Genomic DNA, 56,119 nt, shown 5'->3' with positions numbered 1-56,119 from the left:
GAGACGACGGCCGAGGCACTCGCCCGGGTCGCCGAGGTCCTCGGCCGGGGGCATCGGGCCAACGCCGAGTACATGGGCGAGAGCTGCCGTGACCCCGAGCGGGCCGGCCGCGAGACCGACGTCTTCGTCGACCTGGCCCGGCGGCTGCCGGCCGGCTGCTCGGTCTCCCTCGACCTGTCGCACATCGGCCTGGCGATCTCCGACGACCTCGCCCTCGAGAACGGCACGCGCATCGCCGAGGCCACCGCCGCCACCGGGCGCGAGATGATCATCTCGGCGGAGGGCTCCGGGCGCACCGACGCGGTCCTGGCCGTGCACCGCCGGCTCTGCGAGCGGTTCGGCCACGTCGGCGTCACGGTGCAGGCGCGGCTGCACCGCACCGCGGAGGACCTGGCCGGCCTGCTCGCCCTCCCCGGCCGGATCCGCCTGGTCAAGGGTGCGTTCCTCGAGCCGGAGACCATCGCGTACGCGCGTGACGACAAGGTCCTTGCGGACGCCTACCTGCGCTACGCGCAGCTGCTGGCGGGCTCGGCGCACCTGTGCTCGTTCGCCACGCACGACTGGGACCTGATCCACGCGGTGGACGACCTGCTCGGCGACCCGTCCGCCGCCGCGCCGTGGGAGTTCGAGACGCTGCTCGGGCTCGGGCCCGACCGGCTCGCGGCGATGGCCGAGCGGGGGCACCCCACCCGCGAGTACGTCGTCTTCGGCACCGAGTGGTGGCTCTACGTCTGCAACCGCCTGGCGGAGGACCCGAACCGGCTCTTCCAGGCCGTCGTCGACGCCGCGGCCTGAGTGCCGGGCCACTGCCCGTACGGCGTCCTAGGACACTTCGATGCGGGGCGGGCGGTTCTCGTACGGGGTGCTCAGCACGACCGTGGTGCGGGTGGTGACGTTCGCCGCCGTGCGGATCTCCTGTAGCAGCCGCTCGAGGTCCGCCGGGCTGGCCACCCGGACCATGAGCAGGTAGAAGTCCTCCCCCGCGACCGAGTAGCACGAGTCGATCTCGGCCAGGTGCGCCAGCCGCTCGGGCGCGTCGTCGGGCTGCGACGGGTCGAACGGGCGGATCGCCACGAACGCCGTCAGCGGCAGCTCGAGCGCCTCGTAGGACACCTTGGCCGTGTAGCCGCTGATCACGCCGCGCTGCTCCAGCCGGCGTACCCGCTGGTGGACCGCGGAGACGCTCAGGCCGACCCGCTCGGCGAGATCGGTGTAGGACAGCCTGCCGTCCACGGTGAGGGCTCCGACGATCGCCCGGTCGATCTCTTCCACGGCGTCAACTTACCGGGCGCGCGGCCCCGGCACCGACCCGGTTTCAGCCCCGGATCAGCGATCGGCTGATGACCAGGCGCTGAATCTGGTTGGTGCCCTCGACGATCTGGAGCACCTTGGCCTCGCGGAACCAGCGCTCGACCGGGTGGTCGCTGACGTATCCGGCCCCGCCGAGCACCTGGATCGCGTCGGTGGTCACCCGCATGGCGACGTCGGTGGCGAAGAGCTTGGCCTTGGCGGCCTCGATGGAGAACGGGCGCCCGGCGTCCTTGAGGCGGGCGGCGGCCAGCATCAGGGCGCGGGCCGCGGACACCTGGGTGGCCATGTCGGCGAGCATGAAGCCGATGCCCTGGAACTCGCCGATCGCCCGGCCGAACTGCTCGCGCTCCCGGGCGTACCCGGCGGCGTAGTCGACCGCGGCTTGCGCGAGCCCGACCGCGCAGGCGGCGATGCCGAGCCGGCCCGCGTCCAGCGCCTGCATGGCGATCCGGAAGCCGGAGCCCTCCTCGCCGACCAGGCAGTCGGCCGGTACCCGGACGCCGTCGAAGACCATCTGCGCCGGCGCCGAGGAGCGCAGGCCCATCGTGCGCTCGGGCGTCTGCGGCAGGATCCCGGGCGTGGCGGCGTCGGCGACCACGCAGGAGATGCCGGCGGCGCCGGGGCCGCCCGTGCGGCAGAAGATGTTGTAGAAGTCGGCCTGCCCGCCGTGGGTGATCCACGCCTTGGTGCCGGTGACGACCCAGTCCTCGCCGTCACGCACGGCCCGGGTGGTCAGGGCGGCGGCGTCCGAGCCGCCCTGGGGCTCGGAGAGGCAGTAGGCGCCGAGCAGGTCGCCGCCGAGCATGTCAGGCAGCGACTTGCGCTGCCGCTCGCCGCCGTACGCGGCGGTCGGGAAGCAGGAGAGGGTGTGCACGCTGACCGCCTCGGCGATGGCCAGCCACGAGCCCGCGAGGATCTCCAGGACCTGGAGATAGACCTCGTAGGGCTGGCCGGCGCCGCCGTCCGCCTCGGCGTAGGGCAGGCCGAGCAGCCCGGCGCCGCCCAGGGTGCGCAGCACCTCGCGGGGGAACTCGCCCCGCTCCTCGAAGCGGGCCACCCGGGGTGCGAGCTCGCCGGCGGCGATCTCCCGGGTCAGGCCCAGCAACTCGTACGCCTCGTCCGTTGGCAGGATCCGCTCGACCGTCACCCCTTCAGCTTAACGAACGTTAGGACGGTCGTCTCCCCCACCGGTAACTATCGAGCGATGATCGACAAGGGTGATGTCCTCCGCGGCCAGCAGCGCGGCCGCTTCCGGAGATGTCAGGAAATCATGGTCGGTGGCGCGAACCCGCCAGCCCGGGTCGATCCGGCGCGCTTCGTCGTCGGCCAGGCCCGGGTGCACGGCCCACTCGCTGGTGCCCTCGGGCAGCGCGCGCAGCAGTTCGGCGTACCGGAGGAACTTGGTCTCGGGGTCGAGCCGGAAGCTGTCCAGGAAGTCGTGGTCGGTGACCGGGCGGCCCAGGCGCCGCAGGCGCCGCCGGGCCGGGCCGAGCCAGGCGCGGACGCCCAGGCCGTGCTCGCCGGCGAGCGCCAGGGTCACCTCGAAGAGGTCCTCGCGGCCGCCGTCGGCCAGGCAGTGCCAGTCCAGGTGCGTCGGGCTGAGCCCCGCGTCGAGCACCGCCCGGATCTGTGCCCGGAACTCGACGGCGACCTCCTCGGCGCGGGCCTGCGCGAGCAGCGCCGGCACCCGGTCCGGAGCGAAGAACTCCCCCGCGCCGTCGAGCAGCGACGGCACCCGGGCCCGCGCGGTCAGCGGGCCCCAGCGGTACGCCGGCGTGTCGCAGAACAGGGTCAGGTGTATGCCGAACGGCAGGTGCGGGCGGTCCCGCAGCAGCGACATCGCCTCGAGCGCGGCCGGGCACGGCGGCATCAGGCTGCACGAGCTCGCGATGCCCTCCTCGAGGGCGCTCAGCACGCCCGCGTTGACCGCCGGGTACATGCCGAAGTCGTCGCAGTTGATGATCAGACGTCGTCCCACCGAGCCAGGCTCGCGCAAAGTGTCACACCGCGCGACTAGGTTTGGTGCGTGACTGAGCGACCCCTGCTGGCCGTCGACGCGCCCAGCCTGTATTTCCGTGCGTTCCACGGGATCCCCGAGTCCGCCGCGCGGACCTCCGCCGGCGAGCCGGTCAACGCGATCCGCGGCTTCCTCGACATGATCGCCCAGCTGGTCCGGACCCGCCGGCCCGACCGGCTGGTCTGCGCCCTCGACGCCGACTGGCGGCCGGCCTGGCGGGTCGCGCTCGTCCCGTCCTACAAGCGGCACCGCGTCGCGCACGGCGCCGTCGAGGAGGTGCCCGCGGCCCTGGAGAAGCAGGTCCCGGTCCTGCTCGAGGTGCTCGCCGCGGTGGGCATCCCGGCGTTCGGGGTGGCCGGCTACGAGGCCGACGATGTGCTGGGCACGCTCGCCGCCACCCAGGCCGCCCCGGTCGAGGTCGTCTCGGGCGACCGCGACCTGTTCCAGCTGGTCGACGACGCGCGCGGCACGCGGCTGCTCTACTGCGGGCGCGGGGTCGCCAAGCTCGAGGACAGCGACGACGCGGCGGTCCAGGCCAAATACGGCGTGCCGCCCCGGTGGTATGCGGACTTCGCCGCGATGCGGGGCGACCCGAGCGACGGCCTGCCGGGCGTGCCCGGCGTCGGCGAGAAGACCGCGGCCCGCCTGATCGCGCGCTACGGCGGCGTCGAGGAGATCCTGGCCGCGCTCGACGACAAGGACGCCGGGTTCGCGCCGGGCCTGCGCATCAAGCTGGACGGTGCCCGCGACTACCTGACGGCCGCCCTGCCGGTGTGCCGGGTCGCGCTGGACGTGCCGCTGCCGCCCTTCGACGCGACCCTGCCGGCCGCGCCCCGCGACGGCGACGCGCTGCTGGCGCTGGCCGAGCGGTGGAACCTCGCGGGTTCCGCCCGCCGCCTGGTCGACGCCCTGGCCGGCTGAGCCGCCGCCGATGGAGGTGGTGCGCGGCGGGACCGTCGGGAAGACTCGTCGTCCATGAAGGACGAGGAACCGGCCCTGCGCTGGCCCGGACTGCTGGACCGCCTCGACCGGCACGGCGCGTCCGGCCTGCCGTCGCCGGACGTGGCGAGCCTGCCGGAGCTGATGGACACCTACCGGATACCGGGCGCCGGCATCGCGGTCGCCGACCTGGACGGCCGGTCCTGGGCGGCCGGCTACGGCACCACCGGCGGCGCGGCGCCCGTGCCGGTGCGCGGCGACACCGCGTTCCAGGCCTGCTCGATCAGCAAACACGTCGCCGCGTTCGGCGCGTTGCGGCTGGTCGCCGACGGCGTGCTGGACCTGGACGCCGACATCCACGACTACCTGACCGCCTGGCGCCTGCCGGCCGGCGTGACCGTCACGCCGCGCCAGCTCCTGGCGCACACCGCCGGACTGACCTACAACTGGTTCCGCGGCTACGGCCCGGACGAACCCACCCCGTCGCTGTCGCAGACCCTGCGGGGCGCGGCGCCGGCGAACACGCCGCCGGTGCGGGCCGCCCTGCTGCCGGGCAGCCGGTTCCGCTACTCGGGCAGCCACTACGCCGTGTTGCAGCGGCTGATGGTCGACGTGACCGGCGCGGCGTTCGACGACCTCATGCGCACGCTGGTGCTGGAGCCCCTCGCCATGCGCGACAGCAGCTACGACCAAGGCTTTCCGCACCGGCGGCCGGGCTCGGTCGCCGCGGGCCATCACCGCGCCGGCACCCCCGTCCCCGGCGGCTGGCAGACCCTGCCGGAGATGGCCGGCGGCGGCCTGTGGAGCACGCCCGCCGACCTGCTCCGGCTCGAACTCGAGCTCGCCCGCGCCGCCGCCGGAGAGTCCGCGCTGCTCGGCCGGGACCTCGCCACCCAGATGCTGACGCCACAGCTACCCGGCGGCAGCTACGGCCTGGGCACCGAGCTCCACGACACACCCGGCCACCGCAAGTTCGGCCACACCGGCGAGAACGTCGGCTACACCTGCTTCTCGTTCGCCTGGCCCGACACCGGCGCCGCGGTCGCCGTGATGACCAACTCCGAGGACACCCGCGAGGTGCTGACCGCCATCCTCACCACCGCCGACCGCGAGTACGCCACCGCCGAGGCCGCCACGCCGCCGGACGACGTGACGGGCCGCTACCTGCTCCGCGACGACTTCCCCCTGGACGTCACGGCCACCGACGACGGGCTCACCCTCACCGCCGCGGGCCGGCCGCCGGTCGTCCTGCTGCCCCTCGAAGGCGGCCGCTACCGGCATCCCGGCCTCGACCTGGAGATCGGCTTCCGGCTCGAGCTCATGGAGCTGCGCCAGGAGGGCGTCACGCAGACCGCGACCCGGATCGCGGACGACCGGCGGTGAGATACCACCTCTCCACGCCGCCCGCCATCGTGGCCGGCGCGCTCTCGGCCCGCGCCCAGCCGGTCATCTCCGCGCCCGGCGGCCTGCTCCTGCGGCCCTGGTCGGCCCGCGACGCGGCGGTCTTCCTCGCCGCCTACTCCGATCCCGAGATCCGGCACTGGCACACCCGCCGGCCCGCGTCCGAGGAGCAGGTGCGCGAGTGGTTCGACCACTACCGCGAGGCCTGGGCGCGGGAGACGGGCGCGCACTGGGCGGTGACCCGAGACGGCGGCGAGGTGCTGGGGCGCGTCGCCCTGGGCGGGCTGAACCTCGACGACGGCGTCGCCGGGTGCGCGTACTGGGTGCTCCCCGCGGCCCGGGGCGCGGGCGTCGCCTCCCGCGCGCTGACGGCGATGAGCGGCTGGGCACTGGGCGAGGCCGGCTTCCACCGCCTGCAACTGGACCACTCGACCCGCAACGACGCCTCCTGCCGCGTCGCCGCCCAGTGCGGCTTCCGGCTGGAAGGCACCAAACGCAGCGACGCCGTCCACTCCGACGGCCGCCACGACATGCACCTGCACGCCCGCATCCGCACCGACGGACCGGCCTAGGTATACCTAGGCCGCGTGCCGCCCGGGCTGAACCCCGGGGCCGGTGAACATAGGTAAACGCTTCCGATGTGGCGGCTCCCTTGTCGACCGAGGATTGATCCATCAGCGGTTGACGAAGGAGAGAACGATGTACATGCACCCGGACATGACCCTGGTTCTGTCGAACGCCCGGCACCGTGAGCTGATCGCCGAGGCCGACCGGGGCCGCCTGCTCGCACTCGCCCGCGCGGCCCGCCGAACCCGCAAGGCCCGGGCGGTGCGCGGACACCCCACCGGTACCCTGGCGTCGTGCGAACCATCCGTGGCGGTGCCAGCCCGGTGATGATCGGGCGGGACGGCGAGCTGCGCCGGCTGGTGCGGCTCGCCACGGCACGGGAGCCCGCGGTCGCGATCATCGCGGGCGAGCCGGGCATCGGGAAGACCCGGCTGGTGCACGAGCTGCTGGCGGCGGTGCCGGCGGGGACCGTCAAGCTGATCGGGCAGGCCGAGCCCGGTTCGCTGTCCCGGCCGTACGAGGTGCTCCTGGACGCCATCGACGGCCGGCCGGAGGTCGACGAGGAGCAGTTGGCGGCGCTCGCCGACCCGAGCCGCAGCCCGGTCGAGCGGCTGCACACCGGTCTCGCCGTCCTGGACGACCTGATCGGCGACGCGCCCGCGGTCATCGTCTTCGACGACCTGCACTGGGCCGACTCGGAGAGCGCCGCGCTGTTCGAGCGGATCGCCGACCAGCGCGGGCCGCGGCTGCTCATCGGGACCTACCGGCAGGGCGAGGTGACCCGGCGCAATCCGGTGGCCGGGCTGCTGGCCCGGCTGGAGCGCCGGCACGCCGTCACCCACCTGTGCCTGGATCGCCTCACGCCCGCGCAGACCGCGGCGTTGCTGGCGGCGGTCACCGGCGCGCCCGCGCCGCCGCGGGCCGCGGCGTCCCTGCACCACCGCACCGGCGGCAACCCGTTCTTCCTGGAGGAGCTGCTGCGCGCCTCGCCCGGCTACGACGTGGAGGCGCTCGTCGAGCAGCCGCTGCCGTGGAGCCTGGCCGACGTGCTGCGCCGCCAGGTCGACGACCTCGACCCGCTCAGCCACCGCGTCGTCGAGGCGGCGACCGTGCTCGGCCACCGGATACCGTTCGACCTGCTCGCCGCGGTGACCGGCGCGGGCGAGGACGAGCTCATCGCCGTGCTGCGAGACCTGGTCACCCGCGGTGTCCTCGTCGAGTCCGGCGAGGACGAGTTCGCGTTCCGGCACGCGCTGGTGCGCGAGGCGATCGCCGACCAGATGCTCGGCCGGCAGCGCCGCCGGCTGCACGAGACCGCGCTCGACGTGCTCCTGAGCGGCGGCTCGTCCGACCCGGCCATGGTGGCGCACCACGCCCGCGGCGCCGGCCGCTACGACGACATGGTCGCCGCGGCCCGCCGCGGCACCGAGCTCTACCTCTCCATCGGCTCCGCCTACCAGGCCCTGCAACTGGCGGAGATGGGCCTCGACGAGGCACCCGAGGACGCCGGCCTGCTCGCCGCCGCCGCCCGGGCGGCGTGGCTGGCCGGGCTGCTCGACGACGCCCGGCGTCACGCCCGGCGCTGGCGGGACCTCGCCGCCGGGACGACCGACCGGGCCGAGTCGCTGTACCTGCTGGTCCGCCTCGCCTGGGAGTCCCGCGACACCGACGAGATGGGTGCACTGACCCGCGACATCGAGACGCTGATCGCGCGGCTACCGCCCGGCGCCGACCAGGCGCGGGCGATCACCGCGATCGCGCAGTCGGCGTACCTGCGCGACGACCTCGACGCCGCCCTGCTCTGGTCCGACCGCGCGCTGGCGCTGGCCGACGAGTTCGACCTGCCGGCGGTACGCCGGGCCGCGCTGATGGAGAAGGGCGCGACGCTCACGGAACGCCCGCAGACCGCCGCCGCCGGCCGGGAGATCCTGTCCGCCCTCGTCGACGAGGCCGAGAAGGCGGGCGAGTGGGTCCTGGCCGCGCGCGCCCTCAAGGACCTGGTGCAGGGCGAGCCACCCACGTCGCCGGCCGAGCACGCCGAGACCCTGGAACGCATGCGGGTCGACGCCGAGCGGGCCGGCTTCGAGTCGCTCGCGGTAGCCTCGTACTTCCAGGGCCGGGCCCGGCTCGCGCTGCGGGCCGGCGACCTCGGTGCCGCGATCGCGGCCCTCGAGGAGGGGCGCGAGCAGGACCGCGGCTACCGGCGGGTGGGCCGCTGGGCCGACTATCACGGCGTCTTCCTCGCCGGGCTCTACCTCGAGGCCGGCGAGCTGGACCGGGTCGAGGGTCTCATCGCCGACCTGACGGCGCTGCCCGACAACCCGCCGGCCACGATCCCCGGCCTCGCGTTCCATCTCGCCTGCCGCCGCGGCGACCTCCCGCGCGCCGAGCAGACCCTCGACGAACTCGTCGCGGCCCTGGCCGGGGAGGCCTGGCGCAGCGGCGAACAGGCGCACGACCTGGTCTCCGCCGCGCTGGAGCTCGGCCTGCCGGCGGACCGGCTCGACCTGCTGGCCGCCACGCTGCTCGACGCCGACGTGTGGGACGCGTACCGGACGCTTGTCGACGCCCAGCTCGCGGAGGCGCGCGGCCGGCACGCCGAGGCCCTCGCGGGCTACCTGTCCGTCGCCGAGGCGCACATCCTCGGTCCGGCGAACCGCGGCACCGTGCGCGTCGGCGCCGCCCGCTGCCTGCTCGCCGGCGACCGGCGCGAGGAGGCCGCCGCGCAGGTGGAGGCCGCCGCGGACCTGCTGGCCGAGTGGCGCGGCTGGCGGGTGGCCCAGCTCGCCGGGGTCCGCGCCCGGCTGGGCATGGCCCCGGTCGACGCGCCTCCGGCGGTCACCGGGCCGGCCGCGCTGACGCCCCGCGAGCGGGAGGTGGCGGTGCTGATCAGCGACGGGCTGACGAACACGGAGCTGGCCCGGCGCCTCTACATCTCGCCGAAGACCGCCGCCGTGCACGTCTCCAACATCCTGCGCAAGCTCGGCGTGTCGTCCCGGACCGAGGTGGGCGACCTCGTCGGGCGCAGGAAGCAGCGCTACGAACAGTCCACGTGAGGTGTTCCTCCGGCCGGCCGAACACCCGGAAGTCGTTCAGGTTCACGCGCTCTACGCCGTTGGGGGTAATCCGTCCGGGTAGGACGAATGCGGATTTTTGCTAGATCATCATTCTGTGTTCAGACTGCGATGCGGCCCGAGCCCACCTGGAAGGACTGCCCATGAGCACGCCCATCGTGACCGAGACCGAGACCCAGCCGGCGCCGCCGGCGCAGCGCCGCGGGCGCTGGATCTTGATCGGCGGCGCGCTGGCCGTCGTTCTGGTTGCCGCCGGTGGGTGGTTCGCGTACGACCGGGTGATCAAGGAGGACCCCGGCGTCGCCGCCTGCAACGCGATGCGCGAGCACGCCGACGCCGTGCAGGGCGGCGCCGCGGCGCCGATGACCGGCGCCGAGTACGCCACGGCGCGGGCACAGTTCGAGGAGTCCCGGTACGACGACATCCGGGAGCACGGCACGTCCCTGATCGACCTGGTGTCGCAGATCCAGAAGCTCGGCAAGGACCCGGGCGCCGGCGCCCTGGCCTACCTCGGCCCCCTCGCCACGCACACCACCGGCCTGCAGACCGCCTGCGCCAACCACGGCGTGACGCTCGACCTGAACCTCGCCGGCGGCGGGGCACCGGCGGGCAAGGCCGCGACGACGGCCTGCGCGGAGGTCTTCCAGCCGGGCAAGGTGGTCGACGAGGGCACGGCGCAGGCCGGCTGCACGGGTCCCGGCGGGCAGGTCCGGTACGTGAGCGCGTTCGAGTGCACCGACGGCCGCCGCCTGTACCAGGTGGACGCGACGACCGGCGCGGCCGCGGGCTACGGATTCGGCGGAAAGCCCTACGTGGCCAGCGCCGACGCGGCGAAGGACGCGAAGTACGGCCAGGCATACCGGTCCTGCGTCGGCTGAGCGCTGAGCTGGGAGTTGCCACTCACCGCCGATTCAGGCATAGATGGTGATCACTAGATTTGCCAGAATCGCCACCATGAGCGACCACGCGGCGACAGTGCGGGAATACGATCTGTTCACCCCCGAGGCGATCGCCAACCCCGACGGCTTCCTGCACCGGGTCCGCGCCGAGAGTCCACTCTCGTGGCTGCCACAGCTCGACGCCTACCTGCTCACCCGGTACGCGGACATCAACGCCGCCCTGCGGGACAGGCGGATGGACAGCGCCAACATGGCCCGGGTCCTGCAACGCCTGACGCCCGCGGAGCAGGAGGAGCTGGCACCGGTGCGCCGGTCCATCGAGATGTGGATGGGCCACACCGTCCCGGCCGACCACGTCCGCTTCCAGCAGCTGCTCAAGCGCTACTTCACCCCGGCGATGGTCGACCGGCTGCGGCCACGGGTGCGCGAGTTCACCAACGAGCTCCTCGACGCCGTCGCGCCCAAGGGCCGGATGGACGTGGTGAGCGACCTGGCGTACCCGCTGCCCGCGAACGTGATCGCCGAGCTGCTCGGCATGCCGGTCACGGACCGCGAGCAGCTGCAGGCGTGGTCGCGCGACATCCTGCCGGTCTTCGGCAGCGACGACGTCGCGCAGCTGCGCCAGGCGCAGCGGAGCATGCTCGAGATGCACGACTATCTGCGGGTCATCGCGGCCGAACGCCGCCGCACACCCGGCGAGGACGTGCTGAGCGCCTTCATGGCGGCCGAGGCCGCGGGCCTGGTCACCGAGGACGAGGCGGTGGCCAACTGCGTGCTGCTGCTGTTCGCCGGGCACGAGACCACCGCGAACCTGATCGCCAACGGACTGGTGCTGCTGTTCGAGAACCCGGACCAGCTGGCCCGGCTCCGGGCCGATCCGGACCTGACGCCGCTCGCCGTCGAGGAGATGCTGCGCTGCGACGGCCCGGCCGGCGTCATCGGCAGGGTCACCACCGAGCCCGTCGAGCTGGCCGGCCACACCGTGCCGGCCGGCAGGCACGTCTACCTCGCGCTGATGGCCGCCAACCGCGACCCGGAGGTCTTCGCCGACCCGGACGTCTTCGACATCTCCCGCGCCCGCAGCCGGGTGCTCAGCTTCGGCATGGGCACCTACTACTGCCTGGGCGCCGCGCTCGCCCGGATGGAGACCGACGAGTGCCTGCGGATCCTGCTCCGGCGCTTTCCCGGGCTGCGGCCCGCGTACCGGACGCCGGACTGGATGCCGACCGTGCCGATCGGCCACCGGCTGGCCTCGCTGCCTGTCACGTTCTGAGGGCCGGTCCGGGCGTCAGCGGTTGCCGCCCCGGAAGATCCGCAGGAAGAACAGGAACACGTTGAGGATGTCGAGGAAGATCGACGCCGCCAGCAGTGGCGCGGAGTTGACGTCGCGGGAGCGCCGCAGCCGCTGGAAGTCGAACATGATGAACCCGGCGAAGATCACAAGGCCCAGCACGGAGTAGATGAGCGACCCGTACGGGATGTTCACGAAGATCAGCACGATGCCGAAGACGAGCAGGGCCACCAGCGCCCAGAAGCACACCCGCGCCAGCGCCGTGAGGTCGCGGCGGGTGGCGTATCCCGCCGCGCCGAACGCCGCGACGAACAGCGCGGTCGCGGCGCCGGCCTGCCAGAGCGCCTGCGGGTCGGTGTTGGCGTAGTAGACCAGCGTCGGCGCGAGCGCGACCCCCATCAGCAGGCCGAACGCCGCCAGCAGCGCGACCGTCGTCTGCCGTGACTTGCGGACGGTGAACTGCATGGCGATCAGGGCGGCGAACGCCACGAGGTACGCGACGAAGGCGATGCCGCTGGAGAGGTTCCGGCCGAGGTACGCGCCGAGGGCGAACAGGCCGGTGGTCCCCGCGACGTAGGCCATCGTCTGCGCGAACAGGGTGTGGCCCCGATCGCGGGCGACGACCCCGGCCGGCTGGTACGGATAGGTCGAGTCCATGACCGCCAGTCTGAACCGGCGCCCGCGCCCGGACACCCTTCGCCAGGGGTGAAACCCGGCCCCGGAACAGCTTGTTAAGAAATTAGAAACATTGACGAAACGTGATGCCGAAATTTACAGTTTCAGCATCGTGAGAGCGCTCTCACGGAGGTGATCACAGCGGGCTGAGTCAATGGAGGCGTCATGGGACCCGTCGTCGGACGTGCAAGATCTGGCAGAAAACCCGGCCGGGCCCTCGCGCTCGCGGTGACCGCGGCCGTCACGGCCGGGCTCGGGGCGGTGGCGCTCGGCGGCACCGCCGACGCGGCCACCGTCGGCGCGGGCAGCTACACCGAGACCCTGCCGGCCGGCGCGGGCCTGCCGGTCGGCTGCGGAGACCTGGCCACCAACCCCCGCCAGTTCATGACCGCCAACGCCCCGGCCGGCCCGGTGCCGACGAACGACTGGTGGTCGTCGCTGGTCTACAAGAAGTTCGACTGCGCGTACAGCGAGAACCTGCACGCGCACCCGACCAGCTACGACACCACCTCGGGCGGGCTGGGCTTCTCCTACAACACCACGCCGCAGATCAGCGGCTCTGCCACCGGCGTCGGCGAGTACCACTACATCTACTCCGAGGACTTCACCGCCGGGGTGACCGGGCTGAACGCGCCGCGGACCCTCGTCGACTCCTGGACCGACTGGACCGTGACGCCGTACTGGAGCGACGGCACCCGGACCATGAAGGCGACCATCGGCCACGGCCTGCCGTTCGCGTACTTCCAGGTCACCGGCGGCAACGCCCAGATCACCGCGAAGAGCACCCCGACCGTCTGGTCCAACAGCGGAGCGCGGATCGGCTACTCGGTCGCCGGCAAGGACTACGTCGCGTACGCGCCGAGCGGCGCCACCTGGTCGGTCAGCGGCACCGTCATCACCTCCACCCTGGCGGGCAAGGGCTACTTCTCCATCGCGGTGCTGCCGACCACGCCGGCCACCAGCGTCGCGGACAAGACCGCCCTGGCCACCAGCTACGGCACGTACGCGCACAACCACGTCACCGGCACGCGGGTGTCGTACGCGTACAACCAGGCCACCAGCCGGGTCGCCACCACGTACACGTACACCACCACCGCGCGCGAGGGTTCCGGCACCGGGACCGTCATCGGGCTGTACCCGCACCAGTGGCGGGCGCTGACCGGCGCGACGCCCATCGCGCAGACCTACGTCACCGCCCGCGGCGCCATGAAGAACCTCGTCGGCGCCACGTCCTACACCACCTCCGCGGTCTACCAGGGCGTGCTGCCCGAGGTGCCCGCGGTCGCCGACAGCGCCGGCGCCGACCTGACGACCCTCAACGCCTACCTCGACCAGGTCAAGGACAACCCGGTAAACGTCACGAAGAACGACACCTACTGGACCGGCAAGGCGCTCGGCATCGGCGCCCGGATCGCGGAGATCGCCGACCAGCTCGGCCGCACCGACGTCCGCGACACCGCGCTCGCGGCCATCCGCGCCCGGCTGACCGACTGGTTCACCGCCACGCAGGGCAAGACGGAGAAGCTGTTCTACTACGACCGGAACTGGGGCACGCTCATCGGCTACCCCGCCTCGTACGGTTCCGACGCCGAGCTCAACGACCACCACTTCCACTACGGCTACTTCATCGCCGCCGCCGCGACGCTCGCCAAGTTCGACCCGTCCTGGGCGGCGAACTCCAGCTACGGCGGCATGGTGGACCTGCTGATCCGCGACGCCAACAACTACGACCGCGGCGACAACCGGTTCCCGTACCTGCGGGACTTCGACATCTACGCCGGGCACGACTGGGCGGCCGGGCACGGCGCGTTCTTCGCCGGCAACAACCAGGAGTCCTCGTCGGAGGGGATGAACTTCGCCAACGGCCTGATCCAGTGGGGGCAGGCGACCGGCAACACCGCGATCCGCGACGCCGGCATCTTCATCTGGACGACCCAGTCGGCCGCCATCAACGAGTACTGGTTCGACACCACGAACGAGAACTTCCCGTCGGCGTTCGGCCACGGCACCGTCGGCATGGTCTGGGGTGACGGCGGCGCGTACGCCACCTGGTTCGCCTCGGCGCCCGAGCAGATACACGGGATCAACATGCTGCCGGTCACCGGCGGGCACTTCTACATGGGCAACGACCCCGCGTACGTCAGGCGCAACTACGCCGAGATGGTCACCAACGCCGGGCACGAACCGGCGCTGTGGCAGGACATCGCCTGGCAGTACCTGGCGCTCGGCGACGGCGACGCGGCGCTCGCCAAGTTCCGGGCCAACAGCGGCTACACCCCCGAGGAGGGCGAGACCAGGGCGCACACGTTCCACTGGATCCGCAACCTCGCCGCCCTCGGCACGACCGATCTCACCGTCACCGCCAACCATCCGCTGTACCGGGTGTTCAGCAAGAACGGCGCCAAGACGTACGTCGCGTCCAACATCACCAACGCGGCGCTGACGGTGACGTTCTCCGACGGCAAGGTGCTGACGCTGCCGGCCGGGCGGACGGTCGCCAGCGGCGCGGTGAACTGGTCCGGCGGCAACGCGACCGGCGGCGGGATCAACCCGACGCCGACACCCACGACCACCACCCCGACACCGACACCGACCACACCCACGCCGACAACCCCCACCCCGACGCCGACCACCTCCGGCCCGCCGACCGGCGGCGGCGCGGTCCGGTACCTCCAGGCGGACGGCGCGCTGGCGGGCGCCGCGGGTACGGCCGGCACCGCGACCGTCGCCAAGGCGTCCGGCGCCAACGACAACCAGCCGCACTCGCCGGTCACGTTCACCGCGACCGGGCTCAACCTCGCGTACCGCTCCGGCGCCGCGACCGCGTTCGGCTTCTCGGTGGACGCGGGCACCTCGGTCGGCAACGCCACCCAGGTCCGCGTCTCGTACGACCTGACCGGCAACGGCAGCTTCGACCGGGTCGAGACGTACCGCTACTTCGCCACCGACCCGGTCACCGGGTGGGAGCGGTACACCGACGCCGTCGGACAGGTCACCACGACGGGTACGTTCGGCGACCTGGCGAACGGCACCGTCAAGGTGGAGATCTGGAGCGCCATCGGCTCCGCGGCGAGCACCGTGTCGCTGGGCGCGCTCTCCACGGTGACCCTGCCGTACCAGTGAGGTGAGGACGCCGGGGGCGCCACGTGGCGCCCCCGGCGTACACATGAAGGATGTTCGCCGAGCAGATAGCCGCGGGCGTCCGCGAGCGGGACCCGGTCAACGGCATCCGGATCGTCGGGGTCGACGGCCCGAGCGGGACCGGCAAGAGCCATCTCGCGTCCCGGCTGTCGGGGCTGCTGGGCGCGCCCGTCATCGAGATCGACGACTTCGTGTCGTGGGACTGCTTCGACGGCTGGTGGCCGCGCTTCGACGAGCAGGTCCTGTCCCCGCTCCTGGCCGGCCGGGACGCGGTCTACCAGGCCAGGGACTGGACCGACTGGTACGGATCCAGCCTCGGTGGCTGGAAGACCCAGCGGTGGGCGCCGACGGTCATCCTCGAGGGCGTCACCTGCACCCGCCGGGACACGATCGGCCGGCTGGCCTACGCGGTCTGGGTGGAGGCGCCCGCGGAGCTGAGGCTGGCCCGCGGCCTGGCCCGGGACAGCGGCTTCCCCGGCACGGAGGCGCTGTGGGCGCGGTGGATGCGCGAGGAGGACGCGTTCTTCCGCGCCGACCGGGCGCGCGAGCGCGCCGACCGCGTCGTGGACACCTCCGCCTTCGGCGTCACCGCGGATTCCTGAGGCCGGCGCCGGCGCGTACCTGGGCCGGCGTCCGGCCGAACTCCCGGCGGAACGCCCGGTGGTAGCCGGCCACATCGGCGAAGCCGGCGTCCGCGGCGACGTCGATGACCCGCAGGTGCCGGCGCGCGGGATCCCGCAGGTCGCGCAGCGTCTGCTCCAGCCGCAGCCGGCGCACGGTCGCGCTGTAGGACCGCTCCTGGCCCGCGAACAGCCGGTGCAGCCCGCGCACCGAGATACCGAGCCGGCGGGCGGTGGCCGCCGGACAGAGATCGTCGTCGGCCAGGTGCTCCTCGATGTCGGCCACGGCGAGCGCACGGGTACGGCGGGAGCGGTCCAGCGCGAGGGCGAGCGGGCCGCAGGCGTGCCTCGCCGTCCGCACCGGGTCGGTCATCGCCGCCTCCTGTCCGCCGCCCGACGGTTGCCCGCAATGCAACCCGGCTGGCACGCGCGGCAACACTTGTGCGACCGGGATCCGACATCCTCGGGTCATGGCACTGAGGACCAGATTCACCGACGCGTACGGGCTGAGCACGCCGATCGCGCAGGCCGGCATGGCGTTCGTCGGCATGACCCCCGACCTGGCCGTCGCGGTGAGCAACGCCGGAGCGCTGGGCTCGCTGGGTGTCGGCCTGCTGCCGGCGCCCGCGCTGACCCAGGTCATCGCGGGCATCCGGGCCGGCACCCCCGGACCGTTCAACGTCAACTTCATCACCGTCTTCACCGAGCAGGCGCAGATCGACGCGGCGTGCGAGGCCGGCGTCGCGGTCGTCTCGTTCCACTGGGGACATCCGCCGCGGGCCTGGACCGATCAGCTGCACGCGGCGGGGATCCGGGTGTTCGAGCAGGTCGGTTCGGTCGACGACGCGAAACGGGCGGTCGACGACGGCGTGGACGTCGTCGTGGCGCAGGGCCTTGAGGCCGGCGGGCACAACTTCGCGACGCTGCCGACGTTCGCCCTCGTTCCGCTGGTCGTCGACGCGGTGGCGCCGGCGCTGGTGCTGGCCGCGGGCGGGATCGCCGACGGGCGCGGCCTGGCCGCCGCGCTGATGCTGGGCGCCGACGGCGCCTGGATCGGCACCCGGCTGGTGGCCACCGACGAGTCCGGCGCGCACGACGGATACAAGTCCCGGCTGGTCGAGGCGGACGCCACGGATACCGTCCGGACGGCGTTGTTCGGGCCGGAGACCCCGCTGTTCAACCCGATGCGCGTGCTGCGCAACCGGGTCGTCGAGCAGTGGCAGGACCGCCCGGTGGACGCCGCGGAGCGGCCGGTCATCGGGCACACCAACCTGGGCGGGCAGGACGTGGAGATGCGCCGGTTCTCCAACCTGGTGCCGATGCGCGGCCTCACCACCGGCGATCTGGAGGAGATGGCGCTGCTCAGCGGCCAGGGCGTCGGCCTGATCGACTCGGTGAAGGGCGCGGGGTCGGTGATCGCCGACATCACCGCGCAGGCGAGCGAGCTGCTCGGCCGCCGGCCTCGATGACTCTCAGAGCCGCAGCTTCGCCTGGGCCTCGGCCAGTTCGGTCGACAGTTCGGCGTCCTCGGACATGAGCCTGTCCAGGACCGCGCTGTTGGCCTTCATGCACGCGGTGGCGGTCGCCGCGTTGGAGAAGTCGCTGATATCGACCTGGCCGCTGTCGTATCTCTCGCTCCAGAAGTAGGCGTCGCTGTCGGACGGAGTCTCCGGAACCGTCACGACGGCCGTACCGGCGGGCACCTTGGTCTGCTGCCCATCGGCCACCAGCTCGAACCGGAGCCGGTAGAGGTGAAGGGACATGGGGGAATCCCGCTCGGAGGTGCCGACCCGCACCGCGAAGCGGTCCGCCTCGTCCGGGCCCTGCTGCTGGCTGACCGGAACCTGAAACGCGGTGCCGCCGGCGGGCCGCGGCGGCAGGACGAGGTCGTAGGTCGCGGACACCGGGACCGTGTTGCCCTGTGCGTCGCACTGCTTGATCACCGCCGAGTCCTCGACGGTCGCGACGATCCGGGTGGTCACCGATCGCCGGGTACCGCGGTTGTGCACGGTGATCTCCACCGAGGGCGGTGTCCTGGGCGCCTCCACGTCGTCGGGTTCACCGGCCTTCTGCGGATCCCGGACGACCAGGTCGATGGCGCTGAGTGCCGGCCCGTCCGACGGGATCAGCGACGGTGTCGCGGAGGCCGGGGAGATCGTCGCCCCGGCGGCGGGAGGAGGATCGTCGCCGCCGACCATGTCGCGCCAGTCGGGCACCGCGGCCAGCACCCCGACGAGGATCGCGGCGAACGCGGACAGCGCGACCGCGCCGGGCAGCCCCGGGCGCCGTTCCAGCCGCTGGAGAAAGCCGACGTGGGGCGCCTGCTCGGCCTCCTCGCTCTCGGGCGTCGGCTCGGCGTCGTTTCCGCCCGTCTGCTCCTCCGGCATCGACACTCCTGGCTGGATCCGCGGTCCAAGAAAGCACCCAGCGTAGTGGTCATCGCCGATCCGGGCGACGGTGATTCTGTTCGAGAAAGTCTTGGGCGACCGTGAACGAAAGCCGGGCGCGGTGGGACGGACAAGAGGTAAGCCCCACGAAGAAGGAGTGAACGCCGTCATGCGCATCTCACCGTATCGCCACCGGCTCGGCACCGCCGTGCTGCTCGGACTCACGCTACTGCTGACCGGTACCACCGCCGCCGCCCCGGCGACCGCCGCCCCGGCCAGGGCCGCCGCCTGCAAGGGTGCGGTGGTCCACACCGTCGACGCCGCGCAGTCCGGCACGCTGCCGCCGCTGTGCATCGCGGTCGGCGGGATCGTGCGCGTCGTCAACATCGGGCCCGGGTCGCTGGTCGCGAAGCCCGCCACCGGCGTCGACTGTTTCTACGCGGCGGGCACCTACCAGTGCCGGCTGATCCGCACCGGCACCGTGCGCCTCACCCTCGGCGCTCGTGAGCTGGCCGTCCGGGTGCCCGCATCCGTACCCGGGCAGCCGTCGACGGCCTGCACGCCCGCGGGTGGCGTGGTGAACCTCGACACCACCGAGGAGATGCCCTGGTGGTCGCCGTGTCTGCGGATCGGCGCGACGCTGCGGGTGGTCAACCTCGGGCCCGGACTGCTGGCGTACTCCCCCGCGGACGCCGTCACCTGTCACTACGAGGGCGGTGTCCACGCCTGTCAGTTCCGCCGGCCGGCCAGTGTCGTCTTCACGGCCACCCGGGACGCGGACAGCACCCGTTCGGTGACGGTCGTAGCGGTCCGCTAGCGGCCTACCGATCGGCGTCTATGGTCGAGCCATGACCGGACCGGGGCAGATCGGCGCGTACCGCATAGAACGGTTGCTCGGCGCCGGGTCGTTCGCCACCGTGTGGCTCGGCCACGACCCGGCGCTGGACGCCCACGTGGCGATCAAGGTGCTGGCCGACAACTGGTCACATGATCTACGCGTACGGGAACGCTTCCAGCAGGAGGCCCGGCTGCTGTGGCGGCTGGCCGACGAACGGGTGGTGCGGGTGCACGCCGTCGGCGAACTGCCGGACGGCCGCCCGTACTCGGTGATGGAGTTCGCCGAGGGCGGCAGCCTGCGCGACCGGCTCGAACAGGGTGAGCTGCCGCCCGCCGAGGCCCTGCGGGTGCTGCGGGAGATCGCCGCGGGCGTCGCCGTGCTGCACCGGCACCGCATCGTGCATCGCGACCTGACCCCGGGCAACATCCTGTTCCGGCGGGAGCGGGTGCTGATCGCCGACCTCGGGCTGGCGAAGGCGCTCGCGGCCGCGTCGGGCCTGACCGCGCGGGCCGGCACACCCGGCTACATGGCACCGGAGCAGGACGACCCGCTGTCCGCGGTGGACACCAGCGCCGACGTGTACGGGCTGGGCAGGCTCGGCCTCCGGCTGCTGGGCACCGGCGTACCCAAGGGTGTCGCCGCGCTGCTGCGCCGGTCGACGGCGCGCAACCCACGGGACCGCCCGCCGGACGCGGCCGCCTTCGCGGCGGAGCTCGACCGCGCCGTCTCCGGTGGCGGGTTCACCCCGCTCCGGCGCGCGACGATCATCGCCGCGGCCGCCGTGGTCCTGGCTCTTGTTCCCTCCGAGGCCGCGCTCCCCGAGGGTCCGCGCACGGCGAGTGACGGCACCGGGCGGCTGACGGTGGTGCTGCCCGCCGGGTGGCGCGCCGCGGGGTCCGGCTGGGCCGGGCGTCCCGGCGGGGACGGCCGCCTGGCACCCGCCCTGGTGATCTCCCCGGATCCGTCGCGGTGGCAGACCGATCCGGGTGTGCCCGGCGCGTTCATCGGGCTGCCGCACAGCGCCGGGCCGCGCCCGACGGCGGCCGGGTTCGTCGCGGAGCACCCGCACGCGAGCTGCACGGCGGCACCGGTACGGCACGGCGAGTGGGTCGTGGCCCGCTTCACCTGCGCCGGCCCCAAGCCGGTGATCATCGAGGCGGCCCGGGCTCGCCCCGACGCCCTGATGTACGTGCAGATCGCCCCCGAGGCACGAACGACCGATCAGGAGATCGACGCGCTGCTCGGGCTGATCAGCGGACCACGACCGTGATGTCGTAGGCGTCGCCGCCCTGCGGGATCGTCACGACGACGGTGCCCCTGCGCACGAAGCGCACCTCGACGACGCCGGCCTCGTAGTGCTGCGCGACCAGGTCCGGTGAGTCGATGGTGACCTCGCCCGGCCCGATGTTCTCGATGCGCAGCACCGCGCCGGTACCCACGCACATCGCGGGGATCAGCGACAGCTCGTCGGCGGCGGCGTCGATGGTGTGCACCACCGCACCCTCACACGACGGCGTCGGCTTCGTGGACGTGCGGCTCGTACGCGGGGTGGCGGCCGGCGACCGGCGCGACGGCGCCCGCGTGGCCGGCGTGCTCGTGGCCGGCGTGGTCGGTGGGACGCTGATGGACACGGCCGGTGCCGGGACGGAGGGTGCCGCCTCGGTCGGTAGCGGTGAGACCGGCGACTCGGCCGCGCATCCCGCCAGGGCCAGCGACGCGGCGAGGACACCCGCCGTCAGCCGGCGGTGCATTCCGGTTCCGGCAGCAGGCGTACGCGCAGCTGCGTACGGCCCTGGTGAATGCGGGACTTCACGGTGCCCTCCGGCACCGCCGTCAGGGCGGCGATGTCGGCGTAGCTGAGGTCGAGCAGGTCCCGCAGGACCACCGCCTCGGCGAGGTCGGGCCGGAGCCGCTCCAGCGCGTCGAGCAGGTCGAGGCGGGTGCCGGCCACCACGCTGGTTCTGCGGGGGTCGGGGCGGTCGGGCAGCGGCACGCCGCCCGACTCGGCCAGGAAGCGGCCGCGCAGCCGCTGGTAGGTCGACCTGGCGCGGTTGGCGGTCAGGCCGTACAGCCAGGTGCGGAACGACGAGCGGCCCTCGAAGCCGCCGATCGACCGGGTGAGCGCGAGCAGCGCGTCCTGGCAGGCGTCCTCGGCGTCCTCACGGTTCGGCAGGAACCGGGCACAGATCCGCAGCACGTCCGGGCGAAGCACGGTCAGGAGGGCGTGCAGCGCGGCGGGATCGCCGGCGGCGGCCGCGCGCGCCAACTCCTCGACCTCGACCGCTCGGCTGTCCACGCGCCCAGCCTAGACACGCCACACCAACACCGCCCGGTCACGCGGGCCGACGTTCCGGCTCTCACTGGTCGCGGCCGCCGCCGTGGAGGGGGACGACGTGCTCCGCTGTTGTTCATCATGGGCGGCAAGGACCATCTGATGCCGCCCTCGGTGATCCGATCGAACGCGAACAAGTACCGAAACTCCACGGCGACGACGGAGACCTACGAGTTCCCCGACCGCTCACACTTCACCGGTGTCGAGCCCGGCTGGGAGCAGGTCGCCGACTACGCGCTCGAGTGGGCGATGACCCATGCGCGCCCAGGACCAGCCTGACCTCCAGGTCTGTTTGCCTGCCGTCATCGCGCCGCATCGGGCAGAATTACGCAATCGGAACCTGTGACCGGGTGTGCCCGGATACCCGGGGAAGGATTGCCATGAAGATCGTCGTAATCGGTGGTACCGGCCTGATCGGTGCGAAGCTCGTGGCGAGGCTTCGGGATCAGGGCCACGAGGCGGTCGCGGCATCACCGAACACCGGGGTCGACACGCTCACCGGTGACGGACTCGCCGGCGCGCTGGCCGGCGCGTCCGTGGTGATCGACGTCTCCAACTCGCCGTCCTTCGAGGACAGCGCGGTGATGAGCTTCTTCGAGACCTCCACGCGTAATCTGCTCGCCGCCGAGGCGGTCGCCGGCGTCGCACACCACGTCGCGCTGTCGGTGGTGGGGACCGACCGTCTACCCGAGAGCGGCTACTTCCGGGCGAAGATCGCTCAGGAGCAGCTGATCGGGAAAGCCTCTATCCCGTACTCGATCGTGCACGCGACACAGTTCTTCGAGTTCGTGGGCAGCATCGCCGACGCCGCCACCGTCGACGGCACGGTCCGGGTGGCCCCGGTGATGTTCCAGCCGATCGCGGGCGACGACGTCGCCCGGGCGGTGGCCCGGGTCGCCGTCGGGCCGCCGCTCAACGGCCACGTCGAGGTCGCCGGGCCCGAGCGGGTCCGGATGGACGAATTCTTCCGGGAGGCCCTGGCCGCCCGGAACGATCCGCGTACGGTCGTGGCGGATCCTCATGCCCGCTACTTCGGAGCTGAGCTCGGCGAGGGCACGCTGGTGCCCGACGGTGACACGGTCCTCGCCGAGACCCGCTACCGCGACTGGCGCCGCCCGGTCAGCCCTTCACCGCGCCTGCCGTGAGCCCCTCGGTCAGGAAGCGCTGGCCGAAGGCGTACATGACCACCACGGGGATGCTGACGAGCAGCGACGCCGCGGCGAGCTGTCCCTGCGGCACGACGTCCCCGGCGATCATCGACTGCATTCCCACCGGGAGCGTCTTGTACTCGTCCTTGGTGATGAACACGAAGGCGAAGAGGAACTCGTTCCAGGCATTCGTCAGCGTGAACAGCGCGACCGCCAGCAGCCCGGGCTTGGCGAGCGGCAACACCACTTGGCGGAACGCCTGGACGCGGGTGCAGCCGTCGACGAGTGCGGCCTCCTCCAGCTCGGCGGGGATGGACGCGAAGTACCCCGCCAGCAGCCAGGTGGCGAACGGAAGCGTGAAGGTCGGGTACGTCAGCACCAGCGACCACATCGAGTCGGCGAGCCGCACCCCGATGAGCAGCTGGTAGAGCGGGATGAACAGCAGCGCACCCGGCATCACGTAGGTGAGCAGCACCGTGACGGTGAAGCCCTGCGCACCGCGGAACCGCAGCCGGGCCAGCGCGTAGCCGCCCAGGGCCGCGCAGATCAGTGCCACCGCGGTCGACGCCGCGGACACCAGCAGGGTGTTGAGGTACCAGCGGCCGAACGGCTGGTTGGTGAACAGGGCGCCGAACTGCTCCAAGGTCCACGGCGTCGGCCACAGGTCATGTTCGCGCGTGACGACCTGGCCCTCGGACTTGAAGGCCGTGACGGCGATCCAGTACAGCGGGCCCAGCACGAAGGCCAGCAACCCGGCCAGGGCGACACCGGACCCCCAGCCCGACACCAGGGACGACGCGCGACGACCTCCGTGTGCCTGTAGCCCCGAGACCACCCGGCCGACGGCCGCCGCGATCAGCAGGATCACGCCGAGTACCACCGCCGCCTTCCAGAAGATCTGCGGTGACGCCCAGGCCAGCAGGCCGGTGACGACCGCGGCGCCCGCCCAGGGCAGCGCCTTTCGGGCCGGCCCGATCCACGGCGCCGCCCGGGTACGCCGGGGTGGCCGGGTGCCGGCGTCCTGGCGCAACATACGGACCAGCACGAACACCAGGGCGGCGATGATCGGCAGCATGACGAGCGTGACCGCCACGCCCGCGCCGTACTGGAGCTGAAGGATCGCCTTCGAATAGGCGACGAGCACGTACGGCGCGGTCACGTCGCCCGGGCCGCCCTGTGTCAGCAGCCAGATGAGGTCGAAGTTGTTGAACGTCCAGATCGACGAGAGGGTGACGGTCACGGTGATCACGTGGCGCAGTCCGGGCAGCGTCACGTGGACGAACCGCTGCCACGCCGAGGCGCCGTCGATGGTCGCCGCCTCGTACTGGTCCGCCGGGATGGCCTTGAGCCCGGCGAGGAAACAGACGGTGAAGAACGGCACCCCCTTCCACACGTTGACGAGGATGACGGACGGCATGGCCAGCGACGGGTCGGACAGCCAGCCGGCGGGCCAGCCGTCGACCAGATGCGCGCCGGCCAGCAGCGGCCCGATCCCCGACGCGGTGAGCAGGGTGTTGACGCTGCCGAAGATCGGGTCGAGCAGCGAGCGCCAGCTGAACGCCGTCACCACCGTCGGCACCACCCACGGCATCAGGAGAAGGCCGGTCACCAGTGCCCGCCCGTGCCGCAGGCGATGCAGCAGCAGGGCCGCGGCGAGCCCGAGGACCACCTTGAACACCTCGGCGTACGCGGTGAAGACGAACGAGTTCACCACGCCCGTGCGGAACTGCTCGTCGCCGGCGAGGGCCAGGTAGTTGTCCAGGCCCACGAACACGGTGTCCTGCCCGTGCCGTTCGGTGGTGCTCGTGACGATCGACCTGACGATCGGCACCAGCACGAGCGCACCGACCAGCACGGCCGTCGGCCCCAGGAACAGTGCCGCCAGCCGCCAGTCACGACCCAGCCACCGCTGGGCCTTCGTGAGGGAGCCGGGCCCCGGTGGCGGGGATGCCCGCGTCACCGGGGCCGGCGCCGAACGGACCGAACTCACTGCGGCAGCCCCTGCTGGGTGAAGATCCGCACCATCTTCTCGTGGGCCGCCCGTACGGCCTGAGCGGCCGCCGTTCCCTGTACGACCTGCTGCATCATGTCGGTGAGTACGTAGGCCGCGACGACGGCCTGCTGGCCGGCGCTGGCCTTCTGCGGGAAGGTCAGGCCGTTCTTGGTGGACAGCGGCAGCGATTGCTGGGACAGGTTACGCACCATGGGAAACGCCGGGTCGCCGCCGGTGAAGTACGGATCGGCGTCCCAGACCTTCTCCCAGGCGGGCATGACCAGGCCGGGTGCCTCCTTCGCCACCCCGACCAGCGCGGGCGCGCTGACCAGGTACTGCGCCAGGAGCTTGGCGAGCGCCGGGTTCTTGGCGCCCTTGAAGACGACGAAACCCTGTGACTGGCCGAGCAGCAGGGACTTGTCGGTCGCCGGTCCGATGCAGTCGGAGAAGACGTGCGTGTTGGCGTACACGGGATTCTTCTTGGTCTTGGAGTCCGCGTAGACGCTGAAGCTGTTGCGCGTGTAGCCGAGGACTCCGGCGAGCCAGTTCTCGTTGTTGCTGGTGTCGGTCCAGCTGGCCACGCCCGGCGGCAGCATCGCCTTGTACCGGGGGTTGGTGTAGATGTCGCCCAGGAAGGTCACGGCCTGCACCGTCTCGGGTGAGTCGAACGCGACCTTCTTGCCGTCGTTTGTGGCGATCGCCCCGCCGTAGGAGTTGATCAGCGCCTCGATCAGGCCGTTGCCGTCGCCGGACCGGTTCACCGTCATGCCCCAGCCGAACCGGCGCTTGCCCGGATCGGAGATCGCCAGGCACAGGTCCCGCAGCTCCTCCCAGGTGTAGACGTCCTTGGGCGAGACGCCCTTCTCCTGCATCCAGTCCTTGCGCAGGAACGACCCGATCCCGATGAAGTGGTACGGGATCGCGAACCACTTGCCGTCGAAGACGCAGAAGTTCTTGGCCTCGGCGCAGGGCTCGCCGTACTTGGCCGTCAGCGCCGTGACGACGTCCGTCACGTCCTCGAGATCGCCCAGCGCGTGGAACTGCGCCACGAACCGCGAGTCGGTCATGAACGCCAGGTCCCGCGGTACACCGCCCTTGACCTCGGCGTCGATCTTGGCCACCACGTCACCGGCGTCGGCCTGGACCAGGCTGTTCTCGATCTTCGTCCCGGTGGCGGTGGCGAACTTCCTGATCGATCCGTCGAGCTGTTCGTTGGCCGCCGTCGAATACAGCTTCTGCGACAGCACCCCCATCGAGGAGCCCTTCATCGACGCCGCGGCGTCGACCAGTTCCTTCGGCACCTCCGCCTGCACCGTGGGTGCCGAGTCGGAGGTGCCCCCGCACGCGGCCAGGCCGGCCGCGCCGAGCACCCCCGCCCCCATCCCCAAGAGTTCGCGCCGAGACCACAACGGGCGTTCCTGCATGGCCGTTCGCCTCCTTCATCTCCCTCACCGCCGAGGCCGGGCCGTCACCGCCGCCGATCCGCTGGGTGATTGTTCGAATGAGAGATTTCGCGTGTTCCGCCTACCGGGCAGCGCCGCGAGCGTGATGCGTGTGGCAGCGCCGTTGTTCGACATTTCGAACAGAGTTCGATATACCGTATGGTGTGGACGCGACGGTAGAGGAACACCGTGAGAGGTGTCAATGTCTCGATGTGGCGTCCGGCTATCGCGACTGAGTCGCGTACCCCATGCGGGTCGACAGCGTTGCCGCGCCCTCGCGCACCAGGTCCCGCCACTCCACCTGCGCCCGCGCGGTCCAGCGGATGATCGGCGCGGAGACGCTCATGGCGGCGACGGTCGCGCCGGAGTGGTCCCGGATCGCCGCGGCCACACAGCGCATGGCGCCGTCGGACTCGCCGATGTCCTCCGCGACGCCCTCGGCACGGACGTGATCGAGATGCGCGCGCAGAGCGTCCGGGTCGGTGATGCTGTCCGGCGTCATGCCCGGCAGGGCGCCCTTGGCCAGGACGGTGTCCAGGCTCGGCCGATCGAGGCTCGACAGCAGAATCTTGCCGACCGCCGTGCAGTGTGCCGGCAGCCGCAGCCCGACCCCGGAGACCATCCGTACGGGATGCGTGCTGTCGACCTTGACGAGGTAGACGACGTCGGCGCCGTCGAGCACGGCCACGTGGACCGCCTCGTCGCACGCCGCGGCCACGTCCCGCGCGACGCTCTGCGCCTCGCGGACCAGGTCAAGCCGGCCGGCGAACGCCGCGCCGAGCTGGAACAGGGGCATGCCGAGCCGATACCGCACCGGCTGGCCCGGGACGGAGATCAGGTACGAGCGAGCCACGAGCGTGACCAGCAGCTCGTGGACGGTGGTGCGGGGCAGGTCCAGCCGCTCCGCCACCTCGCGGGCCGACAATTGGGGGCGGTCCAGGAACAGTTCGAGAATGTCGAGCGCGCGGATGACCGCCGGTACCACACGGGGCATGTCGATGAGTCCCTTCGAGATGCCGGACCCGTGTCGGCGATCCACACACGGAACAACACCTGAACAGGGTAGCCATGGTTACACGGACTTAGGACGGTCACATGCCGATCTCCCTTCACCGCCTGCGTGCCGGCCACGTGTCCCGCTGGGCGGTGTGCCAGGACGGCGAGTGGGGCGAGCTCGACGGCACCCTCGCCGGCCTGCTCGCCCTGCCGCTCGACCGGGCCCGGGCCATGGTCGAGGCCGCCGCCCGCGAGGCCGGCGGCGGCATGCCCGGCGAGGAGACGCTCGCACCCGTCGACCAGCAGGAGGTGTGGGCGGCCGGGGTGACGTACCTGCGCAGCCGCGACGGGCGAAAGGAGGAGTCCGGGCACGGCTTCCTCTACGACCATGTCTACGACGGCGACCGCCCCGAGATCTTCTTCAAGTCCAGCCCGTGGCGGGTCGTCGGCGACCGCGACGCCGTCGGTATCCGCGCCGACTCCGGCTGGGACGTGCCCGAGGCCGAGGTCGGCCTGGTCCTCAACGCGGCCGGGGAGGTGTTCGGCTACACGCTCGCCAACGACATGAGCAGCCGGTCGATCGAGGGTGAGAACCCGCTCTACCTGCCGCAGGCGAAGATCTACGACCGCTCCTGCGCGGTGGGCCCGGCGATCGTGCCGAGCTGGGCGGCCGGCCCGGGTCCGTTCCCGATCGGGCTGCGGGTGCTGCGTGACGACCACGAGGCGTACGCCGCGACGACCTCGACGTCGGCGATGGTCCGCGGCTTCGCGGAGCTGGCCGGCTGGTTGTTCCGCGCGCTGAGCTTTCCGGCCGGTGTGGTGCTGCTGACCGGCACCGGCGTCGTACCGGACGCCGATTTCACCGTGCGACCCGGTGACACGATCGAGATAACGTCCGCGGCGCTCGGGACGCTGACCAACCCCGTCATCGCGATCGGCGACGCCACCGGTGGGAAGGAACAACAATGACAACGATCGAGAGCCGCTCACCGCAGGCGCCGTCGGACCTCGTCGTACGCGTTCCCGACACGTCGCCGGAGACGGTGTCGGCGGCGGCCGACGCCGCCCGGGCCGCGGCCATCGGCTGGGCCCGCGGGCCGGCGCACGCGCGGGCGGCCGCCCTGCACGCCTGCGCCGAGGCCGTCGCGGCGGCGACCGGTGAGCTGACCGACCTGGTGGTCCGCGAGGTCGGCAAGCCGCTCGGCGAGGCGGGCGCCGAGATCGGCCGCGGAGTGGCGATCCTGCGCTACTTCGCGCAGCAGGCCCTGCACCCCGAGGGCGAGGTCTATCCGCCGTCGGACGGCGTGTCGCTGTTGCACACCCGCCGCCGTCCGCACGGCGTGGTCGGGCTGATCACTCCGTGGAACTTCCCGGTGGCGATACCGCTCTGGAAGGCCGCGCCGGCCCTCGCCTTCGGCAACGCCGTCCTCCTCAAACCCGCACCGCAGTCATCCGCCGTGGCGCTGCGGCTCGCCGAACTGTTCACCGGGGTGCTCCCGCACGGTGTGCTGACGGTGCTGACCGGCCTCGGCGGAACCGGCGAGGCGATCGTCGACGCGGCCGACGCCGTCTCGTTCACGGGGTCGGTGGCGGCCGGGCAGGCGGTCGCCCGCAGGGCGGTGGAGCGTGGCGTCCCGGCGCAGTGCGAGATGGGCGGCCAGAACGCCGCCATCGTGCTGGCCGACTCCGACCTGGACGCGGCCGCGACGGCGATCGCCGCGGCGGCGATGGGCTACGCAGGACAGAAGTGCACCGCCACCAGCCGGGTGATCGTGGTCGGCGACTCCGCGTCCTTCGCCGAGCGGCTGGCCGCGGCCGTCGAGGCGCTGCCGGTCGGCGACCCGGCGGATCCGGCGACGGTCGTCGGCCCGCTGATCGAGTCGCGCCCGCGGGAGGCGATCCGGGCGGCGGTGCGGCGCGCCGAGGCGGGTGGCGCCCGGGTGCTGACCAGCGCCCGGCAGCCCGACGGCGCCGGGTGGTTCCAGTCCCCGACGCTGCTGGCGAACGTGCCGCCCGGCGACGACCTACGGTACGAGGAGCACTTCGGACCGGTGTGCGTGGTCCTGCCCGCGGAATCCGCCGACGCCGCGGCGCGGGTGGCCAACGAGGTGCGGTACGGGTTGGTCGCGGGCGTGTACACCCGGAATCTCGGTGCGGCGCTGAGGTTGGCGAACCAGTTGGAGGTAGGCATGGTGAAGGTCAACGCCCCGACCACCGGCGTGGACTTCCACGCCCCGTTCGGCGGTGAGAAGGAGTCGAGCTACGGCCCGCGCGAGCAGGGCACCGCGGCCCGCGACTTCTACACCCGAACCGTCACGATCACGCTTACGCCGTGAGCTCGCCGTCCGCGCACGTGAGTGCGGAGCGTCCTTTTTACAGCCTGCATGCCGGCGCCTATGACGCGCTGATCACCGACCCGGTCGAGCCATGGGTCGACGCCGTTCATGACCGGCTCGTGCGGGCGCACCGGGCCCGGGCCTCGGTGTTGGACGCCGGTTGCGGCACCGGGAGACACGCCGCGGCACTCATCGCCAAGGGACATCGGGTCGATCTCGCGGATGCCTCCCGGGAGCTGCTGGCGCGAGCCGGTGAACGGTGCCCCGCCGCCCGCGCCCTGCTCGTGGACCTGTGCACAATGGATCTCGGCCCTGGGTACGACGCCGTGACGTGCCGGGGAGTGCTCAACGACATGACCACCGACCAGGAACGCGAATCGGCGGTGGCGAATCTGGCCGCGTGTCTGCGGCCGGGCGGGCTGCTGTTCCTGGACGTCCGAGAGGCTGAAGCCTCCCGGCTGCGGGCCGACGGCCGTGCGCGGCGCGTAGTCGCCGATCTGGGTGGCGACGGCGAATTGCGGTTCTCCACCCGCACCTCCTGGCAAGGAGGGTTGCTCCAGGTCGAGGAACGGTACGAGGTCGCCGTCGACGGCCGGGTGACGCGGGAATCCACCTATGACTTCACCATGCGGCCGTGGTCGAGAGCCGAGTTGTCGTCCGTGCTGCGACGAAACGGCATGCGCCACGTCGACATCACAGGTGGCATCGGCCGCCGTACCTCAGACCGGCTGTTCGTCGTGGCCGGCTTCTCACCGCCCTGAACGGGCCGTCACCAGCGGCACGCGGTCCCACACCCGGTGCAGGCCCACCGCGTCGATCAGCCTCTTCGTGTACGCGGCGACCACCGCGTCGTCGAGCAGGATCCCCGGAGCCTTGGTGTCGATGCCTGCCGCACGCAAGGCTTGTTTGCCGTCGCCCCACGCGCCGAGCACCTTGGCATGCCGGAAGGCCTCCTCCAGCAGGACGGAGAGTCTGAGGTCGGCGAGGCTGCCGGCGCCGTCGGCGACCAGGACCGCGTCGTACTCGATCGAGCGGGTGGTCAGCAGGGTCCGCTCGATGATCTCGCTGCGTGCGCCCTTCCTCAGGACTCCGCCGGCAGCCGCGATGACCCGCACGAACGCGCCGCGGGCCTCGAACGCTTTGCGAATCTTGCCAATCCCGGCCAGGTCGGCGCCCGGACCCGCGACGACGCCGAGGACCCGTCCGGCGATCGGACCGGGAACCGCGACGATCTGGGACAACGCCGGCGACGGCCGCACATCGGTGGCCGGTTTCCCCTTCGGCGCCGGCAGACCGAGGCCGGCCGCTACCTGGGCGCACAGGTCGGCGTCCACGTTGGCCAGCACGCCCAGCGTCCGCTCCCGGATCTGCTTTTCGTAGCACTTGCCGAGCTCGAAGGTGAATGCCTCGATCAGGTGCGCCTTCTCGATGGGGCTCATGCTCACGTAGAACATCGTCGCCTGGGAGAAGTGGTCGTCGAAGGAGACGGGATTGGCCCGTACCTTCTCGCCCTCGACGAGCCGCGGAATCTGGACGTAGCCGCCGCGGGTCTCCTCTGCCGGCACCGGGCCCTCGTCACCGGCCAGGCTGTTCGGCAGGTAGGGCGCGACACCGCGGTGCACGGCCGTCTGGTGCATGCCGTCGCGGAGGTTGTCGTTGACCGGCGCGTGCGGCCGGTTGATCGGCAGTTGGGTGAAGTTGGGGCCGCCCAGGCGGGTGAGCTGGGTGTCGAGGTAGGAGAACAGCCGTGCCTGCATCAGCGGATCGTTGGTGACCTCGATGCCGGGTACCAGGTTCCCGGTGTGGAAGGCGACCTGCTCCGTCTCGGCGAAGAAGTTGTCCGGGTTGCGGTTGAGCGTGAGCATGCCGACCGGTTGAACGGGCGCGAGCTCCTCCGGGACGATCTTGGTGGGGTCGAGAAGGTCGATTCCCTCGAAGGTCTCGTCGTCGCTGTCGGCCATGACCTGGATGCCGAGTTCGTACTCGATAAACGCGCCCGCGTCGATGGCGTCGGCCATGTCGCGGCGGTGGAAGTCCGGGTCGGTGCCCGCGGCCAGTTGGGCCTCCTCCCAGACCAGCGAGTGCACTCCGGCGGTCGGCTTCCAGTGAAATTTGGCCAGGCTGCTCTCACCGGCCGAGTTGACCAGGCGGAAGGTGTGGACGCCGAATCCCTCCATCGTGCGGAAGGACCGGGGTATCCCCCGGTCGGACATCGCCCACATCACGTGGTGCGTCGCCTCGGTGTGCAGGGAGACGAAGTCCCAGAACGTGTCGTGCGCGGTCTGCGCCTGCGGGATCTCCCGGTCCGGGTGCGGCTTCCCGGCATGGATGATGTCGGGGAACTTGATGCCGTCCTGGATGAAGAAGACCGGCATGTTGTTGCCGACCAGGTCGAAGTTGCCCTCGGCGGTGTAGAACTTCACCGCGAAGCCCCGGACGTCCCGTACGGTGTCGGCGGATCCACGAGAGCCGAGAACGGTGGAGAAGCGGACGAAGACCGGCGTCTCGCGTCCCTCCTCGGCCAGGAACGGCGCCTTCGTCACCGACGCGGCGCTGCCGTACGCACGGAACAGCCCGTGCGCGGCCGCTCCTCGCGCGTGCACCACCCGCTCCGGTATCCGCTCGTGATCGAAGTGGGTGATCTTCTCCCGAAGGTGGAAGTCCTCCAGCAGCGACGGCCCCCGCGGGCCGGCCTTGAGCGAATGGTCCGTGTCCCGCAGCCGCAACCCCTGCGCGGTGGTCAGCGCCTCGCCGCTCTGCAGCCCCTGCGCGGGCGCGAGCGCCTCCGCCACCGGGCTGGTCTCCGCCGGTTCCATCGCCGCCGGCGACGCAACGGCGGGTACCGACTTGCGCGGACGCTTGGACGCCATCGATTGCCTCTTCCCTACAGCCGGACTTCTGCCGAGCAACACCTGCCCACCATGAAAAGGCCAAAACGCACCTGATGCGATCAGATCTAGCAAACCAGCACCATACGGTGATAGCGCCGGCACCGGCGGGGTTTGAGCGGCGACAATTCGGGCATTCTCTGCGGACCTCCTTCGACCGACAGGACACCGCGCCATGAAGCTGCCAATGCCCCGGGGGCCCGTCTCGGCGCAGCTGATCCGCGCGCTCGGCCGCGCTCCGCACGACCTCGACCCGGGATACGTCGAAACGCCGCCTACGGCAACGACGGCCGGGCTGGCGGACGACGACCTGCAACTGACCTTGTTCGTCCTCTACGAGCTGGCCTATCGGGGCTGGGACGGCGTGGACGACCGCTGGGAATGGCAGCCCGATCTCATCCGGCTGCGTACCGCCGCCGAAAACCGCTTCGAGGCGGCTCTACGGGTGCTGACCGCGCCCCATCATGACGCCGTGCCCGAACAGCTGAGCGCCGCGTCGATCGCGCGCCGGCTGGTCACGATGACCGAGGAGGACGGCCCCTCGCTGTCCGAACATCTGCGGCGCCGGGCCACCTTGCGGCAGTTCCGGGAGTTCGCCGCCCACCGGTCCGTCTACCACCTGCGCGAGGCGGACCCGCACACCTTCGCAATCCCCCGGCTGAGCGGGCGGGCGAAGGCCGCTCTCATCGAGATCCAGATCGACGAGTACGGCGGCGGCCAGGTGCGGCGCATGCACCAGGAGCTGTTCCGCCACACCCTGACGGCGCTCGATCTGGACGCCACCTACGGCGCCTACGTCGAGGTGGCTCCGGCGCTGACGCTCGCCACCAACAACCTCATGTCCCTGTTCGGTCTGCACCGTCGCCGCCGCGGCGCCCTGCTCGGGCACCTGGCCGCGTACGAGATGACCTCGACCGGGCCCAACCAGGCGTACGGCAGCGGGCTGCGCCGCCTCGGCGGGGACGTCGACGCGACCCGCTTCTACGACGAGCATGTCGAGGCGGACGCCGTGCACGAGCAGATCGCGGCGTACGACATGTGTGGCTCGTTCTGTGTCGCCGAGCCGGACCTGGCGGCGGACGTGTTGTTCGGCGCGCGGTGTGCGCTCGCTCTTGGCGCCATGTGGGCGACTTCGGTGCTCTCGCACTGGGACCGGGGCGAGAGCTCACTACTCGGCTTCGTCTGAGAAGGCCCGGTCAGGCGGCATCGCGCGGCGCCGCCACCTCGCGGCCCGCGCCAGCGCGGAAGTTGACTGCCTTGTGGGTGCCGTCGCAGAACGGCTTACGTGCCGATCTGCCACAGCGGCACAGCGCCACCGTGCCCCGGCCCGGGTCGATCACCACGCCCTCCGGCGTACGCAACGTGAAGTCGCCGCGCAGCAGCAACGGGCCGTTCTCGTAGGGCACGACGGTCGCGCCGTGCTCACCCTCATCCGTCTCACCGAAAGATTCGAACGCGGTCATAACCGAAATATGCCCCGACGCAACCGCCCGAAACCCGGCTCACGACGGGACGACTGCGGCTGACGGACGCGGTCAGGCCCGGACGGTGAGTTTGGCGGCCAGGCCCTCGGCCAGGATGCGGCCCGCCTCGGCGGCCGGCAGCGGGCGCGACAGCAGGTAGCCCTGTGCGACGTCGCAGTCCAGCGCGCGCAGCGCCGCCAGCTGCACATTGTCCTCGATGCCCTCGGCGACCGTGGTCATGCCCAGGCTCTTGCCGAGCCGCACGATCGTGCGGACCAGCGCCTCGTCCTCCCGGTCGCCGCCGAGGCGGTCCACGAAGGAGCGGTCGATCTTGAGGATGTCCATCGGGTAGCGGCGCAGGTACGCCAGCGACGAGTACCCCGTACCGAAGTCGTCCATGGCCAGGGTGACGCCGAGGGCCTTCAGGCGCTGGAGCTGGGTGAGGTTCTCGTCGGTGTCGGTGAGCAGGACGCTCTCGGTCATCTCCAGGCAGAGCTGGTCCACCGGCAGGCCGGTCTCGGCCAGTACCTCGGCGACCGTCGCGGAGAGGTCGCCGTGTTCGAACTGGCGCACGGAGACGTTCACCGACATCTTCAGGCGGCGGCTGCTGCCGGCGCCCCACGCGACCGCCTGGCGGCAGGCCTCGGCGAGCACCCAGCGGCCCATCGGCACGATCAGGCCGGTCGCCTCGGCGATGCCGATGAAGTCCATCGGCGAGACCATGCCGCGGGTCGGGTGGTGCCAGCGGACCAGGGCCTCGAAGCCGATGATCGTTCCGGTACGCAGGTCGACCGTCGGCTGGTAGTGCAGGGCCAGCTCGTTGCGTTCCAGGGCCAGGCGCAGGTCGGCCTCGAGTTCGAGGCGCTGCAGCAGGCCGCTGAGCATCTGCGGGTCGTAGGCGGCCAGGCCGGCGCCGCCGGCGGACTTGGCGCGGTACATGGCCAGGTCGGCGTTGCGCAGCAACTGGTCGGCGTTGTCGGCGTCGGCGCCGGAGGCCAGGCCGATGCTGACCGCGACGCGCAGGTCGCGGCCGCCGAGCACGAAGTGTTCCTCCAGCGCGGCGGCGATGCGTTCGGCGACGGCCTCGGCGTCGGCGCGGGCGGCCAGGGACTCGACGAGGACGCCGAACTCGTCGCCGCCGAAGCGGGCCACGGTGTCGCCCTCGCGTACGGCGGCGCGGAGGCGGTCGGCGACCTGGAGGAGCAGGGCGTCGCCGGCGGCGTGGCCGAGGCTGTCGTTGATCTCCTTGAAGCCGTCCAGGTCGAGGACGAGGATGGCCACGTCGTCGGTGCGGCTGCTGCGGTCGACGGCCTCGATCAGGCGTTCGCGGAACAGGGCGCGGCTGGCCAGGCCGGTGAGGCCGTCGTGGTAGGCCTCGTGCATGAGCTGTTCCTGCAGTTCCCGCGAGTCGTGGATGTCGCGGGTGTTGAGCACGTAGCCGCCGACGGACGGGTCGTGCAGCAGGTTGGTCATGGTCATCTCGGCCAGCCGGAGGCTGCCGCCGTAGTGGCGGATCGGCACCTCGAGGACGACGACGCCCAGCGGCTTGTCCTTGATCGACTCGAGGCCGGCCGCGATCGCCGGCGCGGCCCGGTGGCCGACGACCTGGACCAGGTTGAGGCCGAGCAGCATGGTCGGGGGGTATCCGAAGATCCGCTCGACCGATTCGCTCTGGAAGCGGATCGTGGTGTCGGCGTCGATGACGGCAACCGATTCCGAGCTTTGCAGCACCAGGGCGCGGAAGCGTGCCTCGCTGGCCTGCAGTTCCGTGCTGCGCTGGGCGACTCGGGCCTCGAGCTGGCGGGTCAGGTGGCGGTTCTCGACGAGGGTCAGCAGCTGCCGGACGATGATCAGCAGGATCAGCACGGAACGGGAGCCGCCGAAGAACACGTCGGCCCGCCCGGTGATCGCGTAGAAGACCACGCTGCACGTCAGGGCGGCCAGCACCACCGCGTACGGCACGAGCATGGCGAACGGCCGCCGGTCGGCGCCGTCCGCGGAGCCGGCCTCGGCGGGGGCGAGGCTGTCGCCGGGCCGCCGCGCGGCGATCACCATCATGGCGAAGGCGGCGAACCAGACGGCGTCGAGCACGCCGCCGGACGAGTACTCGTCGTGCAGGGCCACGAACGCGTAGACGCTGTCGGCCGTGGCGATCAGCAGCATCGCCGCGCCGATGAGCATGAGCGACAGCGAGCCCTGGCCGCCGCGGCGCAGCAGGGCGAGGGTGTAGAGCACGATGGTGACCAGGATGACGTCGCCGATCGGGTACCCGAGCAGGACGTAGAGGCCGGCCGTGTTGTCGTTGCCCTCGGTGAGCAGGGGGCCGATCACCGTGATCCAGCTGATCAGCAGCAGCGAGCAGGCGATCATCATGCCGTCGACGATGCTGCGGACGCGGTTGGCCGCGGTCTGCCGGGCGACGGGCACCATGAGCAGGCCGGCGGCGGTGAGCGGGATCATGCCGAGATAGCCGACGTCCGGGAGCCCGGGGAACGGCGCCTCGCGGCCCTGAATCGTCTCTATCCACGTCCAGGAGGCCTCGCCGAACGCGTACGAGAGGGCACCCAGTCCGAGGCCGGTCCACGCGGCGCCCGACCGGCCGCGGATGCGCGCCGCCCGGAACAGGCAGGCGACGCCGGCCGCGACGGTGATCAGAACCATACCGATGTTCGAGGCGGTGGCGGTTACCGTGTCTCCGCCGAAGCCGCCGATCATCCAGGCGGCGAACACGACGACGAGCGCGAGGATCCCGATGGTGCCCCGACCGGGGTTCCTGAGCGTCATCGGACCCCTTCCGTCTGCCGGCCGCACCCCTTGTGGCGTGCTGTCCACCGTCGAATCGGGCGTGGGGCGGAACACTTGAGGGAATCGGTGCGGTCCTCGCCCGATCGTCGTGTGGCCACTGGTGCGGCGGTCGACGGGAGTGACGGCAGTGGCCGGCGGGGCCACCGGACCCCCGGCGAATGTGGCACGATTTCACAGGTGACCAGCAGACCCGCGTCGGAGCAACGCCTGCGAGATCTCGCGCAGCTGCGCCGCGTCCGCGACCGGATCGACCGGGAGTACGCGCAGCCGCTGGACGTCGAGGCGCTCGCCCGCGGCGCGCACATGTCGGCCGGCCACCTCAGCCGCGAGTTCCGGCTCGCGTACGGCGAGTCGCCGTACTCCTATCTGATGACGCGGCGCATCGAGCGCGCGATGGCGCTGCTGCGCCGCGGCGACCTCGGCGTCACCGAGGTCTGCTTCGCGGTCGGCTGCTCGTCGCTGGGCACCTTCAGCACCCGCTTCACCGAGCTGGTCGGCATGCCGCCCAGCGCGTACCGGCGCGAGGCCGCGCGGGCGACGGCCGGGATGCCGTCGTGCGTCGCGAAGCAGGTGACCCGGCCGATCCGGCAGAAGGCGGCACAGACCTAGCACCCGGTCGGGTGAGGTTCGACCGGCGGACGTTCTCCGCGCCACGATGTGCCACCCTGTTCGGCACGGACACCGGCGAGGAGGGACGACCGCGATGGCCGAGCGCCCGCTGCGCGCCGACGCCCGGCGCAACCGCGACCGCCTCCTCGAGGTGGCCGTGCGGGCCTTCTCGACCGCCGGGCCGGACGTGGCGCTGGAGACGATCGCGCGCTCGGCGGGCGTCGGGATCGGCACGCTGTACCGGCACTTCCCGACCCGGGAGGCGATGGTCGAGGCGGTGTACCGCGGCGAGCTCGACCGGCTCTGCGACTCGGTGGCGGAGCTGCTGGTGTCCGGCGAGCCCGACCGGGCGCTGCGCGACTGGATGGACCGGTTCGTGGACTGCCTGGCGGCCCGGCGCGGCATGGCCGAGGCGGTGCGGATGGTGATCAATTCTGGCGGCGCGGAGTTCGCGCACAGCCTGGAGCGGCTGACCGACGCGCTCGCGGTGCTGCTCGACGCGGGCATCCGGGCCGGCCGGCTACGCGCGGACGTCCCGGTGATGGACGTGCTGACCTGCCTGAACGGGGTGACCCTCGCGGCCGGCGGTCCGGAGCGGCGTGAGCAGGCCGGACGCCTGCTGGACCTGGTGATGGACGGCCTGCGCCCGCGCACCTGACCGCGGGCCGCAGCCGGAAATTCACAATGTTGGTATTTCGGTTACGGGCGCCGACCTCTAACGTCTGGTTGTGGACCTCGAGCTGCGCCATCTGAGGATGATCTGCGCGATCGCCGAGGCGGGCAGCGTCACCAAGGCCGCCGCGGCGCTCGGTCTGGCCCAACCCGCGCTGACCACCCAGCTCAAGCGCATCGAGCGGACCGTCGGCGGCCCGCTCTTCCATCGTGGACGGCGCGGCACCCGGCCGACCCCGCTCGGCGATCTGGTGCTGGCGCGGGCCCGGCTGGTCATCCCGGCCGTGAACGGCCTGCACCGTGACGTCACCGCGTTCGTCGGGTCCGCGCGGCCCGGGCAGTTCCGGATCGGCGCCACCAACGGGCCGGTCTCCGGCGGCCTGGTGCAGCGGCTCGCCACCGCGTACCCGAACAGCCCGGTGACCATGCACGCCACCTGGTCCGCGGACGAGATCTGCGCGCGGGTGCTCGACGGCCGGCTCGACTACGCGCTCGTCGGGGCCTGCTCCCCGTCGATACCCTCCCCCGACGCCGGCCTGGTCTGGCAGCCCGTCTGCGTCGACCCGGTCTGGGTCCTGGTCGGCGCCGGGCACCGGCTGGCCGGGCGCGACGAGGTTCCGCTCGCCGAGTTCGCCGGGGAGAGGTGGGCCACGGCGCCCGGCGACGGGTGCTTCAACGACTGCTTCGCCGCCGCCTGCGCGCGGGCGGGTTTCACGCCGCCCCCGCCGTACGAGATGGACGTGGCCAGCTGCATCGACCTGGTCGCCGGCGGTGCGGCCGTGGTGTTGTGCCAGGGCATCGTGCGGCCGATACCGGGAGTGGTCGCGCTGCCACTGGAGGGCTCGCCGCTGCGCTGGCGGCACCTGCTCGGCTGGGACCCGGCCGGTCCCGCCGCCGCCGGCGGCCCCGAGGTCGCCGCGCTGGCGGTGCAGTCCTACCTCGACGTCGTCGCCATCCGCCCCCGCTTCGCGGCGTGGCTGGGCGCGAACCCGGGGTTCGGCGCCCAGCCGGTGACACCGCCGCTGTCCGCGGCCCGGGTCAGCAGGCGTTGAGCATCGTCGTCAGTGCGGACTTCTCCGCGCTGGTCACGGTCAGCGCCCAGACGTACTTCACCTTGACCCACATCCGGGCGTAGGTGCAGTGGTAGCTGGACAGCGGCGGCTTCCAGGCGTCCGGCGACTGGTCGCTCTTGGACTGGTTGACGTTGTCGGTGACCGCGATGAGCTGCGGGTTGGTCAGGTCGTTGGCGAACGACTCACGCTTGGCCGTCGTCCACGCCCAGGCGCCGGAGATCCAGGCGTTCTTCAGCGGCACCATGTGGTCGATGTCGACGTCGGACGCCGCGGTCCAGGTGGCGCCGTCGTACGGGCTGAACCACCGCCCGGACGTGGACGCGCACGCGGAGTCGGTGACCACGCTGGTGCCGTCGCGCTTGAGCACCGTCTCCCGGGTGTTGCAGGCGCCGGAGACGGTGTGCCAGTGCGGGAAGAGGTCCCGGTTGTAGGTCGTGGTGTGCGTCGAGGCCGCGACCGTGATCGAGGCGAGGTAGGTCCGCGCGGTGGCGGCGGTGGGAATGCCGGGCGGGGTCGCGCCGGCCGGTGCCGCGAAGCCGAGCTGAAGCAGGACGGCCGCCAGCACGGCGGCGAGCAGAGCGGGGGTGGTACGGCGTCTGGTCAAGGGTGCCTCCGGGGGGAGTGACCGAGGGGTTGTGAGTGATTCTCAGCGCGCCCCGGGTACCAGCCCAGATGTCAAACCCGCTATACCGCCGTCTATATAGCCAACCTGTGGAATCACCTGTCATAGGCTCCGCAGGCGATCATCAACAGCCCGGAGCGTCAGGAGCAGCCCCAGTGACCGTGGTAGACCTCGCGTTGCAAGCCATGCCGGTGATCGACGGGCACAACGACCTGCCGATGGCCCTGCGCGCCCGGGCCGGCTACCGGGTGTCCGGGCTGGCCGCCGACCGGCCGGAGTTCCACACGGACATCGCCCGGCTGCGCGCGGGCGGCGTCGGCGGCCAGTTCTGGTCGGTGTACGTGCCCTCCGACCTCTCCGAGCCCGAGGCCGTCGTCGCCACCATGGAGCAGATCGACGCGGTGTACCGGCTCGCCGCCGCGTACCCGCGGGACCTGGCGATCGCGTACTCGGCCGACGACGTCGAGGCCGCGATCGGCGGCGGCCGGATCGCATCGCTGATCGGCATCGAGGGCGGCCACAGCCTGGCCACGTCGCTGGGGGTGCTGCGCGCCTTCGCCCGTCTCGGCGTGCGGTACGTGACGCTGACGCACAACCACAACACGTCGTGGGCGGACTCGGCGACCGACGAGCCCGGTGTCGGCGGGCTCGACGACGAGGGCCGGGCGATCGTCGCGGAGATGCAGCGCATCGGCGTACTCGTCGACCTGTCGCACGTGGCCGCCACGACCATGCACGCGGCGCTGGACGTGGCGACCGCCCCGGTGATCTTCAGCCACTCGTCGGCGCACGCGGTCAACGGCCACCGCCGCAACGCCGCCGACGACGTGCTGGTCAAGCTGCGCGACAACGGCGGCGTCTGCATGGTCACGTTCGTGCCGCCGTTCATCTCGGCGGAGGTGGCGGCCTGGGCCACGGCCGCCGACGCGGAGTGGGCGCGGCTCGGCCTGCCGCCGGCGCCGTCCTGGTGGCCGGCCGCGCCCCGGCCCGGGCAGCACGGCGACGTGGCGCCGCCGGCCACCGCCGGTTCGTTCCTGTCGGCGCTGCCCGGCAGCGACGTGGCGCCGCCGGAGCAGTTCCGGCCGTGGCTGGCCGCCAACCCGCGGCCCGAGGCGACGATCGCCCAGGTCGCCGACCACGTGGAGCACGTCCGCGACGTCGCCGGCGTGGAACACGTCGGCATCGGCGGCGACTACGACGGCTGCGACCGGCTGCCGACCGGCCTCGAGGACGTCTCCGGCTACCCGCGGCTGCTCGCCGAGCTCGCGTCGCGCGGCTGGAGCCAGGCCGACCTGGAGCGGCTCACCGGCCGCAACATCCTGCGGGTGCTGCGCGCGGCCGAGCAGGCCGCGCCCGAGCCGCTCTGGCCGCGCTCCCCGGCACGGTGACGACCGGGGTCTGAGCGCCGCGGGCGGGCTCGCTCAGGCCTTGCCGGCGTCGTGCACCAGGAGCGCGACCTGCACGCGGTTGTTCAGGTCGAGCTTCACCAGCAGGCGCGACACGTGCGCCTTCACCGTCGCGACGCTCATGAACAGCTCCGCCGAGATCTCCGCGTTGGACCGGCCCTGGCCGAGCAGCAGGGCGACGTCGCGCTCGCGTTCGCTGAGCTGTTCCAGGGCCGTCAGGGCCCGCCGCCGGGTGCCGCCCGGGTCGGGGGCGGCCACGTGCGCGATCAGCTGCCGGGTCACCGTCGGCGACAGCGCCGCCTCGCCGCCGGCCACCCGGCGGACGGCGTGCAGGATCTCCACCGGCGGGGTGTCCTTGAGCAGGAAACCGCTCGCGCCGGCGCGCAGCGCCCGCAGCACGAACTCGTCGGCGTCGAACGTGGTCAGCACGATCACCTCCGGGGCGCCCGCGCGCCCGCGCAGCGACTCGGTCGCCGTGAGGCCGTCGACCCGGGGCATCCGGATGTCCATCAGCACCACGTCCGGGCGGTGCGCGGCCACCGCGGCCGGCACCTCGCTGCCGTCGGCGGCCTCGCCGACCACCGCGATGTCCTCGGCGCCGGACAGGATCATCGTCAGGCCCGCGCGGACCAGGGCGTCGTCGTCGACGATCAGCACCCGCACCGGAGCGGTCACGCCGGTCCGGCCCAGGGCAGCCAGGCGCTGAGGGCGAACTCCCCGTCGGCGGTGCGCCCGTGCACCAGCTTGCCGCCGGCCAGGGTGGCGCGTTCGCCGAGCCCGACCAGGCCGGTGCCGGCGCCGGGGATGGCCAGGGTGGCGCGCCCGACCGGTGCCGGGTTGCGGACGTCGATGGTCAGCCCCACGCCGGCCTTTCCCTCGACGGTGACCCGCACCGCCGTGCCGGGCGCGTGCTTGCGGGCGTTGGTCAGGCCCTCCTGGACGATCCGGTACGCCGTGCGCCCGGCGCCGTCAGGCAGCGGCGTCGAGTCGTCGATCCGCACGTCGAGGCGGACCTTCGCGCCCGCGGCCCGGGACTCGTCGGCCAGCGCGGGCAGCTCGCACAGGGTCGGCTGCGGGCGCTCCGGCCGATCGTCGCCCTCCGGCTCGCGCAGCACGCCGATCACCTCGCGCAGGTCCTGAAGCGCCTGGTGCGCGCTGGCCCGGATCACCCCGGCCGCGCCGGCCACCTCGGCGGGCGCCGCGTCGGGCCGGATCTCCAGGGCGCCGGCGTGCAGGCTCAGCAGCGAGATCCGGTGTGCGAGCACGTCGTGCATCTCGCGGGCGATGCGGGTGCGTTCCAGAGCGCGGGCCTGGATGATCCGCAGCCGCTGCTCGGACTCGGCGCGCTCGGCCCGGTCCCGCAGCGACAGCACGAGCTGGCGCCGGGACCGCATGACCATGCCCCAGAGCATCACGATCACCAGGAACGCCGCGCTCCAGACCATCGACTCCCAATAGCTGTTGTTCGTCTCGGGTCGCAGCGCGCAGAAGACCGCGCTGGTGAGCACGGCGCCGGCGAAGACCGCCGCCGTCACCGCGAACCTGCGGTGCAGCGCGACCGTGAAGAAGAAGATCAGGCCGGCGATCGCGCCCGCCACGGTGACGGCGCCGGCCACGACGGTAAGCAGCGCGAGGTACACCGGCCAGCGCCGCCGCCACCAGAGCGCGACCGAGAGCACGACCCCGACCGCGAGGTCGAGCCAGATCAGCCAGCGCGGGGTGTACGCCCACTCCTGCACCAGCGTCGGGTGCGCGCTCAGCAGGTCGGCCGTGGCCAGCAGGGTCCAGCCGAGGCCGAGCGCGAAGCAGAGCGTGTCGATGACCCAGTCGCGGGTCGAGCGGGCCGCCGGCGGCCCGTCGGGATCGTCGAGCAGCGACGCCGGAAGCAGCCACCGGTACTCCGACGGCCGTCCGCCGCCTCCCGGCACCACCAGCTCCCCCACGAGCGCCATGCTACGGGCGGCGCGCCGCCGCCCGATACCGACCAAAGTCTCGACGAGCGCTAGACCAAGGTTCGCCGGCGCCGACCGGCGGCCGACGCGGCCGGCCGCCCGGCGGCGGCACGCTGATACGCATGATCACGGTTGAACACCTGAGCAAACGGTACGGGAGCCACCCGGCCGTCGACGACGTCTCCTTCACCTGCGAACCGGGCACGGTGACGGGCTTCCTCGGCCCGAACGGCGCGGGCAAGTCCACCACCATGCGGATGATCTGCGGGCTCACCCCACCCACGGCCGGCACCGCCACCGTCGACGGGCGGGCGTACCGGCGGATGGGCAATCCCGGGCGGCGCATCGGGGTGCTGCTGGACGCGTCGGCGCAGCACTCCGGGCGTACCGGAAGGGAGGTACTGACCCTGGCCGCGATGACGATGGGCATCGACCGGCGTGGGGTCGAGGCGAGCCTGGACCGGGTGGGGCTCAACAGCACGGCCGCCAAGCGGCGGGTGAAGGCGTACTCGCTGGGCATGCGGCAGCGGCTCGGGCTCGCGTACGCGATGCTCGGCGATCCCGGGATCCTGATCCTGGACGAGCCGGCGAACGGCCTGGACCCCGAGGGGATCTTCTGGATGCGCGGGCTGTTGCGCGACTTCGCCGACCGCGGCGGCACCGTGCTGCTCTCCTCGCACCTGCTGCGCGAGGTGGAGGCGGTCGCGGACCGGCTGATCGTCATCGGCGGCGGGCGGGTCGTGGCGCAGGGCGACAAGGACGAGCTGCTCGCCGGCACCGGCACGCTGGTGCGGGCGCTGGACCGGCCCGCGCTGGAGGCGGTGCTCGCCCGCGCCGGGCTGACCGGCACCGCGACGACCGACGGGGGCGTCGTCGTGCAGGCCGACGCGGAGACGATCGGCCGGGCCGCGGCCGGCGCGGGCCTGGTGCTGCTGGAGCTGCGCCCGGCCGGCAGCGGCGGGCTCGAGCAGATGTTCCTGACACTGACCGCCGGCGACTCGGTGAAGGAGGCGGTCCGATGACCGCGGTTCAGCAGGCACCGGCCGGCGCGGTGAGCGTCGCGCCCGAACGTGACGTCGACCGTACGGAGATCCCGCTCTGGCGTCTGGTCCTGGTGGAGCTGCGCAAGCTTGCCGACACCCGCTCGGGGCTGTGGCTGCTGATCGTGATCGGGCTGGCCGCGGCGGGCACCGCCGCGATCATGCTGTTCGCGGTGCCGGACGCCGAGCAGACCTTCCAGGGCTTCCTCTCCTTCGGCCTGGTGCCGGCGAGCGTGCTGCTGCCGGTGCTCGGCATCCTGTCGATGACCAGCGAGTGGTCGCAGCGGACCGCGCTGACCACGTTCACCCTCGTGCCGCGGCGCGGGCGGGTCGTCGCGGCGAAGCTGATCGCGGCCGTGCTGATCGCGATCGCGACAACGGCGGCGGCGGCCGCGCTGTCCGCGGCCGGCAACCTGATCGCCATCGGTACGGGCGGCGACGGAGCCTGGCACATCGAGGCCGCCCTGGTGGGTCAGCTGCTCGTCAACCAGATCGTGTTCGTGCTGATGGGCTCGGCGTTCGGCGCCCTGCTGATGAACTCGCCGCTGGCGATCGTGCTGTACTTCGCCATCCCGACGGTCTGGACGGTGCTCGGCGAGATGGTCAAGTGGCTGCACACCGCCGCGGGCTGGGTCGACATCAACATGACCTCGGTGCCGCTGAGCGAGCCGGGCATGACCGGCGAGCAGTGGGTCCGCTTCGGCGTCGCCGCCCTGGTCTGGGTGGCCCTGCCGCTGGCCCTGGGCACCGTGCGGGTGCTGCGGCGCGAGGTGTCCTGACCGGCGCGGTCCCCGGCCGGGCGGCTAGGCTCGATCCATGCCGATCGGTTCGCAGCCGCCCGGTCGCCGGGGCACCGTCGACCGGCCGTACAGCGCGCTGAACCTGCGGCTGGTGCTGGCCTCGTTCGGCTTCGTCGTGTGCGCGGTCCTGGCCGTCGTGCTGTGGCGCACGGGCTGGACCGTGCCCGCCTGGCTGTTCGCCGGGTGGGCGCTGGTGGCGGCGGTCGACGCGGTGGTGGTGCAGCTGCGCCGGCGGGCCCGGCGGCGCGCCGAGGGCGGCCGCCACCATTCCCTCTTCGAGTAGGTCGCGTCTTGCCCCTTTTGGGGGCTTGATCCGGGTAGCGTCCCTTCCGTGCGCGCCTCTCCCCTCCGCTTCGCCGCGGTCGCCCTGCTCGTCCTGCCGCTGCTGCCGGTCGCCTCCGCCGCGGACGCGGCGCGGGCGGCGCCGGTGTACCCGCCGTCCGACGACATCCGGGAGCCGGCCCGCAAACAGTTCGACGTCTCGAAGCTGGGCGCCGGCCGCGAGGGCGCACCGCAGCGGGCCCGGACCGCCGCGGGGACGCCCGCCCTCGGCACCGTCCGGAAATGGGTCGGGCTCGACGAGGTCGACGGCGACGTCTACCGCAAGGACTACACGCTGCGCGGCGTCGGCAGGCACATCGAGGTCTGGGTCGCCGAGGACGTCGCGTTCCCGGCCGGCGACTGCCGCCCGGCCTCCTCGACCGAGGTGACGGACGCGCAGATCGGCGGGCTGATCCGGGAGTTCGACGAGACCATCTGGCCGCGCGAGACGGCCGCGTTCAGCACGCCGAAGCAGCGCGACGGCACCAAGGCGACGCTGACCGACGGCGACTTCACCGGCGACGGCGCCCGGACCGTCACCCTGCTGGACAACGTCCGCGACGACAACTACTACGACTTCCCCAAGGCGCAGACCTACATCGCCGGCTTCTTCTCCGCGCAGGTCAACGACCTCGTCGACCGCAACGTCATGACGATCGACGTGTACGACTGGAAGCACCGCTCCGGTGCCAACCCGCCCAACGAGCCGACCGGCGACCTGTGCACCAGCCGGCCCGCGCGGCCCCGGATGTACGAGGCCACGTTCGCGCACGAGTGGCAGCACCTGTTGCAGCAGTACACCGACCCGGACGAGGAGCTCTGGGTCAACGAGGGCCTGTCCGACTACGCGCAGACCCTGGTCGGCTACGTCGACGGCACCGCGACCGTCCACCACGCCGGCATGGACGCCCATCTCGCCTGCTTCCAGGGCTTCGGCGATGTGCGCACCCGTTACAACACCAACCCCCGCCCGTGCGGCGGGCCGCAGAACTCGCTGAACCTCTGGGACGAGGGCGAGCCGATCGACGTGCTCGCCGACTACGGCAACTCGTACCAGTTCATGCTCTACCTGCGGGACCGCTTCGGCGCCGCGGCGCTGTCGCGGCTGCACCGCGACGGCGCGGACCACGGCCTGGCCGGGGTGGCCGCGGCGCTGGGCGACGACGTGAACCTGTACCAGGTCCTGCACGACTTCCAGACGATGACCCTGGTCGACAAGGTCGTCGGTGACTCGCCCGACGGGGTCATGGTCGGCGTGCCACGGCGGCGGGTGATCGCCGCGAGCCTGCGGTCGACGGTGAACCTGGCCGAGCCGGCCGCCTACGACGACCCGGGCGCGGCGCCAAACGGCGCCGACTACGTGCGGCTGCGAAACGCCGTCGGCCGGCCGCTGAGCGGCTCGCAGCTGCGGTCGGTGCGGTTCTCCGGCGCGCGCACCCTGCCGGTGCAGGGCCTGAAGTGGACGGTGCGCGACGGCGCGCTCTTCTCCGGCGACGCCGCCGATCTCGACGTCGCGGCGGTGGCCGCGGCGAGCGTGCCGGCCGCGGATCCGGTACTGCGGGTACGGCAGAAGTACTCCGCCGAGTCCGGGTACGACTACGGCTACGTGACCGTCTCGGTCGACGGCGGGCGCACCTACACCGCCGTCGCCGGGGACAAGACGGTCGCGGGGCCGCTCGGGCCCGCGATCACCGGCGAGAGCGACGGCTTCGCCGAGAACACCTACAACCTCTCCGCGTACGCCGGAAAGCGGGTCCTGATCGGTTTCCGTTACGTCAGCGACTCGTCGGTCAACAAGGGCGGCTGGCTGATCGACCGCGTACGGCTCGGCGGCGCCACCGTCACCGACGGCGCGACGCTGGACGGCCTGCGCTCGCCGACGCAGATCGTGCCGCAGCGGGTGCACGCGTGGAACGTGCGGCTGGTCGGGCTGGACGAGCGGGGGCACCGGGCGCGGCAGGTGCCGCTCGCGCAGTTCGCGGCGCTGCGGGCGTACCGGAAGGTGGTCGCCATCGTCTCCTACGACGAGCCGACCGGGATGATCAAGCAGTACGCGCCGTACACGCTGACGGTCAACGGCGTCGTCCAGCCGGGCGGCGGCGTGTCGTAGGCGCCGTCGTTCAGTCGGCGAGCGCCAGGGCCAGGCGGCCGGTGCGGGCGTTCTTGGCCGCGTACATGGCGGCGTCGGCGCGGGCGATCAGCAGGTCCGGTGAGCCGGTGTCCGGGTCGCCCCAGGCGACGCCGATGCTGGCCTGCGGCAGCAGCCGCTGCCCCGCGACGTCCAGGTGGCTCGCCTCCAGGGCGGCGACCAGGGACTCGCCGATCCGCCGTGCCCGACCGGGGCCGGGCACGTCCGAGCAGATCACCACGAACTCGTCGCCACCGAAGCGGCCGACCACGTCGCCCTCGCGCACCGAGGCGCGCAGCAGGCCGGCCACATAGGTCAGCAGCTCGTCGCCGGCCGCGTGCCCGTGCTCGTCGTTGACCTCCTTGAACTTGTTGAGGTCGATGAAGACCACCGCAGTGCCCCGGGTGCGCCCCGGCCCGGTCAGCGCCTCCTGGAGCGCGGTCAGCGTCGACGCGCGGTTGCGGCAGCCGGTCAGCGCGTCGTAGGTCGCGCGTACCTTGAGCTCGTCGCGCAGCCGGACGTCGTCGGTGATGTCGGTGAGGCAGATGATCGCCCCGGTCACCTCGCCGGACTCGGCGGTCAGGCTCCGCAGGTTGGCCCGGACCCGGCGCAGGTCGCCCGAGGCGCGGTGGCCGTACTCGACGTCGACGTCGTGCCCGGCGCCCAGCACCGCGGCGATGGCCGCGTCGACGGCGGGCCGTTCGGCCGACACGATCGGGCCCAGGCACTTCTCGTCCAGGAACTCGCCGGTGCCGGCGCCCAGCGCCCGGGCGGCGCGCTCGTTCTGGTACACGATCCTGCGGTCGGCGTCGATCTGCACGATGCCCATCGGGATCGTCTCGGTGAGCCGGCGCATGAGCTGCTCGCCGGCCCGCATCGCCTCCTGCGCGGCCATCTCGTCGGAGATGTCCAGCATCTCGGCGACCACCGCCGGATCGTCGGGGTCGGCGAGCATGTTGCGGTTGGCGACCTCCATCCAGACCGCGTGCCCGTCGCGGTGCAGGTGGCGCAGCCGGACCCGGCGGATCTCGCCCAGCGGCGTGCCCAGCAGATCCACCCAGCTGGCAATCGCCCGGCCGTGGTCGTCGGGGTGCACGAGGTCGATCGAGCGCGTGTTGATCAGCTCGTCCGGTGACCAGCCGAGCACCAGCGAGATCTCCGGGTCGGCCGCGGTGATCACGGCGGCCTGGTTCTTGCGCATCGAGACCAGGCGCGGGCGCAGCGGCGCGTACTCCAGCGCCACGCCTTCGGGACGGCCCTGTAGGCCGGTGAGGATGGTCGCGAAGACGCCGAACCGGCTCCTCATGTCGATCAGGTGCATCCGGACCAGCTCGGTCGGCGCGGCGGCGGGGTGTACCAGGCAGCTCGTGACGCCCTCGTTGAGCGCGACGTGCCAGGCGTCGATCGCGATCCTGGCGTCCTCCGGTACCACCAGGGCCAGCGCCGACTGCACCCCGACGATCTGGCGCAGGCCGCCGCCACCGAAACCCTCCGGTGGCGTCACCAGCTGGCCGGCCATCGAGACGGCGCCGATGAAGGCGTCCGGGTTCGTCGCGATCGTGGCGTCGTACACCGCCTCGCATGCGGCGGGGTCCATCAGCTTCGCGTAGGCGACCACAAACACAGCATCGGCCAGCGCCAGCCCCGCCAAAGCGGATTCAGCCGGGAAAAACATTGACAGTGTCAATAAAACAGTGTCAGTATCACGGGCATGTGGACGATGGACGAGCTGGTGGAGCGGGTGGGCCGGGCCCTCGCCGCCGAGTACCCCGGCGCGCCCAACGGCCGGATCCGCGACGTGCCCGACCGCCGCGCCATCCGGTGGTACACGACGACCGGCCTGGTCGACCGCCCCGCCGCCATGCGGGGGCGGACGGCGCTCTACGGTCCGCGGCACCTGCTGCAACTGGTGGCGCTCAAGCGCCGTCAGGCCGACGGGCACTCGCTCGCCGCGATCCAGGCCGAGCTCGCCGGCGCCGCCGACGCCGACCTGCGGCTCGTCGCCCGGGTGCCGGATGAGCTGCTGACCGGCGACGACGCGCCCGGACCGGCCGACGGCCCGGCGCGACCGCGGTTCTGGGCCGCCGCGCCGGCGCCGCCCCAGGAACCGGCCGGGCGGCCGGCCGCGCGACCGGCCGCCGCGACGGCCCGCCCGGTGGGCGGCGTCGCGCTGGGCGGGGGCGCGATCCTGGTCCTCGCGGTACGCCCCGACGCCGCCGACTACGCCGCCATCGCCGGCGCCGCGCGGCCCCTGCTCGAACTCCTCGCCGATCGCGGCCTGCTGACCGGCGAGAACCCCGAAGATGGGAGCCCGTCATGACCATTTCCGTCACGCCGATGGACGCCGCGGAGATCGACCGCATCCGGATCCTGCCCGACGCCGGCCTCGGCTGTTTGCACACCGATCGCGGCAACCTTCCGCTGGACCGCCTCGACGTGCGGGCCTCGATCAGCGGGCTGGTCGCCCGCACGACGGTGACCACCGAGTTCGTCAACGCCTTCGACACCGCGCTCGAGGCGACCTACATCTTCCCGCTGCCCGACCGCGCCGCGGTGACGGGCATGACCATGACCGCGGACGGGCGCACGGTCATCGCGGAGCTGCGGGAGCGCGCGGCGGCCCGCGAGGTCTACGACCGGGCGATCGAGTCCGGACGGCGCGCGTCCATCGCCGAGGAGGAGCGTCCCGACGTCTTCACCATGCGCGCCGGCAACATCCCGCCCGGCGAGCGGGTCACCGTCGAGCTGATCCTGGTCGGGCCGCTGCCCTGGGAGGACGGCGCCGCCACGTTCCGGTTCCCGCTGGTCGTGGCCCCGCGCTACGTGCCGGGCACGCCGCTGCCCGGCCCGGCCGTCGGATCGGGGCAGGTCGTCGACACCGACGCGGTCCCGGACGCCTCCCGCATCACTCCCCCGGTGCTGCTGCCCGGCTTCCCCAACCCCCTGCGGCTCACCGTCGGCGTCGACATCGACCCGGCCGGGCTGGGGCTCGGCGAGATCCGCTCGAGCCTGCACACCGTGACGCGCGAGGGCACCCGGATCGAGATCGCGCCGGGCGAGCGCGCCGACCGCGACTTCATCCTGCGCCTGCCGTACGCGGGCGACGGCTCCGGCTCGATGTGCGTGCCCGACGACCCCGACGACCCCGACGGCACCTTCCAGCTGGTGCTCCTGCCGCCGGACGACGACGGCGGCACCGTGCGGGAACGCGACGTCGTGCTGCTGCTGGACCGCTCCGGCAGCATGGGCGGCTGGAAGATGGTCGCCGCCCGCCGCGCCGCCGCCCGGGTGGTCGACACACTCACCGCCGGCGACCGCTTCGCGGTGCTCACCTTCGACAACGTGGTCGACCGGCCCGCGGACCTCGGCGGTGGCCTGTCGGACGCGAGCGACCGCCACCGCTTCCGCGCGGTCGAACACCTGTCCCGCGCCGACGCGCGCGGCGGCACCGAGCTGCTCACCCCGCTACGCGAGGGGCTGACCCTGCTCGCCGGCTCCACCGGCCGGGACCGGGTCCTCGTGCTGGTCACCGACGGCCAGGTCGGCAACGAGGACCAGATCCTCGCCGAGATCACGCCGCTGATCGGCACCACCCGGGTGCACGCGGTCGGCATCGACCGGGCGGTCAACGCCGGGTTCCTGGGCCGGATCGCCGCGCTCGGCGCCGGCCGCTGCGAGCTGGTGGAGAGCGAGGACCGCCTCGACGAGGCGATGGAGCGGATCCACCGGCGCATCGCCGCGCCCGCGCTCACCGACGTCACCGTCGCCGGCGAGGGCTTCACGGTCGAGGCCGCGGCGCCGCGGACCGTCTTCCCCGGCGTGCCGCTGGTGGTCTTCGGCCGCTACACCGGCGCGGCGGGCACGGCGCTGACGGTGCGCGGCCGCGACCGCGACGAGCGGGAGTTCGTCCGCCGGGTCCCGGTGTCGCACTGCGCCGCGCCGGCCGTGACCGCGCAGTGGGCCCGGGCACGCCTGCGCGAGCTCGAGGACCGGTACGTGGCCGGCGAGAGCGACCTGGAGAAGAGCATCGTCGCCACCTCCCTGCGCTACGGGGTGCTGTGCCGGTTCACCGCGTTCGTGGCGGTGGACAGCCGGGTGGTCAACGAGGGCGGCGAGACGCGCCGGGTGACGCAGCCCGTCGAGGCGCCGTCCGGCTGGGACATGTTCGCTTCCGCGACCCTGGAGGCCACCCCGCTCGCGGTGTCGCCGCCGCCGTTCGCGCTCGCCGACGCCGCGGCGCCGCCACCCGCGCCCGGTGGCGCCGGCATCGCGCCCAGGGCGCGCACCGGACCGGCGCCCTTCGCGGCGATGCCGGCGAGCGTCATGGCGTCCGGCCGCGCCGGCCGCGCCACGGCGCACAAGAGCGCCGGACTGGCGGTGGTCGACCTCAGGCCCGTCGTCGAGGTCGAGGCCGGCCGGCTGCGCGACGCCGAGGGGCGCCCGGCACGCGAGCGCCGTGACCTGCTCGCCGACCTGGCGAGCCGGCTCGGCGCCCTGATCGAGGGCGTGCCGGGCGACGGGCTGAAGGGGCTGCGCGACCTGGTCGAGCGGCTGAGGGCCGACGGCGGCCTCGAGGAGAAGTGGGCCCTGGCCCGCGCGACCCTGGAGGCGTTCGCATCGCCGCCCGAGCACAAGGCGTTCTGGAAGCGCTAGGCGCGCCCGCGACCGGCACGGCCCGCCTTCCGGCGGGCCGTGCCGGTCGGCTACGGACCGCTGACCAGGTTCGTGACCTGGTGGCCGCTGTTGACCGCGGCACCGGTGTTGTTGATGACGTGCGAGATCGTGCCGGTGCCGCCGAGCGACACCGTCACCATGTTGTGGAACCTGACGCCGGACTTCACCGGCACCTCGAACGCGCGGGCGTTGACCACGCTGGGGTTGACGTTGAAGTACGCGTACGAGCCCAGGCCCCACGCCTCGTGGTTGTTCACCGAATCCGCGACCTTGTACGCCGCCCAGCCCTGCGTCGAGCCGTTCATGTAGGCGGCCTGGTTCGGCGGGTCGTAGGGCATCTCGTTCTGGTAGAAGTACGTGCGCCCGTTCTCGCCGTTCCAGACGGTCTGGTACTGCTGGTAGTGCTCGACGAAGAGGCCGTAGAACGTCACGTTGTCGCCGTTGACGGTCAGGCCGTTCGCCGCGGTGTTGATGTTCCAGCCGACCGTGTTGTTGTTGCCGTGGTCGGCGCGCCAGATCCAGGCGTGGTCGCCGATCACGTTGTCGCTGTTGATGCGCAGGCTCACCGACGCCTTGCCGGCGATCGCGCCGCCGATCCGGAAGAACACGTCGGACAGCACCGTCGGGTTGGCGGCGTGGTTCGCCGACGAGCCGCTCGGGCCGACCTCCATCAGCACCGGCGAGTTGGTGGTACCGGCGTCGAAGAGCAGGCCGGCGACCCGTACGCCGTCGACGTCGGCGACCGTCATCGCGGCGATGCCGTTCTGCGGCACGAAGGTGGCCAGGCCGAGGCCGAGCACGACCGTGCCGGCCCGGGTCACGTTGATCGTCTGGTTGAGGTTGTAGACGCCGGGGGTCACCAGCAGGTTCTTGCCCGCCGCCAGGGCCGCGTTGATGTTCGCCGCGGTCTCGCCCGGCTTGACCACGAAGAACGTGCCGATCGGCAGCGACTGCCCGGCCGGGTTGCCGTTCGCCCAGGTGGTGCCGGCCGAGTTGGTCCGCAGCGCGGGCACGAACACCTGGTAGGCGCCCGCCGAGTCGACGTACAGGTACGGCTTCTCCGCGACCACCGGCGTCTGGCCGATCGTCGTGTACGGCGGGCTCGGGAAGCTGTTGGCCGGCGCGCCCGACGTGCCGACGAAGACCTGGTTCCAGTTCGAGCCGGACCAGGAGCCCAGCTGCGAGTTACGGGTGATCCACTGCTGCTGGGAGCCGGACTGGATCTGCCCGTCGATCTTCGTGTCGGACATCCAGCCGCCGGAGGACCAGCCACCGTCGGAGAGCGCCAGGTTGCCGCGGACGTGCATGCGGCGGTACGGCGCCGCCTGCGAGACGGCCCACCGGTCGAGCCCGCCGGGCGGCGTCACCGAGAGGCCCTCGGCCGAGCGCCAGAAGTTCTGGGTGGCGTTCTGCGAGCCGTCCGGCCACCAGTCGGCCTCGGCGTGCACCGCGCCGTTGATGTTCACCGCGTCCGGGGTCAGGCCGAGTCCCGCCACCTGGGTGAAGAAGCCGACGTTCGCATCGACGTTGTACGAGCCCGGCTTGAACAGCAGGGCGTACCGCGCGTTGCCGAACTGGTTGGCCACCTGCTGGTTGAAGACGGTGTTGAGCCGGCTCTGGATGGCCGACTGCGACATCGACGGGTCGAAGATCGTCACGTTCGGGCCGAGGTCGGGGTTGCCGCTGCCCGGCGGGACGGTCGTCGGCGGGGTGGTCGGGCCGCCGGAGACCGTCCACTTCTGGTTGGCGCCGCCGCCGCACGTCCAGAGCTGGAGCTTCGCGCCGTCGGCGAGGTTGTTGTCCTTGATGTCGAGGCACTTGTTCGCCTTGACGTTGACCAGGTCGCGCCCGGCCGTGTACGTCCACTGCTGGCTGGTCAGCCCGGCGAAGCAGTCCCACAGGTGCACGACGGCCCCGTCGTTGACGGCGCCGTTCGCCACGTCGAGGCACTTGCCCAGGCCGCGCAGCGACTTGTCGTCGCCGTGCGTCCAGGTCTGGTTGGGGCCGGCCACGCAGGTCCACATCTGCGGCAGGTTGCCGTTGGCGGTCGAGCCGTTGGTGACATCGAGGCACTTGCCGTTGGCGGAGCTGACCACGGTGCCGGTGGTGGCCGCCTCGGCCTGCGTGACGCCGAGCGTCACGACGACCAGGGCGGACACCAGCACCGCGGCGACACGCTTTACGGGGGGATTCATGGGGACCTTCCGGTACGGGGTGGGGATCAGGCGGGGTTGCCGGCGTGGGTGAGGGTCTCCCACGCGACGAAGAGGTTGTTGCTGCCCTGCGGGCGCCGGGCGACCGTGTACGTCTCGGTGTTGGCCATCGCGATGCCCAGGCGGTTGTGCAGCGCGTTGAAGCCGACCTCGGTGACCGGCCCGAGGCCCCGGGTGACGCTGCCGCCGCAGATGTTCGCGGGCACCGCCACGCCGTTCTCGAACTTGGTGTGGAATCCGAGCGCGTGCCGCAGCCGGTCCTGCAGCTCCGGGTAGAGGTCGCCGCCCTGGATGCGGCCGGTCTCGGCGACGTGCGCGATCGCGGAGATGCCGTAGCCGGTGTGGGTGAAGTCGCGGCAGGTCTCCTGGGAGAGGCCGTCCACGAACGTGCTCTGTCCCTGCCAGTAGCTGATCAGCTCGGCGCGGGTGTCGATGCCGCCGGCCGGCGGGTACTTCGGCTGCGCGCCGTCCGCGGCGATGTAGACGTAGGACGCGGCGCGCAGCCGGAACCGGCTGATCGCCCGGTCGTAGCTGGCGCGGTCGTCGAGGAAGACGGAGATGCCGACCGCGGCCTCCATCATCGACAGCTCCCAGTTGCCGTTGCTGTGAATGCCGGGGATGACAACGGGCAGGTAGACGGTGCGCAGCATGGTGGCGAAGCGCGCCTGCGCGGGCCAGCTCGGGTACGTGTACCTGATGATCTCCGCGGCCCGGGGCCACACCGAGCCGGCCCAGGCGGTCTGTAGCGGCGCGTTGCTGTTCGTGTGGTTCCGGATCGTCGCGGACCAGGCGTCCATGATCTCGATCGCCTTTGTCGCGTACGCCGGGTTTCCGGTGATGTACCAGGCCAGCGCGTCGGTGTACGCCGCGATGGCGTCCTCGCGCTCGTCGGTGCAGCCGTAGTTCGGGTTGGAGTAGGAGCCGCACTCGACGGTCGCGCGCGGCAGCGGCGTACGGGACAGCGAGGCGTACCGGCTGGCCATCATCTGCTGGTAGGCGGAGGTCCAGGGCTGGGCCTGCGCCGCGACCCTGCCCTTGACGAAGTCGAGCTGGGCCCGGCTGAGCAGGACGCCGGGATGGTTGAAGACGGCGGCCGTGGCGGCCGGGGGTGCGGCGATCGCGGCGACGGCCGCCGCGAGGACGGCGACGAGGACGGTGCCGGTCGCGAGCAGCGCGCGACTGGGGGATCTGCGCATGACGGACTCCGGGTGGGGATGTAACCGGAAGAGGACTTAACAGTTATGAAACTTAAACGCGGCGAAAGCAAGCAGACATCGATCGACTTAAGGATGACGAAAGGTTCCGGTGCCGGAGAGCGCTTTCCCGTGCCACGGTCGCGAATCCGGGCCTCGGAACCGGTTACGCTGAGAAAGCGCTCTCACGGAGTCAGCAGCTGCCGGACGTCGATCGGCTGGCACAGCGGCGCCCCGCCGGGCCCGGGCGCCGCCGCGGCCCGGGCCGCGATACCCAGGGCACGCTCCTGCGACTCCACGTCGACGATCCGGTACCCGGCCAGCACCGGCATCCCGCCCGCCGCGGCCACGCCGTCGCCGGTCACCAGCCGGGCGAGGCCCGCGAGTCCCTGCGTCTCCACCAGCTCACCCGCGGCCGCGAGCTCGGCGTCCAGCGACGTCTGGTAGTCGTAGTGGCGCCGGATGTCGGCGGGCGTCCAGGTGCCCATGGCGACGTGGTGCTGGATCAGCAGGAACTTCGTCATGCCCCTGGGTCGTTCCCGCCCCACCGTTCTCGACACGACCTCGGAGGAACCATGCCGATCGGACGGACCCACCACCTGATCTTCGACTGCCCCGATCCCCTGGCCCTTGCCACGTTCTACAGCCGTCTGCTCGGCCAGGAGATCACCTACCGCGACGAGGACTTCGCCGTCGTCTCCACCAGCGACCGGGCGTCCGGCCTGGCGTTCCAGCGCGCACCGGACCACCGCCCGCCGACCTGGCCGGACCCCGCACTCCCCCAGCAACTCCACCTCGACGTGATGGTCGAGGACGTCGCCACCGCCCGCGCCGCGGTCCTAGGCCTCGGCGC

The 56,119-nt window shown here is 72.3% G+C and carries 51 protein-coding genes (2 of these 51 only partly in view); 30 read left to right on the top strand and 21 right to left on the bottom strand.

Features of this window, described 5'->3' with window-relative positions; translation table 11 throughout:
* Positions 1-795, top strand: the 3' portion of a protein-coding gene (locus tag BJ971_RS18870; RefSeq protein WP_203709157.1) for a proline dehydrogenase family protein. The gene continues 135 nt to the left of window position 1, outside the view; the window shows 795 of its 930 coding nt (coding positions 136-930); its start codon lies off the left edge, out of view; the stop codon is at positions 793-795.
* A gap of 27 nt (positions 796-822) precedes the next feature.
* On the opposite strand, the gene BJ971_RS18865 is transcribed toward BJ971_RS18870, so the two are convergent.
* Genes BJ971_RS18865 through BJ971_RS18855 form a run of 3 tightly spaced genes read right to left on the bottom strand, consistent with a single transcriptional unit; the run spans position 823 to position 3,289 of the window.
* Positions 823-1,272: an Lrp/AsnC family transcriptional regulator gene (locus tag BJ971_RS18865; protein ID WP_184994562.1), complete on the bottom strand. Its 450-nt coding sequence runs from the start codon at positions 1,270-1,272 to the stop codon at positions 823-825.
* A 43-nt stretch (positions 1,273-1,315) separates the two neighbouring features.
* Complete coding sequence (locus BJ971_RS18860) at positions 1,316-2,458, bottom strand: acyl-CoA dehydrogenase family protein (RefSeq protein WP_184994561.1); 1,143 nt, start codon at positions 2,456-2,458, stop codon at positions 1,316-1,318.
* A gap of 9 nt (positions 2,459-2,467) precedes the next feature.
* Entirely contained in the window at positions 2,468-3,289 is an 822-nt protein-coding gene (locus BJ971_RS18855; protein ID WP_203709156.1) for a polysaccharide deacetylase family protein, read from the bottom strand.
* Positions 3,290-3,337: 48 nt separating this feature from the next.
* Here BJ971_RS18855 and BJ971_RS18850 point away from each other — a divergent pair, with 48 nt between their 5' ends.
* From BJ971_RS18850 to BJ971_RS18820, 7 genes are all read left to right on the top strand, one after another.
* On the top strand, positions 3,338-4,249 hold the full coding sequence (locus tag BJ971_RS18850) for a 5'-3' exonuclease (RefSeq protein ID WP_184994560.1): 912 nt from the start codon (positions 3,338-3,340) through the stop codon (positions 4,247-4,249).
* Between the two features lie 54 nt (positions 4,250-4,303).
* A complete protein-coding gene (locus BJ971_RS18845) occupies positions 4,304-5,650 on the top strand; it encodes a serine hydrolase domain-containing protein (RefSeq protein ID WP_184994559.1) in 1,347 nt (448 codons plus the stop codon).
* On the top strand, positions 5,647-6,240 hold the full coding sequence (locus BJ971_RS18840) for a GNAT family N-acetyltransferase (RefSeq protein ID WP_184994558.1): 594 nt from the start codon (positions 5,647-5,649) through the stop codon (positions 6,238-6,240). Before BJ971_RS18845 ends, BJ971_RS18840 begins: the two co-directional genes overlap by 4 nt.
* 127 nt (positions 6,241-6,367) lie before the next feature.
* The gene (locus tag BJ971_RS18835) at positions 6,368-6,562 is read left to right on the top strand and encodes a hypothetical protein (protein WP_184994557.1); all 195 of its coding nucleotides are present in this window, start codon (positions 6,368-6,370) and stop codon (positions 6,560-6,562) included.
* Positions 6,529-9,291: an ATP-binding protein gene (locus BJ971_RS18830; RefSeq protein ID WP_239087235.1), complete on the top strand. Its 2,763-nt coding sequence runs from the start codon at positions 6,529-6,531 to the stop codon at positions 9,289-9,291. Before BJ971_RS18835 ends, BJ971_RS18830 begins: the two co-directional genes overlap by 34 nt.
* A gap of 161 nt (positions 9,292-9,452) precedes the next feature.
* Positions 9,453-10,187 carry a flagellar basal body-associated FliL family protein gene (locus BJ971_RS18825; protein WP_184994556.1) on the top strand — a complete coding sequence of 245 codons (735 nt, stop codon included), beginning with the start codon at positions 9,453-9,455 and terminating at the stop codon, positions 10,185-10,187.
* A 76-nt stretch (positions 10,188-10,263) separates the two neighbouring features.
* Positions 10,264-11,481, top strand: coding sequence for a cytochrome P450 (locus BJ971_RS18820; protein ID WP_203709155.1), 1,218 nt, complete (start codon positions 10,264-10,266; stop codon positions 11,479-11,481).
* Between the two features lie 15 nt (positions 11,482-11,496).
* Here BJ971_RS18820 and BJ971_RS18815 read toward each other — a convergent pair whose 3' ends face one another.
* Positions 11,497-12,156, bottom strand: a complete 660-nt coding sequence (locus tag BJ971_RS18815) for a Bax inhibitor-1/YccA family protein (RefSeq protein WP_184994554.1) — start codon at positions 12,154-12,156, stop codon at positions 11,497-11,499.
* Positions 12,157-12,339: 183 nt separating this feature from the next.
* Here BJ971_RS18815 and BJ971_RS18810 point away from each other — a divergent pair, with 183 nt between their 5' ends.
* Positions 12,340-15,297 (top strand): glycosyl hydrolase, encoded by a 2,958-nt coding sequence (locus tag BJ971_RS18810; RefSeq protein ID WP_184994553.1) that lies wholly within the window; start codon positions 12,340-12,342, stop codon positions 15,295-15,297.
* Between the two features lie 50 nt (positions 15,298-15,347).
* On the top strand, positions 15,348-15,917 hold the full coding sequence (locus BJ971_RS18805; protein ID WP_184994552.1) for a uridine kinase family protein: 570 nt from the start codon (positions 15,348-15,350) through the stop codon (positions 15,915-15,917).
* On the opposite strand, the gene BJ971_RS18800 is transcribed toward BJ971_RS18805, so the two are convergent.
* Positions 15,901-16,308, bottom strand: a complete 408-nt coding sequence (locus BJ971_RS18800) for a helix-turn-helix domain-containing protein (protein WP_184994551.1) — start codon at positions 16,306-16,308, stop codon at positions 15,901-15,903. The genes BJ971_RS18805 and BJ971_RS18800 overlap by 17 nt on opposite strands.
* Positions 16,309-16,405: 97 nt before the next feature.
* Between BJ971_RS18800 and BJ971_RS18795 the strand changes: the two genes are divergently transcribed.
* Positions 16,406-17,404: an NAD(P)H-dependent flavin oxidoreductase gene (locus tag BJ971_RS18795; protein WP_184994550.1), complete on the top strand. Its 999-nt coding sequence runs from the start codon at positions 16,406-16,408 to the stop codon at positions 17,402-17,404.
* A gap of 3 nt (positions 17,405-17,407) precedes the next feature.
* Here the strand turns inward: BJ971_RS18795 and BJ971_RS18790 are convergent, their stop codons facing one another.
* Entirely contained in the window at positions 17,408-18,322 is a 915-nt protein-coding gene (locus BJ971_RS18790; RefSeq protein WP_184994549.1) for a hypothetical protein, read from the bottom strand.
* Between the two features lie 169 nt (positions 18,323-18,491).
* On the opposite strand from BJ971_RS18790, the gene BJ971_RS18785 reads away from it, so the two are divergent.
* Together BJ971_RS18785 and BJ971_RS18780 are read left to right on the top strand one after the other, a co-directional pair.
* Complete coding sequence (locus BJ971_RS18785; protein ID WP_184994548.1) at positions 18,492-19,139, top strand: hypothetical protein; 648 nt, start codon at positions 18,492-18,494, stop codon at positions 19,137-19,139.
* A 31-nt stretch (positions 19,140-19,170) separates the two neighbouring features.
* Complete coding sequence (locus BJ971_RS18780) at positions 19,171-20,430, top strand: serine/threonine-protein kinase (protein WP_184994547.1); 1,260 nt, start codon at positions 19,171-19,173, stop codon at positions 20,428-20,430.
* On the opposite strand, the gene BJ971_RS18775 is transcribed toward BJ971_RS18780, so the two are convergent.
* Together BJ971_RS18775 and BJ971_RS18770 are read right to left on the bottom strand one after the other, a co-directional pair.
* Positions 20,411-20,911 carry a hypothetical protein gene (locus BJ971_RS18775; RefSeq protein ID WP_184994546.1) on the bottom strand — a complete coding sequence of 167 codons (501 nt, stop codon included), beginning with the start codon at positions 20,909-20,911 and terminating at the stop codon, positions 20,411-20,413. The two genes, BJ971_RS18780 and BJ971_RS18775, sit on opposite strands and share 20 nt — an antisense overlap.
* Positions 20,896-21,456, bottom strand: a complete 561-nt coding sequence (locus BJ971_RS18770; RefSeq protein ID WP_184994545.1) for an RNA polymerase sigma factor — start codon at positions 21,454-21,456, stop codon at positions 20,896-20,898. The genes BJ971_RS18775 and BJ971_RS18770 overlap by 16 nt, the downstream gene beginning before the upstream one ends.
* Before the next feature lie 138 nt (positions 21,457-21,594).
* On the opposite strand from BJ971_RS18770, the gene BJ971_RS18765 reads away from it, so the two are divergent.
* Positions 21,595-21,771, top strand: coding sequence for a hypothetical protein (locus tag BJ971_RS18765; RefSeq protein WP_203709154.1), 177 nt, complete (start codon positions 21,595-21,597; stop codon positions 21,769-21,771).
* Between the two features lie 101 nt (positions 21,772-21,872).
* A complete protein-coding gene (locus tag BJ971_RS18760) occupies positions 21,873-22,637 on the top strand; it encodes an SDR family oxidoreductase (protein ID WP_184994544.1) in 765 nt (254 codons plus the stop codon).
* On the opposite strand, the gene BJ971_RS18755 is transcribed toward BJ971_RS18760, so the two are convergent.
* The 3 genes from BJ971_RS18755 to BJ971_RS18745 all read right to left on the bottom strand — a co-directional run bounded on the left by BJ971_RS18755 (position 22,612) and on the right by BJ971_RS18745 (position 27,069).
* The gene (locus BJ971_RS18755; protein ID WP_203709153.1) at positions 22,612-24,630 is read right to left on the bottom strand and encodes an ABC transporter permease; all 2,019 of its coding nucleotides are present in this window, start codon (positions 24,628-24,630) and stop codon (positions 22,612-22,614) included. The two genes, BJ971_RS18760 and BJ971_RS18755, sit on opposite strands and share 26 nt — an antisense overlap.
* Positions 24,627-26,015 (bottom strand): extracellular solute-binding protein, encoded by a 1,389-nt coding sequence (locus tag BJ971_RS18750; protein WP_239087234.1) that lies wholly within the window; start codon positions 26,013-26,015, stop codon positions 24,627-24,629. Before BJ971_RS18750 ends, BJ971_RS18755 begins: the two co-directional genes overlap by 4 nt.
* Before the next feature lie 283 nt (positions 26,016-26,298).
* Positions 26,299-27,069, bottom strand: a complete 771-nt coding sequence (locus tag BJ971_RS18745) for an IclR family transcriptional regulator (RefSeq protein WP_184994542.1) — start codon at positions 27,067-27,069, stop codon at positions 26,299-26,301.
* Between the two features lie 101 nt (positions 27,070-27,170).
* On the opposite strand from BJ971_RS18745, the gene BJ971_RS18740 reads away from it, so the two are divergent.
* Genes BJ971_RS18740 through BJ971_RS18730 form a run of 3 tightly spaced genes read left to right on the top strand, consistent with a single transcriptional unit; the run spans position 27,171 to position 30,168 of the window.
* Positions 27,171-28,040 (top strand): fumarylacetoacetate hydrolase family protein, encoded by an 870-nt coding sequence (locus BJ971_RS18740; protein ID WP_184994541.1) that lies wholly within the window; start codon positions 27,171-27,173, stop codon positions 28,038-28,040.
* Positions 28,037-29,407: an aldehyde dehydrogenase family protein gene (locus BJ971_RS18735; RefSeq protein WP_184994540.1), complete on the top strand. Its 1,371-nt coding sequence runs from the start codon at positions 28,037-28,039 to the stop codon at positions 29,405-29,407. The genes BJ971_RS18740 and BJ971_RS18735 overlap by 4 nt, the downstream gene beginning before the upstream one ends.
* Positions 29,404-30,168 carry a class I SAM-dependent methyltransferase gene (locus tag BJ971_RS18730; protein ID WP_184994539.1) on the top strand — a complete coding sequence of 255 codons (765 nt, stop codon included), beginning with the start codon at positions 29,404-29,406 and terminating at the stop codon, positions 30,166-30,168. The genes BJ971_RS18735 and BJ971_RS18730 overlap by 4 nt, the downstream gene beginning before the upstream one ends.
* On the opposite strand, the gene BJ971_RS18725 is transcribed toward BJ971_RS18730, so the two are convergent.
* Positions 30,157-32,277, bottom strand: a complete 2,121-nt coding sequence (locus BJ971_RS18725; RefSeq protein ID WP_184994538.1) for a catalase — start codon at positions 32,275-32,277, stop codon at positions 30,157-30,159. The genes BJ971_RS18730 and BJ971_RS18725 overlap by 12 nt on opposite strands.
* 193 nt (positions 32,278-32,470) lie before the next feature.
* On the opposite strand from BJ971_RS18725, the gene BJ971_RS18720 reads away from it, so the two are divergent.
* Positions 32,471-33,481, top strand: coding sequence for an iron-containing redox enzyme family protein (locus tag BJ971_RS18720; protein ID WP_184994537.1), 1,011 nt, complete (start codon positions 32,471-32,473; stop codon positions 33,479-33,481).
* Positions 33,482-33,491: 10 nt separating this feature from the next.
* Here the strand turns inward: BJ971_RS18720 and BJ971_RS18715 are convergent, their stop codons facing one another.
* Positions 33,492-33,758, bottom strand: a complete 267-nt coding sequence (locus tag BJ971_RS18715; RefSeq protein ID WP_184994536.1) for a CDGSH iron-sulfur domain-containing protein — start codon at positions 33,756-33,758, stop codon at positions 33,492-33,494.
* A 72-nt stretch (positions 33,759-33,830) separates the two neighbouring features.
* Positions 33,831-36,542 (bottom strand): putative bifunctional diguanylate cyclase/phosphodiesterase, encoded by a 2,712-nt coding sequence (locus BJ971_RS18710; RefSeq protein ID WP_184994535.1) that lies wholly within the window; start codon positions 36,540-36,542, stop codon positions 33,831-33,833.
* Positions 36,543-36,740: 198 nt separating this feature from the next.
* Between BJ971_RS18710 and BJ971_RS18705 the strand changes: the two genes are divergently transcribed.
* The 3 genes from BJ971_RS18705 to BJ971_RS18695 all read left to right on the top strand — a co-directional run bounded on the left by BJ971_RS18705 (position 36,741) and on the right by BJ971_RS18695 (position 38,896).
* Entirely contained in the window at positions 36,741-37,172 is a 432-nt protein-coding gene (locus BJ971_RS18705) for a helix-turn-helix transcriptional regulator (protein WP_184994534.1), read from the top strand.
* A 94-nt stretch (positions 37,173-37,266) separates the two neighbouring features.
* Entirely contained in the window at positions 37,267-37,830 is a 564-nt protein-coding gene (locus BJ971_RS18700; RefSeq protein ID WP_184994533.1) for a TetR/AcrR family transcriptional regulator, read from the top strand.
* Between the two features lie 70 nt (positions 37,831-37,900).
* On the top strand, positions 37,901-38,896 hold the full coding sequence (locus tag BJ971_RS18695) for a LysR family transcriptional regulator (protein ID WP_184994532.1): 996 nt from the start codon (positions 37,901-37,903) through the stop codon (positions 38,894-38,896).
* Here the strand turns inward: BJ971_RS18695 and BJ971_RS18690 are convergent.
* On the bottom strand, positions 38,883-39,521 hold the full coding sequence (locus BJ971_RS18690) for an HNH endonuclease family protein (protein ID WP_184994531.1): 639 nt from the start codon (positions 39,519-39,521) through the stop codon (positions 38,883-38,885). The genes BJ971_RS18695 and BJ971_RS18690 overlap by 14 nt on opposite strands.
* A gap of 203 nt (positions 39,522-39,724) precedes the next feature.
* Here BJ971_RS18690 and BJ971_RS18685 point away from each other — a divergent pair, with 203 nt between their 5' ends.
* On the top strand, positions 39,725-40,927 hold the full coding sequence (locus BJ971_RS18685) for a dipeptidase (protein ID WP_184998950.1): 1,203 nt from the start codon (positions 39,725-39,727) through the stop codon (positions 40,925-40,927).
* A gap of 33 nt (positions 40,928-40,960) precedes the next feature.
* Here the strand turns inward: BJ971_RS18685 and BJ971_RS18680 are convergent, their stop codons facing one another.
* Together BJ971_RS18680 and BJ971_RS18675 are read right to left on the bottom strand one after the other, a co-directional pair.
* Complete coding sequence (locus BJ971_RS18680; RefSeq protein ID WP_221479469.1) at positions 40,961-41,557, bottom strand: response regulator; 597 nt, start codon at positions 41,555-41,557, stop codon at positions 40,961-40,963.
* A gap of 59 nt (positions 41,558-41,616) precedes the next feature.
* A complete protein-coding gene (locus tag BJ971_RS18675) occupies positions 41,617-42,888 on the bottom strand; it encodes a histidine kinase (RefSeq protein WP_239087232.1) in 1,272 nt (423 codons plus the stop codon).
* Positions 42,889-43,019: 131 nt separating this feature from the next.
* On the opposite strand from BJ971_RS18675, the gene BJ971_RS18670 reads away from it, so the two are divergent.
* The 4 genes from BJ971_RS18670 to BJ971_RS18655 are packed head-to-tail and all read left to right on the top strand — an operon-like array spanning position 43,020 to position 47,168.
* Positions 43,020-43,919 (top strand): ABC transporter ATP-binding protein, encoded by a 900-nt coding sequence (locus BJ971_RS18670; RefSeq protein ID WP_184994528.1) that lies wholly within the window; start codon positions 43,020-43,022, stop codon positions 43,917-43,919.
* Complete coding sequence (locus BJ971_RS18665) at positions 43,916-44,716, top strand: ABC transporter permease (RefSeq protein WP_239087231.1); 801 nt, start codon at positions 43,916-43,918, stop codon at positions 44,714-44,716. Before BJ971_RS18670 ends, BJ971_RS18665 begins: the two co-directional genes overlap by 4 nt.
* Positions 44,717-44,753: 37 nt before the next feature.
* Complete coding sequence (locus BJ971_RS18660) at positions 44,754-45,020, top strand: hypothetical protein (protein WP_184994527.1); 267 nt, start codon at positions 44,754-44,756, stop codon at positions 45,018-45,020.
* A gap of 48 nt (positions 45,021-45,068) precedes the next feature.
* A complete protein-coding gene (locus BJ971_RS18655; protein ID WP_239087230.1) occupies positions 45,069-47,168 on the top strand; it encodes an immune inhibitor A domain-containing protein in 2,100 nt (699 codons plus the stop codon).
* A gap of 10 nt (positions 47,169-47,178) precedes the next feature.
* Here BJ971_RS18655 and BJ971_RS18650 read toward each other — a convergent pair whose 3' ends face one another.
* Entirely contained in the window at positions 47,179-48,804 is a 1,626-nt protein-coding gene (locus BJ971_RS18650) for a GGDEF domain-containing protein (protein ID WP_184994526.1), read from the bottom strand.
* 93 nt (positions 48,805-48,897) lie between these two features.
* Between BJ971_RS18650 and BJ971_RS18645 the strand changes: the two genes are divergently transcribed.
* The gene (locus tag BJ971_RS18645; RefSeq protein ID WP_184994525.1) at positions 48,898-49,506 is read left to right on the top strand and encodes a MerR family transcriptional regulator; all 609 of its coding nucleotides are present in this window, start codon (positions 48,898-48,900) and stop codon (positions 49,504-49,506) included.
* Positions 49,503-51,839, top strand: a complete 2,337-nt coding sequence (locus BJ971_RS18640; protein WP_184994524.1) for a VIT domain-containing protein — start codon at positions 49,503-49,505, stop codon at positions 51,837-51,839. Before BJ971_RS18645 ends, BJ971_RS18640 begins: the two co-directional genes overlap by 4 nt.
* 50 nt (positions 51,840-51,889) lie before the next feature.
* Here BJ971_RS18640 and BJ971_RS18635 read toward each other — a convergent pair whose 3' ends face one another.
* The 3 genes from BJ971_RS18635 to BJ971_RS18625 form a co-directional block, all read right to left on the bottom strand.
* Entirely contained in the window at positions 51,890-54,055 is a 2,166-nt protein-coding gene (locus BJ971_RS18635) for an RICIN domain-containing protein (protein ID WP_184994523.1), read from the bottom strand.
* Positions 54,056-54,081: 26 nt separating this feature from the next.
* Positions 54,082-55,269, bottom strand: a complete 1,188-nt coding sequence (locus tag BJ971_RS18630; protein ID WP_184994522.1) for an alginate lyase family protein — start codon at positions 55,267-55,269, stop codon at positions 54,082-54,084.
* A 182-nt stretch (positions 55,270-55,451) separates the two neighbouring features.
* Positions 55,452-55,790 carry a YciI family protein gene (locus tag BJ971_RS18625; protein WP_184994521.1) on the bottom strand — a complete coding sequence of 113 codons (339 nt, stop codon included), beginning with the start codon at positions 55,788-55,790 and terminating at the stop codon, positions 55,452-55,454.
* Positions 55,791-55,841: 51 nt separating this feature from the next.
* On the opposite strand from BJ971_RS18625, the gene BJ971_RS18620 reads away from it, so the two are divergent.
* Positions 55,842-56,119, top strand: the 5' portion of a protein-coding gene (locus BJ971_RS18620) for a VOC family protein (RefSeq protein WP_184994520.1). 100 nt of this gene lie beyond the right edge of the window; the window shows 278 of its 378 coding nt (coding positions 1-278); it begins with the start codon at positions 55,842-55,844; its stop codon lies beyond the right edge, outside the window.

The sequence above is a fragment of the Amorphoplanes digitatis genome (assembly GCF_014205335.1).
GTDB lineage: Bacteria > Actinomycetota > Actinomycetes > Mycobacteriales > Micromonosporaceae > Actinoplanes > Actinoplanes digitatus.
The sequence above is the reverse complement of the archived record's forward strand: the minus strand, read 5'-3'. Positions and strand labels throughout refer to the sequence as shown.

Coding starts and splice junctions, on each gene's coding strand:
- BJ971_RS18750 (WP_239087234.1), bottom strand. CDS start 26,015: ATGGGGGCGGGGGTGCTCGGCGCGGCCGGCCTGGCCGCGTGCGGGGGC.
- BJ971_RS18805 (WP_184994552.1), top strand. CDS start 15,348: ATGTTCGCCGAGCAGATAGCCGCGGGCGTCCGCGAGCGGGACCCGGTC.
- BJ971_RS18765 (WP_203709154.1), top strand. CDS start 21,595: ATGCCGCCCTCGGTGATCCGATCGAACGCGAACAAGTACCGAAACTCC.
- BJ971_RS18740 (WP_184994541.1), top strand. CDS start 27,171: ATGCCGATCTCCCTTCACCGCCTGCGTGCCGGCCACGTGTCCCGCTGG.
- BJ971_RS18625 (WP_184994521.1), bottom strand. CDS start 55,790: ATGACGAAGTTCCTGCTGATCCAGCACCACGTCGCCATGGGCACCTGG.
- BJ971_RS18775 (WP_184994546.1), bottom strand. CDS start 20,911: ATGCACCGCCGGCTGACGGCGGGTGTCCTCGCCGCGTCGCTGGCCCTG.
- BJ971_RS18715 (WP_184994536.1), bottom strand. CDS start 33,758: ATGACCGCGTTCGAATCTTTCGGTGAGACGGATGAGGGTGAGCACGGC.
- BJ971_RS18685 (WP_184998950.1), top strand. CDS start 39,725: ATGCCGGTGATCGACGGGCACAACGACCTGCCGATGGCCCTGCGCGCC.
- BJ971_RS18660 (WP_184994527.1), top strand. CDS start 44,754: ATGCCGATCGGTTCGCAGCCGCCCGGTCGCCGGGGCACCGTCGACCGG.
- BJ971_RS18820 (WP_203709155.1), top strand. CDS start 10,264: ATGAGCGACCACGCGGCGACAGTGCGGGAATACGATCTGTTCACCCCC.
- BJ971_RS18790 (WP_184994549.1), bottom strand. CDS start 18,322: ATGCCGGAGGAGCAGACGGGCGGAAACGACGCCGAGCCGACGCCCGAG.
- BJ971_RS18630 (WP_184994522.1), bottom strand. CDS start 55,269: ATGCGCAGATCCCCCAGTCGCGCGCTGCTCGCGACCGGCACCGTCCTC.
- BJ971_RS18815 (WP_184994554.1), bottom strand. CDS start 12,156: ATGGACTCGACCTATCCGTACCAGCCGGCCGGGGTCGTCGCCCGCGAT.
- BJ971_RS18670 (WP_184994528.1), top strand. CDS start 43,020: ATGATCACGGTTGAACACCTGAGCAAACGGTACGGGAGCCACCCGGCC.
- BJ971_RS18645 (WP_184994525.1), top strand. CDS start 48,898: ATGTGGACGATGGACGAGCTGGTGGAGCGGGTGGGCCGGGCCCTCGCC.
- BJ971_RS18710 (WP_184994535.1), bottom strand. CDS start 36,542: ATGACGCTCAGGAACCCCGGTCGGGGCACCATCGGGATCCTCGCGCTC.
- BJ971_RS18800 (WP_184994551.1), bottom strand. CDS start 16,308: ATGACCGACCCGGTGCGGACGGCGAGGCACGCCTGCGGCCCGCTCGCC.
- BJ971_RS18810 (WP_184994553.1), top strand. CDS start 12,340: ATGGGACCCGTCGTCGGACGTGCAAGATCTGGCAGAAAACCCGGCCGG.
- BJ971_RS18635 (WP_184994523.1), bottom strand. CDS start 54,055: ATGAATCCCCCCGTAAAGCGTGTCGCCGCGGTGCTGGTGTCCGCCCTG.
- BJ971_RS18835 (WP_184994557.1), top strand. CDS start 6,368: ATGTACATGCACCCGGACATGACCCTGGTTCTGTCGAACGCCCGGCAC.
- BJ971_RS18795 (WP_184994550.1), top strand. CDS start 16,406: ATGGCACTGAGGACCAGATTCACCGACGCGTACGGGCTGAGCACGCCG.
- BJ971_RS18845 (WP_184994559.1), top strand. CDS start 4,304: ATGAAGGACGAGGAACCGGCCCTGCGCTGGCCCGGACTGCTGGACCGC.
- BJ971_RS18825 (WP_184994556.1), top strand. CDS start 9,453: ATGAGCACGCCCATCGTGACCGAGACCGAGACCCAGCCGGCGCCGCCG.
- BJ971_RS18725 (WP_184994538.1), bottom strand. CDS start 32,277: ATGGCGTCCAAGCGTCCGCGCAAGTCGGTACCCGCCGTTGCGTCGCCG.
- BJ971_RS18700 (WP_184994533.1), top strand. CDS start 37,267: ATGGCCGAGCGCCCGCTGCGCGCCGACGCCCGGCGCAACCGCGACCGC.
- BJ971_RS18735 (WP_184994540.1), top strand. CDS start 28,037: ATGACAACGATCGAGAGCCGCTCACCGCAGGCGCCGTCGGACCTCGTC.
- BJ971_RS18680 (WP_221479469.1), bottom strand. CDS start 41,557: ATGATCCTGTCCGGCGCCGAGGACATCGCGGTGGTCGGCGAGGCCGCC.
- BJ971_RS18720 (WP_184994537.1), top strand. CDS start 32,471: ATGAAGCTGCCAATGCCCCGGGGGCCCGTCTCGGCGCAGCTGATCCGC.
- BJ971_RS18785 (WP_184994548.1), top strand. CDS start 18,492: ATGCGCATCTCACCGTATCGCCACCGGCTCGGCACCGCCGTGCTGCTC.
- BJ971_RS18745 (WP_184994542.1), bottom strand. CDS start 27,069: ATGCCCCGTGTGGTACCGGCGGTCATCCGCGCGCTCGACATTCTCGAA.
- BJ971_RS18640 (WP_184994524.1), top strand. CDS start 49,503: ATGACCATTTCCGTCACGCCGATGGACGCCGCGGAGATCGACCGCATC.
- BJ971_RS18665 (WP_239087231.1), top strand. CDS start 43,916: ATGACCGCGGTTCAGCAGGCACCGGCCGGCGCGGTGAGCGTCGCGCCC.
- BJ971_RS18760 (WP_184994544.1), top strand. CDS start 21,873: ATGAAGATCGTCGTAATCGGTGGTACCGGCCTGATCGGTGCGAAGCTC.
- BJ971_RS18780 (WP_184994547.1), top strand. CDS start 19,171: ATGACCGGACCGGGGCAGATCGGCGCGTACCGCATAGAACGGTTGCTC.